Genomic DNA, 56,990 nt, shown 5'->3' on the forward strand with positions numbered 1-56,990 from the left:
CGGACCCACACCTGGGTGCGGCCGTGGCGCGGGGCGAGGTAGGCGAGGCGGGTGGCGTCCGGCGAGATCGTCGCGCGGGAGAAGTCGGGGTCGGCGAAGTACTCCTCGACGTCCCGGAGGCGGGGGAGGGCCGTGGACTGCGTCGTCTGCGTCATGGCAGCCATGCGACCCCGTGCCGTCGCGGCACACTCCAGGCGATGTGACCCGGGTCTCGCACCTAGGCTCGGACCGTGCAGGGCGCCCTCCTCGTGGCCGGGACCACCAGCGACGCCGGGAAGAGCGTCCTCGTCGCGGGAATCTGCCGCTGGCTCGCCCGCCAGGGCGTCGACGTGGCGCCGTTCAAGGCGCAGAACATGAGCAACAACTCCGTCGTCACGCTCGACGGCGGGGAGATCGGTCGCGCCCAGGCGCTGCAAGCGGTGGCGTGCGGGCTCGCGCCGAGCGTCGCGTTCAACCCGGTGCTGCTCAAGCCGGGGTCGGACCGCACGAGCCAGGTCGTCGTGCACGGCCGGGTCGACGGCAGCGTCTCGGCGATGTCCTACCGCGAGCGCAAGCCGGCCCTGCTCGAGATCGTGACGGCGGGTCTGGCGCGGCTGCGCACGCAGCACGACGTCGTGATCTGCGAGGGCGCCGGCTCCCCGGCCGAGATCAACCTGCGCGCCACCGACATCGCCAACATGGGCCTCGCCCGCGCCGGGTCGCTGCCGACGATCGTGGTCGGCGACATCGACCGCGGCGGGGTGCTCGCGCACCTCTTCGGCACGCTGGCGGTGCTCGAGCCGGACGACCAGGCGCTGGTCGCGGGCTTCGTCGTGAACAAGTTCCGGGGCGACCCGGCGCTGCTGGAGCCGGGGCTGGCCCAGCTCGAGCGACTCACCGGTCGACCGACCCTGGGGGTGCTGCCGTACGCGACCGACCTGTGGATCGACGCGGAGGATTCCCTGGGTCACGACGGTGCCGTGGGTCGGCCCGCGCCGCCGCTGGGGCGGGACTGGCTGCGGGTGGCGGTCGTGCGGCTCCCGCGGGTCTCGAACGGCACCGACGTCGACGCGCTGGCCTCGGAGCCCGGGGTGTCGGTGCGCTACGTGACCGCGCCCTCGGAGCTGGTCGGGGCGGACCTCGTGGTGCTGCCGGGGTCGAAGACGACCGTGTCGGACCTGGCGTGGTTGCGGTCGTCGGGCCTGGCGGTCGCGGTGCTCGCGCACGCGCGGGCGGGTCGGCCGCTGCTCGGGATCTGCGGCGGCTACCAGATGCTGGGCGGCACGATCGACGATCCGCACGGGGTCGAGGCCGCGCCCGGCCGGCACGCGGGCCTGGGCCTGGGCGAGTTCGACGTGGTCTTCGACGTCGACAAACACCTCGGCAACCCGGTGGGCGAGGCGCTGGGCGAGACGGTGGCCGGCTACGAGATCCACCACGGCCGCGAGCTGCGACGCGGTGCCGCCCCACTGGTGACGACGGCCGACGGAGCCCCGGAAGGGCTCGACGTCGGGAACGTGCTGGGGACGCACTGGCACGGCCTGCTGGAGAACGACGGGTTCCGACGGCGGGTCCTGGAGCGCGTGGCCGCGTTGACCGGACGCGACTTCCGGGTGTCGACGACGACCTCGTTCGCCGCGGCCCGGACCGCGCAGCTCGACCTGCTCGCCGATCTCGTGGAGGAGCACCTCGACACGGCGGCGTTGCGGGAGCTGATCGAGCGCGGCGCGCCGGCCGGGCTGCGCGTGGTGCCCCCGGCCGGCGCTCCGTGAGACCTACTTCGCGGCGTTCGCGACCTTGTCGATGGAGGCCGAGAGCTGGTCCTCGGTGAGCATCGGGAAGAAGCCGCGGAAGTTCTCGTCCTTCACGCCGGACCAGTCGTAGGTCTGCGTGACCTTCGTGCCGGACCCGGCGGGCTCGAGCTCCCACGTGTAGGAGTGACCGGTCGCCTTCGTGTCGCCGAGCTTGTCGGTGTAGCCGTCGATCGGGTGGAGCGTGGGCGCCCAGCCGATCTTCCGGTTCTCCTCGTACGCGACGACGGTGTTCTTCATCTGGTACGCGCCGAGCGCGTCGTTCTCCATGTTCATGACGAACTCGTCGCCGGTGCCCGTGACCTTCTCGCTGCCGGGCTCGACCCCGCGGAGCATGTTCGCGCCGTCGAACTCGGTGTGCCGGGCGGGCTGGGAGAGCAGCGAGAACATCTGCTCGGGGCTGGCGTCCACGGTCTTGGTGACCTGAAGCTGGTCGCTCACGATCGTCCTTCCGTCCACGTCGGTGGGGGGACCGGCGCGCCGGGACGGCCACCGGTCGGCACCGAGGAGCGTGCCCCGGTCGTGCACGTCCCAATCGTGGACGGTAGGCCGTTCGGCCCTGCCCGTTCGGCCGGACACGGCCCCGCCCTCCCGAACGAGCGGCACCTTCGCAGCTTCTATGCGCGCGAGAGTGCCGTTCGCTCGGGACGGGGGGATCAGGACGCGCGCGACGCCTCGTAGACGTGGCCCGCGGTGCGGAGGCGCTCGACGAGGGCCGGGCCCATCGCGGTGGCGGGGGTCAGGGAGCCGGCGCGGGCGGGGAGTCGGTCGCCGTCGAGGGCCAGGCAGAGCACGGACTCGCCGAGCATGACCGCGGTCGCCGCGTAGCCCGGGTCCCCGGAGCCGGAGACGCGCCCGGTGTAGCGCGCACCCGTCGTCGTGACCGCGTCCAGGTCGTGGCGGAACCAGCCCTTCTCGCGCGTCGACTCCGACGGGCCCTCACCGGGCTTGGGCAGGACCCGGTCGAGCAGCTGGCGTGCACCCGGCGTCGCGAAGCCCGCGAGCATCGCCCCGAGGCCCGCCGTCACGGCGCCCGCCGTGACCGCGCCGACCGGGCCGGACCCCGTGCCCATCACCTCGCCGTAGCGCAGCCCCTTGCCGTAGGAGTAGCCGGCGATCGCGTTGGAGCGCCGCACGATGCGGGTGTTGTACGAGGCCATGACGAACGGGGCGGCCCACTTCCCGTCGGGCAGGCGGTGCGGGGCGGGGTTGTCGCTCGGCTGGCGGGTGTCCGGCTCGCCCTCGCGGTCGGGAGAGAGACCGTAGGGGTCGCGCATCAGCTTCATCGTCGAGCGGTCCGCCTTGGCGGTGTCGGCGATCCCGCGCATCGAGTCGATCGTGCCGCCGGAGACGCCGCCACGGACCCGGGCGACCGCGGTGACGTCGGTCAGCTCACCCTCGCCGTCGGCCTGGACCTGCGAGTGCAGGAGCAGGACGCCGAGGTCGGAGGGCACGGAGTCGTAGCCGCAGGAGTGCACGATCCGCGCGCCGGTGCGCTGGGCGACCGCGTCCGTGGCGTCGATCGCCTCGCGGGCGAAGGTGACCTCGCCGGTGAGGTCGGCGTAGTGCGTCCCCGCGGCGGCGGCCGCCTCGACCAGGGGCAGGCCGTACTTCGCGTACGGGCCGACGGTCGTGGCGATGGCCGTCGTGGACGCGACCATCTGCTCCAGGGCGGCGTGATCGGTGGAGTCGGCGACGATCAGCGGCCAGTCGCTGCCGGGGGACGGGAGCCCGGCGCGGACGGACTCGAGCTTCTGCCGCGACCGGCCGGCCAGGGCGATCCGCGAGCCGGTCGGGGCGTGGCGCGCCAGGTAGTCCGCGGTGAGGGCACCGACGAAGCTGGTGGCCCCGTAGAGGACGACGTCGTGTTCGCGCTCGCTCATGGCGGCACGCTATCGGCGCGGCGCCTGCTCCGCCGGGGTGATCACGAAGACCGGGTGGCGCGGCGCGATGGCGGCGAGCTCGTCGTCGCTCGCGTCCGCTCCGACGCCGTCGAAGAACGCCCCGACCTCCCAGGCCCAGGCCTTCAGGTAGGCGCGGAGCACCGGGACGACCTCGGCGGGCTCGGTGAGCTCGCGGACGACGACGTCCTCGGTGCGGCGACCGATCGTGAGCTGGGCGGCGCCGGCGACCCGGACGTTGCGCACCCACTGCGTCTGCCCGCGCGCCGCGACGAGGTAGCGGGCGCCGTCGAGCGTCAGCGGGTTGACCGGGGTCGTGCGCACCTCCCCGCTGGTCCGGCCACGGACTCCGAGCACGGCCGAGCCCGCGAGGGACAGCCCGCGGCGGGTGAAGAAGGCGACGAGCGGGTTCATGACGCGGCGGGTGACGAAGCCGGGCTGCTGGTAGTGGACGGCGCTCATGGTCGGTCTCCTCGTGTGAGCACTGCTCTCTGTTTGTGAGAGCAATGCTCTTCCTTCGCGGGCGACGTGTCAAGAGCACTGCTCTCTGACATGCTCGGCGCATGCCCACCCGCCGCGAGCAGGCCCGAGTCGAGACCACCGAGCGGATCCTGGCCGCGGCGCGCACGCAGCTGGCCGAGGTCGGGGCGGCGGCGCTGTCGCTGCGGGCGGTGACGCGCGAGGTCGGGATGGTGTCCTCGGCGGTCTACCGCTACTTCCCGAGCCGCGACGACCTGCTGACCGCGCTGATCATCGAGGCCTACGACGCCGTCGGAGAGGCGGCGGAGGGTGCCGACGTCGGGTCGACCGGCCTCGAGCGGTGGGTCGCGGTGTGGCGGGCGGTGCGCCGGTGGGCGCACGCGCACCCTGCGCAGTACGCGCTGATCTACGGCTCACCGGTGCCGGGCTACGCGGCGCCGGCGGACACGCTGCCGGCGGCCGGGCGGGTGGCGGCGGTGCTCGTGCGGATCGCGGCGGACGGGACCGGCGCGCGCGACGACCCGGGACCCGCCGTCCGGAACGCGATCGCCCCCGACGTGCTGCCCGAGCTCGACCCGGCGCTCGCGCCCGCCGCGATCGCGGCCTTCACGCAGCTCTTCGGCACTGTGGGGTTCGAGCTGTTCGGGCAGTACAAGAACGTCGTGGCCGACCGGGACGTGTTCTTCGACCACGTGGCCCGGACGGCCGGACGTGCCTGCGGCCTCTAGGGACGCGGCTGCGGCGGCCGGTCCAGCTTGGCCGACTCCGGCACCTCGCCGCCCATGACGAGCGCGCCGGTCAGCCCGCGGCCCTCGTCGTTGCCGGTGGTGGAGCCGTAGTAGTAGGCGCCGGGACCGTCGAGGTCGAGGTGGGCGACGCCCCGGGAGTGGTTGACCAGCCAGATGAGCTTCGGGTCGCCGTTGCACGGCAGCAGCGCGCAGTGGGTGTTCTTGTCGTCGTTCGTGATCGTCAGCTCGATCCGGCCACCGTGCGGGAACACGAGGATCGCCGGCTCCCACACCAGCTCGTCCTCGGGGATGCGCACGCTGGCGCGCATGACGCCGTCGTCGCCCTCCTCGGCGTAGCCGATCTCCCCGGTGCCGAGCATCCGTCCGAGCGTGGCCCGGTTCTGCCCGTCGAGCCCGGCCTCGCGGAGCTTCGCGTCGCGGTCCTCGGTCGTGGTCATCGTCCGCCTCCTGGCCTCGGTGGAGAAGCTCATGATCCAGCTCACACCCCGCCCATTCAAGCTGCTCACGAGCGTGTGGCGCGCAACCCACGGATCATCGTCGCCAGCCCGGTCTCGAACGTGGCCTCGCCGGTCGCGTCCGTGCGCGACGTGGCGGCCGCGTGCAGGGTCGGCAGCTCCGCGAGCCGGGCGAGGACGTCGGGGTCCGGCGGCGTGGCGGAGCGGGCCGCCTCGGCGTGGTACTCGAGCGCCGCGCCCAGGACGTAGTGGCCGAGGCCGAACACCGCGTCCATCGCCTCCGACGGGGTGAACCCGGCGTCGACGAGCACGGCGAGGGTGCGCTCGATCTGGTCCAACGACGCCGTCGTCGGGCGGTTGCCGGCGACGACGAGGGCGGCGTCGCGGTGGGCAGTGAACGCGCGGTAGCGCACGCGGGCGGACTCCGCCAGCCACTCCCACCACGGCTGACCGGGCGCGGGGGCCTCGGGCGGCGCGTGCTCGGCGACCATGCGCTCGGCGACGAGGTCCAGCAGGGCGCGCTTGTCGGTGACGTGCCAGTACAACGTCGGCGCGCTGACCCCGAGCTCGGCCGCGACCTTGCGCAGCGACAGCGCCGCCAGCCCGCCCTCGTCGAGCAGGCGCACGGCCGCCGTCACGATCGCGTCACGGCTGATGGCCACCGGCCGGAACCTCCTTGCGCACCCGAGTAGCGTGACTCTAACACTGTTAGAGGGGGACGCGGGTGGACGAACCGGCCGTATCGGTCAGGGGACTGGTCAAGCGCTACGGCGACGTCGAGGCCGTGCGCGGCATCGACCTGGAGGTGGCACGCGGGGAGACGTTCGGGTTCCTCGGCCCGAACGGGGCGGGCAAGTCGACCACGATCAACATCCTGTGCACGCTCGTCGAGCCGACGGCGGGCGAGGCGGCGGTCGCCGGGCTGGACGTGGTGCGTGAGCGGGCGGCCGTCCGGCGCCGGATCGGCCTGGTGTTCCAGGAGCCGACCCTGGACGGGCCGATGTCCGGCGAGCAGAACCTGCGCTTCCACGGGGAGCTGTACGGCGTCGACCGGCGCACCGCGGCCGCGCGGCGCGAGGAGGTGCTGCGGACCGTCGGGCTGTTCGAGCGCCGCAAGGACCCGGTCTCGACCTACTCGGGCGGGATGCGGCGCCGCCTCGAGATCGCCCGCGGGCTGCTCCATTCGCCGCAGGTACTCTTCCTCGACGAGCCCACGATCGGCCTGGACCCGCAGACCCGGGCGTCGATCTGGAACTACCTCGCGCGGTTGCACGAGACCCAGCCGATCACCGTCTTCGTCACCACCCACTACATGGACGAGGCCGAGAACTGCGACCGGATCGCGATCATGAACGAGGGTCGGATCGTCGCGCTGGACACCCCGGAGGCGCTGAAGGCGCAGGTCGGGGCGGACCGGGTGGTCGTCGCGACCGGGGACGACGACGCCGCGATCGCCGCCGTGCGCCGCGAGTTCGGGCTCGAGGCCGGCATGCACGACGGGGCGGTGACGATCTCCGTGCCCGACGGCGCCGGGTTCGTGCCGCGGCTGTTCGCAGCACTGACGGCGGCCGGCGTCGACGTGCGGTCGGTGTCGGTGACCCGGCCCTCGCTCGACGACGTGTTCCTGGCCCACACCGGGACGACGCTGCGCGACGCCGAGGCGCGCGGGCCGTCGATGCACCCGATGGCGATGCGGATGAGGGGGCGCTGACCATGACCGAGCTGCGCGAACCGTTGCGCGTGGAGGCGGTGCGGGTCCCGGAGAGCGGGCTCGCGACGGAGGCCCGCGCGGCCGCCGTCGTCTGGCAGCGGGAGATGATCCGGTTCGTCAAGGACCGGGCGCGGATCCTGTCGTCGCTGGCCCAGCCGCTGCTGTTCCTGTTCGTGCTGGGCAGTGGCCTCGGGTCGCTGCTGGGGTCGAGCGGGTCCGGGGTCGCGCTGCCGACGTTCCTGTTCCCCGGCGTGCTGGCGATCTCGGTGCTGTTCACCGCGGCGTTCTCGGGCATCTCGATCGTCTGGGACCGCGAGTTCGGGTTCCTGCGCGAGATGCTGGTGGCGCCGGTGTCGACGACGTCGATCCTGGTCGGGAAGGCGGTCGGCGGGTCGACGGTGGCGACGCTGCAGTGCGTGCTGCTGCTCGCGCTCGCGGGGCTCGTGGGCGTGCCCTACGACCCGCTGATGTTCCTCGAGCTGCTCGTGCTGATCTTCCTCATGGCGTTCATGATCTGCTGCCTCGGGCTGATGCTCGCCGCGCGGTTGAAGCAGGTGCAGACCGCGATGCCGATGGTCCAGCTGATCATCACGCCGCTGATGTTCCTGTCCGGCGCGCTGTTCCCGCTCGGCAACCTGCCGACGTGGCTGACGGTGCTCACGCACGTCAACCCGATGACCTACGCCGTCGAGCCGCTGCGCCACGTCGTGTTCTCGCGGCTCGACGTCTCGGCCGCCGACCTCGCGCGGTACGACCCGGGCATCCGGTGGGGGTCGTTCCTGGTGCCCACGTGGCTGGAGATCCTGCTGACGATCGCCTTCAGCGCCCTGCTGCTCGCGCTCGCCGTGACGCGGTTCCGCCGGACCGAGTAGATGTCGGAGCCCACATGCCGTTTCGACGACCGGTCGGTGCGGTCATCCGCCGCGGTCATCGAGGACGTGGACCGGAGGTGTGCGGTGGTGGACGAGGGCAGGGACCGGCCGCCGGACGAGGCACCGGAGGATCTCGCGAAGGAGATCTCCGACGGCGCCGATCGGGACGGGCGCCGCATCGCGGTGGTGGAGTCGCTGACCGGCGGGCTGGTCTCGAGCGACCTGGCCGCGGCGCCGGGATCGAGCGAGTGGTTCCGCGGCGGTGTCGTCGCCTACGACCGCACCACCAAGCACGGGGTCCTCGGCGTGCCGGACGGCCCCGTCGTCGCCGAGCCCGCGGTCCGCGCGATGGCGGAGAGCGCGGCCGAGATGTTCGGGGCGGACGTCGTCGTGGCCGTGAGCGGCGCCGGCGGGCCCGACCCGCAGGACGACCAGCCTCCCGGCACGGTCTGGTTCGCCGTCAGCGACCACGGGACGACCGACGCCTGGGTCAAGCGGTTCCCGGGGGACCCGCCGGACGTGCTGAAGGCGACCCGCATCGAGGCCCTGCACGCGCTGCGCGAGCACACGGCCGCCGCCCACGCGGACTAGCGCGGACTAAGCCAGCACGGCCTGCCAGTGCGCGCGCAGCGCCCGGCCGGCCGCGGCGGTGTCGATCGAGTCCGGGGCCACGAGGTACTGCAGCGCGAGGCCCCGGAGCTCGGCCACCACGATCGCCGCGACGACCGACGGGTCGACGTCGGGCCGCACCTCCCCGGCGGCCCGCCCGGCCTCGACGTCGGCGGCGATGTCGGCGCGGAAGAGGGCATCGCGTTCGCGGAACACCGGGCCGAGGTCGGCGTCGGCGACGGACTCGGCCCAGAGCACGAGGAACGCCCGGGAGAGCGACCCGATCCGCGCGACGGCGCCGAGGTAGCGCTCGACCAGGACGAGCAGGCGCTCCCGCCCGGGCGCGAACTCGTCGACCCCCGGGACGAACCCGGCCTGGCTCGCCGTCACCAGCGCCTCGACGAGCGCCTGCTTGGACCCGAAGTGGTGCGTGACGATGCCGCGGCTGTAGCCCGCGCGCCGGCCGACCTCGGCGAGCGTCACCGATCGCAGGCCGGACTCCACGACGAGGTCGGCCGCCGCCGTGAGCAGGGCCCGTTCGGTGGCCTCGCGTCGCTCCTGCTGGGTGCGCCGTTCCATCGGAGGAGCATAGCGTGGTAACTTGCGTGTCAGCCGACAAGTAAGTGAGGGACCATGACCGCTGTCTTCGTCCACGGCAACCCCATGACGGCCGCCGTGTGGGAGGGGCTGCTCGCGGAGCTGGGCCGCGAGGACGTCGTGTGCCTGTCGCCGCCCGGGTTCGGCGCACCCCTGCCCGGCGGGTTCGACGTGACGCCGGAGGGCTACCGCGACTGGCTGGTGGGCGAGCTCGAGCGTCTCGACGGGCCGGTCGACCTCGTCGGGCACGACTGGGGCGGGGCCCACGTCGTGCGCGTCGCGATGGACCGCCCGGACCTGCTGCGCAGCTGGGTGAGCGACACGCTCGGCGTGTTCCACCCCGACTACGTCTGGCACGACCTCGCGGTGACCTGGCAGACCCCGGGGGCGGGGGAGCGGCAGCTCGCCGGCCTCGCGGACCGTCCCGCGTGGACGGCGCGGCTGACCGGCCGGGGTATGCCGCTCGCCGTCGCCGAGCGCATCGTCGACGGCTACGACCCGGCCATGGCCCACGCGATCCTCGCGCTCTACCGGGCGGCCGCCCAGCCGGCGATGGCACGCGCCGGGCGGGACCTGGAGCGCGCCGCCGCGCGTCCGGGGCTCGCGGTGGTGGCCACCGGGGACCCCGTCGGCGGGACGATCGCGCAACGCCGCGAGTCCGCGGCGCGGGCGGGCGCCCAGCTCGGGGTGCTGGAGGGTCTGGGCCACTGGTGGCCCGCCCGCTACCCGGTGCGGGCGGCCCAGCTCCTCGGGCGGTTCTGGGCGTCGCTCGACGGCCTCACGACGACAGTGGGAGCCCCAGCAGTGCGTTCTCGATCAGTTCGGGCAGTGCCGGGTGGATCCAGTACTGCGCGGTGGCGACCTCCGGTGCGCTCTGCCCGAACACCATGGCCTGGACGAGCAGCTGGATGAGCGAGGAGGCCTGCGGGCCCATGAGGTGCGCCCCGAGGAGCTCCCCGGACGGTGAGGCGAGCACCTTGGCGAAGCCGGTGGTGTCCTCCATCGCCCAGCCGAAGGCGACGTCGCCGTAGGCCTGGACCTTCGAGACGTAGGGCGTGCCGTCCGCGCGCAGGTCCTGCTCGCGGCGGCCCACCGAGGCGACCTGCGGGTCGGTGAACACCGCGGAGGGGACGAACCGGTGCGACGTCGCCCGGGGCGCGTCGGGGTGCAGCAGGTTGTGCTGCACGACCTTCGACTCGTGGTTCGCGACGTGCTTGAGCTGGTAGGGCGAGCTGACGTCGCCGAGCGCGAAGATCCCCTCGACGGGCGTGCGCTGGTACTCGTCGACCTCGACGCGGCCGTCGTCGGTCAGGGTCAGGCCGGTCTTCCCGACGTCGAGGCGGTCCCCGTTGGGCACGCGCCCGGTCGCGACGAGCAGGGCGTCGCTCTCGATCGTCGAGCCCTCCGGGCAGGTGAGCACGATCGTCCCGTCCGCGCGCTGCTCGGCCGCGGTCGGCTCGGCGTTCAGGTACACGTTCCAGCGGTCCTGCGCGAGCCGCGTGAAGCGCTCGGAGACCAGCTCGTCCTGCTCGCGCAGCAGCGCCGGCCCGCGGGTGACGACGGTGACCTCGGTGCCCAGCGCGGAGAACACGTGCGCGAACTCGCAGGCGATGTAGCCGCCGCCGACGATGGTCAGCCGCCGGGGGAGGTCGGGCAGGCGCATGACGTCGTCGGAGGTGTGGAACGGCACCCCGGAGTCGGCGATGACCGGCGGCACCGTCGGCCGGGACCCGGCGGCGATGACGACCTGGTCCGCGGTCACGGTCTCCCCGGCGCCACCGGCGGTCGGGGTGATCGAGAGCTCCCGGTCGCCGGTGAACGTCGCGTGCCCCTGGTAGACGGTGACGTTGGCGTTCTCCTGGTCGCGGTAGCGCAGGCCGCCGGCGGAGATCGGGTCGATGCGCCCGAAGACGCGGTCGCGGATGTCCGACCAGCGCACCTTGTCGATGCTCGCGTCCACGCCGTAGGTGCTCGCCCGCCGGATCGTCTCGGCGACGTCGGAGGCGTAGACGTACATCTTCGTCGGGATGCAGCCGACGTTCAGGCACGTCCCGCCGAACACGCCGTGCTCGACGATCGCGACGTCCCAGTCGTCGAAGCGGGAGTCCAGGATCGAGTTGCCCGATCCCGAGCCGATGATGACGAGGTCGTGGTGGGGCACGCCCTCAACTGTATTGAGCACGCTCGCTCGTGGCTCGTCCTCCTCGATCTCACCCCGTGTGTTCCTGACGACGACGGTTCGTCACGATCCGCTCGTCGCGGAACGACCACCGATGGACGGTCGTCGACGACCGCTCGTCGCGCTGTGCTCACTCGCCGGTGACGTTTATCGTCCGAAATCGACCGCTCGTCGTCGCTCGGCGGGGCGAACTCCCGCCGCTCGGCTTGTCCGGCCCCGGCGATCTCTGGTCAGGTTCTGCTCCGTCGGACGGTGAGCGGTACGCCGGACGGTCCCCGGGTCGGGGTGGCGGAGCAGCGGTGAGTGAGCGGAGGCGGCGGGATGCGGGGTCATGGGCGGCATCGTGCCGAGGTGGTCAGGCGTCCGCGCGGCCCTGTGGTCCGGCGGGTCGTCCTGCTGGCGTCGACCGCGGTGGCGGTCCTCGCGGTCGTGGCCGTGGGCCTGGTGGGCTTCGGCGGGCGCAGCTCGGCGGTGACGACCGGTGCGGTCGTCGAGGACGGGTCGGTGGTGGCGGTCGGGTCCGGGAGCTCCGGCCCCGACGGCGGCGGCAGTGACGGCGGCAGCGGTGACGGCGGCGGTGACGGGGTGGCGCAGGCGCGCATCGTCGGTGGCGAGAAGACCAGCACGGCCGCCGAGCCTTGGGTGGTCTACCTGACCGACTCCTCGGGCTTCCAGTTCTGCGGCGGAACGCTCGTGGCGCCGACCAAGGTGGTCACGGCGGCGCACTGCACCGCCTCGTCGCCGGAGCGGAAGATGTTCGCCGTCGTCGGGCGGGACGACAAGGACTCGAAGGCCGGCACGTCGGTCCCCATCGCGAAGACGTGGGTGAGCCCGACGTTCAGCGCCGTGGGCAACGGCCTGGACGTCTCCGTGCTGACGCTGGAGAAGCCGGTCGACGGCCCGACCCTGCCGCTCGCGACCGCCGCCGACTCCGCCCTGTACGGCGCCGGGACCGCCGCCCGCATCTACGGCTGGGGGGCGACCTCGGAGAACGGGACCCCCTCGCGGTACCTGCTCGGCGCAACGGTCCCGATCCGCGACGACTCCTACTGCAAGGGCTCCGCCGCCTCCTACGACCCGGAGCTGCTCACCTGCGCCGGCTTCGACTCCGGCGGCGTGGACACCTGCCAGGGCGACTCGGGCGGACCGCTCGTGGCCGGCGGCAAGCTCATCGGGATCACCAGCTACGGCGACGGCTGCGCCCGGGCGGGCAAGCCGGGCTACTACACCCGGGTCGGCGCGAACTCCGCGCTGATCCAGAAGCAGATCGCCTCGTAGGCGGTCAGGCGTCCCTGGTCGGAGGGCAGACCGGACGGGGGGAGATCGAGGGCGGATCGGCGGGCAGGCCGGTCCGCCCCCGGTCGTTTGACGGGCTGTCGTCGCCGTGCCTAGTCTGAACTCACCAGTTCGTACATGGAGGCTCCGGTGACCCTGACGCTGCCCGAAATCCCGTCCCTGGTGGGGGTCGGTCACCTCCTCGGGCTCGTCGGTACCGGCATCGGCCCCTCGCTCACGCCCGCCCTGCACGAGCGGGAGGGCGACGCGCAGGGCATGCGGACCCTCTACCGCCGGCTCGACCTCGACGCGCTCGAACTGGCCGCGGACGACGTCGGGCGGGTCCTCGACGCCGCGCGGCTCACCGGCTTCTCCGGGCTGAACGTCACCCATCCCGCCAAGCAGACCGTCCTGCGCCACCTCGACCGGATCGACCCGGACGCGGCGGCGCTCGGCGCGGTCAACACCGTGGTGTTCGGTCCGCACGGCGCCATCGGTCACAACACCGACCGGTCCGGGTTCGCGCGCTCGTTCCGGCGCGGGCTGCCCGGCGCCGCGGTCGACCGGGTCCTGCTGCTCGGGGCCGGCGGAGCGGGGGCGGCCGTCGCGCACGCGATGACCGACGTCGGGGTGGGCGAGCTGCTGGTCGCCGACGCCGACCGCGCGCGGGCCGAGGCGCTCGCCGCCGCGGTGCGGGAGACCGGCCGGGCGACCACGGCCGTCGTCGCGAAGGCTGACGTGGAGGACGCCCTGGCGACGGTCGACGGGCTCGTTCACGCGACCCCGACCGGGATGGCGGCGCACCCGGGGACGCCGGTCGCGCCGCACGCGCTGCACGAGCGGCTGTGGGTCGCCGACGTCGTGTACCGGCCGCTGGCGACGGCGCTGGTCACGGCCGCGCGGGCCCGCGGCGCGCGGGTGCTCGACGGCGGCGGGATGGCCGTGTTCCAGGCCGTGGACGCCTTCCGGCTCTTCACCGGCGTCGAGCCGGACGCGGACCGGATGCTCGACCACTTCGCCGGGCTCGTCGCCGCGGGGGCCTGACGTGCCCGGTGGGCGACGACGCCACGGCATCGCCACCGCCTGTCTGTCCGGGCTGCTCGAGGACAAGCTCGCCGCGGCGGCCGCCGCCGGGTTCGACGGCGTCGAGCTCTTCGTCCCGGACCTGCTCGGCTCGCCCGAGCCGCCCGGGGACGTCGCGCGCCGGTGCGCCGACCTCGGCCTCGCGATCGACCTCTACCAGCCGATCCGGGACGTCGAGGCCCTCCCGCCGGACGCGTTCGCGGCCGCGCTGCGCCGCGTCGAGCACGCCTTCGACGTCATGGAGCGGCTGGGCACGACGACCGCGCTGATCTGCTCGTCGGTCGACCCGCGCGCGGTCGACGACGACGAGCTCGCGGCCCGGCAGCTGGCCGAGGTCGCCGACCGGGCCGCGGACCGCGGGCTGAGGATCGCCTACGAGGCGCTGGCCTGGGGCCGGCACGTGAACACCTGGGACCACTCCTGGCGGATCGTCGAGCTGGCCGACCACCCCGCGCTCGGCCTGTGCGTCGACTCCTTCCACCTCTACGCGCGCGGCGGTGACCCGTCCGGGCTGCGCGACGTGCCGGGCGAGAAGATCTTCTTCCTGCAGCTCGCCGACGCCCCGCGGCTGGACATGGACGTGCTGCCCTGGAGCCGCCACCACCGTCTCTTCCCGGGCCAGGGCGACTTCGACCTGACCGCGCTGGTGCGCCACCTCGACGTCGCCGGCTACGACGGCCCGTGGTCGCTCGAGGTGTTCAACGACGTGTTCCGGCAGGCCGACCCCGGCCCGGCCGCCGTCGACGCGCGGCGGTCGCTGCTCGGGCTGGGGGAGGCGCTCGCGGGCCTGCCCGCGGTCGACCTGGGCGGGACGGCGTTCGTGGAGCTGGCCGCCGACCCCGACACCTGCCGCGAGGTCACCGACGCGCTCGCCGCGTTCGGCTTCGCGCGCACGGGGGAGCACCGCAGCAAGCCGGTCGGCCTGTGGGAGGCGGGCGGCGCCCGGGTGGTGGTGCGCGAGGAGGCGGCGCCGGGCCCCGCGGCCGTGGCCGCCCTCGCCGTCCGGACCCCGGACCCGGAGGCGCTGGCCCGCCGCGGGACGGAGCTGCTGGCCCCCCGCGTGCCGCTGCCGCACGCGGGCGACGAGGCCGAGCTGCGCGCCGTCGCCGCGCCCGACGGCACCCTGTTGTTCTGCTGCCCGGAGCGCCCCGAGCCGGGCGCCGACGACTTCTGGCCCGGGGACTTCCGTCCCACCGGGATGCGCCCCGCGACGGGGCAGGTGCTGGGCATCGACCACGTCGCGCTCAGCCCGCCGTTCGACCTGACCGCGGAGGCCGAGCTGTTCCTGCGCACCGTCGTCGGCCTCGGGGCGGTCGGTCCGCAGAGCGAGGTCGTCGCCCCGTTCGGGGTGGTGCGGAGCCGACTGTTCGCGTCGCCCGGGCCCGACCCGGTGCGGGTGGTGCTCTCGTCCTCGCTGGTCCGCCGCGGCGGGTGGGCGCCGGGGGTGCCGGCGCCGCAGAGCGTGGCGTTCGCGGTGGACGACGTGCTCGCGGTGTCGCGGGCGGCGCGCGCGGCCGGTCTGGCGCTGCTCGGGGTGGGGCCGAACTACTACGAGGACCTGGCGGCCCGCGGGGTCGAGGACGTCGACGGGCTCGCCGAGCACCGGGTGCTCGTGGACGTCGACCCCTCCGGCGGGCAGTACCGCCACGTCGTCACGCCCGTGCTGGGTGGGCGCGTGTTCCTGGAGGCGGTGCAGCGGGTCGGCGGCCACGCGGGGCACGGGGCCGCGGACGCGCCGGTGCGGATGGCCGCCCAGCGCCGGGCGCGCATCGAGGTGTCGGGCCGCTAGGTCGGTGACCGGCGTGTGTGGTGCACAGGATTCCTGTCGGTGCTTCGTCGAGCGAGGGGGCCCCTCGCTCGGTGGAGCCGCCCGTGGGCGCCCTTCGCCAGGAGCGCCCTCCCGGCGGCCGTTCGCGAGAGGTACGTGAGGCACCTCGGCGGGCCCACCGGCGTGCGTGGTGTGCCTCTCGCGACGGCGGGCCCGCGCCGTGATGTGCGAGCGGCGCCGCGCTGATGTCATGTGCGGGGGATGTGCCGGCGCTGACACGACGACGGCCCCACGGGCACCCGTCGTCGGGAGCCCGTGGGGCCGCAGGGCCGTGCGATCAGACGGCCGCCGGAGTGGCCGCGGGGGTGCCGTGGTCGGCGACGCGGTCGAGGTCGGCGGTCGGGACGTGGGCGGTCTCGGTGGCCGTGAGGGCCGCGACCGCCGCGAGCAGGCAGAGCCCGGCGCCCAGGACCGCGACCGGCACCCACCCGCCGGCACCCTTCCCGACCAGGGCCTCGGCGATCGTCGGGACGAACCCGCCGACCGCGAACCCGATCTGCGTGCCCACCGCCATACCGGTCAGCCGGACGCGCGCCGGGAACATCTCGCCGTAGAACGCGGGCCACACCCCGTTCGCGGCGCTGTAGACCACGCCGGAGAGCAGGATGCCGAACACGAAGACCAGCGCGTAGCTCGCCGTCGAGATCGACCAGAGGTAGCAGGCGAGCAGGACGGCGCTGGCCACGCAGCCGAACACGAACACCGGCTTGCGGCCCGTGCGGTCGGCGTAGCGGGCGAACAACGGGATCGCCGCCAGGGCGACGACGTTCGCGGCCACCGAGACCCACAGCATCGTCGCGCGGTCGAGTCCCTGGGTGCTGGTGGCGTAGGACAACGCCCACACGCTGACCAGCGTGCTGACCGACGAGACCAGCGCGGCGAGCACGACCCGCAGGACCGCGGCCCAGTGGTCGCGGAGCAGGGCGACGATCGGCAGGCCCTCGGTGCGGCCCCGCGAGCGCTCCTGCTCGAAGACCGGGGTCTCGGACAGCGTGCGGCGGATGACGATGCCCGCGGCGACGACCACGACCGACAGCCAGAACGGCACGCGCCAGCCCCAGCTGAGCAGGGCGTCCTCGGGGAGGGCCGCGATCGGCAGGAAGACCAGCGTCGCGATGATCATGCCCGCCTGGGTGCCGCCGAGAGTGAAGCTGGAGAAGAAGGCGCGGCGGTCGTCCGGGGCGTGCTCGAGGGTCATCGAGTTGGCGCCCGCCTGCTCGCCGCCGGCCGAGAAGCCCTGCAGCAGTCGGCACGTCACGAGCAGCGCCGGGCCGACGGCGCCGGCGGTCGCGTAGTCGGGCAGGCACCCGATCGCGAAGGTCGACGCGCCCATGAGGATCAGCGTGAAGATCAGGACCCGCCGACGGCCGACCCGGTCGCCGACGTGCCCCAGCACCACCGCACCGAGCGGGCGGGCGACGTAGCCGACGCCGAAGGTCGCCAGCGCGAGGAGCGTCCCGGCGGTCGGGCTCGACGACGGGAAGAACACCTTGCTGAACACGAGCGCGGCCGCCGTGCCGTAGATGAAGAAGTCGTAGTACTCGAGGGCGCTGCCGATCCAGGCGGCGAGTGCCGCCCGGGCGGGCTGCGCGCCGGCGGGCGCGGCGGGGGCGGAGGACATCGTCGGGCTCCTGGGGTGCGCTTATGTACCGTCTGGTTACGTACCAGATAGTGAGTTGTCGCGAGCGCAGCTGTCAAGGAGGAGCGTGCTCCCGATCACGACGACCGGTGTGGTCAGGCTCTCCCGACGTGCGCGGTCAGGAACTCGACGACCAGGTCGGCGAGCATCCGGCGGTAGTGGTCGCGCCGGTCCGGGTCGAGCATGTCGCGGTCGAAGATGGCCGCGATGGTGTGCCGGTTCGCCGTCCGGAAGATGCAGAACGAGCTGATCAGCAGGTGGATGTCGAGGGCGTCCACGTCGTCGCGGAAGAGGCCGGCGTCCCGACCCCGCGCGAGGATCCGCTCCAGCACGTCCAGCGCCGGCCCGGACAGGCCCGAACGGATCGGCGACGCCCGCAGGTGCTCCGCGTGGTGGATGTTCTCGATGCTCACGAGGCGGATGAAGTCGGGGTGGGCCTCGTGGTGGTCGAAGGTCAGGTCGCAGAGCCGGCGCAGGGCGGCGGTGGGCGGCAGGCCGTCGACCGCGAGGTGCGACTCCAGGGCGCGGATGCCCAGGTAGGCCCGCTCCAGGACCGCCAGGTAGAGGCCGTCCTTGCTGCCGAAGTAGTAGTAGAGCATCCGCTTGGTGGTACGGGTCCGGGCCGCGATCTCGTCGACCCGGGCACCCGCGAGCCCGCGGGTCGAGAACTCCTCGGTGGCGACGTCGAGGATCTCCGCCCGCGTGCGCTCGGCGTCGCGCTGCCGCGGCTGGGGGTCAGCGCTCACGGTCGTCTCCGTCCCGCCCGCCTCGCCACGGACTCACCGGGCAGTACATCATGTCGGCCGTGAACCGCGTCGCCGTGCACCACTCCGTCCTCGACCCCAGCGACCCGGTCGCGTGCGTCCTGGCCGCCCGGGCGGGCGGGCTCGACGCGGTGGGGCTGCACGTCGCGGCCGAGCCGGGCGCGGAACGGGCGTGGGAGCACGGGGCGGGCGCGCCGCTGCTGGCCGCGCTGGTCGACGCCCTGCTGGTGACGCGTATCGGCGCCCTGGACGTCGGGCGCGTCGACCTCGGCGTCCCGGCCGGGACCGGCGCGGACGATCCCCGCCGTCGCTCCCTCGACCTCGCCGCCCGACTCGGCGCGCAGTTCGTGACGGCCCGCGCGGCGACCGACGGCGATCCGGTCGACACCGCGGACGCTCTCGCGAGCCTCGCGGTGCAGGCCGAGCCGTTCCGGGTGCGCCCGGTCCTGGTGCCGACCCCGGGGACGGCCGTCGCCGACCCGCACGCGGCGCTCGCGGCCGTGCGGGGCACGCGGGCGGGCGTCGTCCTGGACGTCGTCCCCTCCGCGGCGGACCCGGAGGCGGTCGCCGAGCTGATCGTCGAGGCCGGCGACGCCCTCGGCTACGTCCGCGTCCCGGCCGACGAGCTCGGGGCCGACATGGGCGACGCGACCTCCCTGCTCGCGACGCTCCCGCCGTGGGTGCCGGTCGTGGTCGGCGCTCCCCGCGTGCCGCCGACGCCCCGCGATCCCGCCGACCCGATCACCCCGGCCCGCGCCGGTGCGTTCCTCGCCGCCTGCCGCGTCGGCGTCGACCGGCTGCTGATCCACCCGCGGGCCCTCGCCGCCGAGCGGGGGCAGTGAGGCCGCACAGGGAACGCTCACGTGACCACACCCGTCGTCGCGAAGTAAGGTGAGCCTCACCTATCGAGGAAGGGTGAGGTGCATGGCGAAGGGCGGACCGGGACACCGGCTCGAGGTGCTGCGCAGCGAGCAGTTGACCCCGCACCTGCGGCGGGTCGTGCTCGGTGGTCCGGGCCTGGCGGGGATCGAGGACAACGGCTTCACCGACCGCTACGTGAAGCTCGCGTTCCGGCGGCCCGGGGTGAGCTACGACGAGCCGCTCGACGTCGGCGCGGTGCGTGCGGAGCGCCCCCGGGACGAATGGCCGATCTCGCGCACCTACACCGTCCGCTCGCTCGACCACGCGGCCGGCGAGATGGTGATCGACTTCGTGGTGCACGGCGACACGGGCGTGGCGGGCCCGTGGGCGCTCGCGGCGCAGCCCGGCGACGAGCTGATCCTGCTCGGCCCGGGTGGGGCCTACGCGCCGGCCGTCGACGTGGACGCGCACGTCCTGATCGGCGACGAGGCCGCGCTGCCGGCGATCGCCGCGGCGGCGGAGCGGGTCGCGCCCGGCGTGCCGGTGCTGGCGTTCGTCGAGGTCGACGGGTCGGCCGACGAGCTGCCCCTGACGTGCGCGGGCGACCTGACGCTGCGCTGGGTGCACCGGGAGGCGGGCGAGTCGCTGGTCGACGTCGTGCGGGAGTCGGCCTGGCCGGCCGGGCGCGTGCAGGCGTTCGTGCACGGCGAGACGGCGTCGATGAAGGCCCTGCGCGGGCACCTGCGCGACGAGCGCGGGCTGCCGAAGGAGCTGCTCTCGATCTCCGGCTACTGGCGGCGCGGGATGGACGAGGAGTCGTTCCAGGCCGACAAGCGCGCCGGGAACGGGGTGGCGGCCTGATCGGAGGCGCACATCTCAGCGCTCACTGAGATGTCGTCCCCGACGCCGGGTTAGGGTCGCGTCCCGTGGCGTTCCCCTTCTCGGCCGTCGTCGGCCACCCGGACCTGCGGCTCGCGCTCCTGCTCTCCGCGGTCGACCCCGGGATCGGCGGCGTGCTGGTGCGCGGGGAGAAGGGCACCGCGAAGTCGACGATCGTCCGCGCGCTCGCGGCGCTGCTGCCCGCGGTGGCCGTCCGCGCCGGCGACCGGTTCGGCGTCGACGTCGAGGCGGGGGAGGAGAGCCCGGACGGACCGTTCCCCTCCGGCACCCCGGTCGAACGGCGTCCGGCCCGCCTCGTCGAGCTCCCGGTCGGCGCCTCCGAGGACCGGCTGATCGGCTCGCTGGACCTGCAGGAGGTCCTCGCCCACGGCCGCGGTTCGGTGCAACCCGGGCTGCTCGCGCTCGCGCACCGCGGGGTGCTGTACGTCGACGAGGTCAACCTGCTCCACGACCACCTCGTCGACCTCCTCCTCGACGCCGCCGCCTCCGGGCGCTCGCACGTCGAGCGCGACGGGGTGTCGTTCACGCACCCGGCGCGGTTCCTGCTGGTCGGGACGATGAACCCGGAGGAGGGCGAGCTCCGGCCGCAGCTGCTCGACCGCTTCGGGCTGACGGTGCGCGTCGAGGCCTCGCGGGCGGTCGCGGAGCGGACCGAGGTGGTGCGCCGCCGGCTCGCGCACGACGCGGACCCGGCCGGGTTCTCCGCACGGTTCGCCCCCGACGAGGACGCCCTGCGCACCCAGCTCGGTGCGGCCCGCTCGCGGCTGGGGTCGGTGTCCCTGACCGATCGTGAACTCGTGCGCATCTCCGCGGTCTGCGCGTTCGTGGACGTCGACGGGATGCGCGCGGACGTCGTGGTGGCCCGCACGGCGGTCGCCCACGCGGCGTGGCGCGCGGCGGAGGCGGTCGAGGTCGACGACGTCCGGGCCGCCGCCCGCCTCGCCTTGCCGCACCGCCGTCGTCGCGACCCCTTCGACGAGCCGCACCTCTCCGAGGACGAGCTCGAGAAGGCGATGCAGGCCGCCGAGCAGGCGGTGCAGGACTTCGACGACGATCAGGGTCCCGAGGACGATCCGGGCGGGCCGGGCTCCGACGGTCCCGACGACGGGTCCGGTCCGGACGACGGCGCGGACGCTCCTGCTCCCGAGGACGGCGGCGGCTCCGAGGGCTCCGACCCACAGGGTGGTGGCGGAACCATGTCCGACGGACAGGGTTCGACCGAGGCGCCGTCCTCACCCAGTCAGCCACCGCCGCCGTCGGGAACGGGGAGCGGCCCCGACGATGCGGGTTCTCTGCCACCGGATGACAGCAACGACGCTTCGCTGTCACCGCCGGTCGGTGCCCCGCAGCAGGTCCGGCTGAAGCAGCGGCGGTTCGAGGTGCGCGGGGTCGGCGAGGGCGTGCCGGGGCGGCGGTCACGGGCGCGGGGTCGGCGGGGTCGCACCGTCCGGGCGGTCGCCGAGGCGCCCGAGTCCGGGCCCGCGCCGCACGTCCCGGCGACGGTGCTGGCGAGCGTGCGCAGCGGCCGCCGCGGCCGGCCGGGCCCCGACGACCTCCGCCACGCCCACCGCGAGGGGCGCGAGGGGAACCTCGTGCTGTTCTGCGTGGACGCGTCCGGGTCGATGGCCGCGCGGAAGCGGATGACCGCGGTGACCGGGGCGGTCGACGCGCTGCTGCGGGACGCCTACCAGCGGCGGGACAAGGTCGGGGTGGTGACGTTCAACGGGACCGGCGCATCGGTCGCCCTGCCCCCGACCTCCAGCGTGCACACCGCCCACGCCCGTCTCGCCGACCTGCGGACCGGCGGGCGCACCCCGCTCGCGGACGGTCTGCGGACCGCCCGCCGCGTGCTGCGCGCCGAGCGCGTGCGCGACCCCCGGCGTCGCGGTCTGCTCGTCGTGCTCACCGACGGTCGGGCGACCGTGGGCGGCCCGAAGCCCCTCGACGCCGCGCTGGAGGCCGCCCGCGGTCTCGCCCGCGAGGCCGGGCCCGGGCGCGGCGGCGCGGCGATGAGCACCGTCGTCGTGGACTGCGAGTCCGGGCACGTGCGGCTGGGTCTCGCGGGCCGGATCGCGGGGGCCGCCGCCGGGTCGATCGTGACCCTCGACGACCTGACCGGCGAGAGTGTCGCGGCGGTGGCCCGGACCGCCGTCGGCGTCTGATCGACATCCAGGAGGAGGAACCGTGCCGCAGGGCGTCCCCACCACCGTTCCCGACGACGGCCTGACCACCCGCCAGCGTCGTCGTCGCCCGCTGCTGGTCGTGCACACCGGGGTCAACAAGGGCAAGTCGACGGCGGCGTTCGGGCTGGCACTGCGACAGTGGACCGCGGGCAACTCGGTCGCGGTGTTCCAGTTCGTGAAGTCGGCGAAGTGGCGCGTCGGCGAGGAGACCGCGCTGAAGGCCCTCGGCGAGCTGCACGCCTCGACCGGCCAGGGCGGGCCGGTGGAGTGGCACAAGATGGGCGAGGGCTGGTCGTGGAGCCGCAAGCCGGGCTCCGACGAGGACCACGCCGAGGCCGCGCGCGAGGGCTGGGCGGAGATCCGGCGCCGGCTCGAGGGCGCCGCGCACGACTTCTACGTCCTCGACGAGTTCACCTACCCGCTGAAGTGGGGGTGGATCGACGTCGACGAGGTGGTCTCCGTGCTCACCGACCGGCCGGGCTTCCAGCACGTCGTCATCACCGGGCGGGACGCCCCGCCCGCCCTGGTGGAGGCGGCGGACCTCGTCACCGAGATGACGAAGATCAAGCACCCGATGGACGCCGGGCAGAAGGGTCAGAAGGGCATCGAGTGGTGACCTCGTGAGCGCCGTGCTGCCGCCCCGGGTGGTGATCGCGGCGCCGTCGTCGGGAAGCGGGAAGACCACGATCACGACGGGCCTGCTGGGCGCGCTGGCGGCGCGGGGCACGGTCCCGGCGCCGTTCAAGATCGGGCCGGACTACGTCGACCCCGGCTACCACGCGCTCGCCTCGGGCCGCCCCGGACGCAACCTCGACCCCGTCCTCTGCGGCGTCGAGCGACTCGCACCGCTCGTGGCGCACGGGGCCGCCGGAGCCGCGGTGGCCGTCGTCGAGGGCGTGATGGGCCTGTTCGACGGGCGGCTGGGATCGGCTCCCGACGATGGATCGACCGCGCACGTCGCGCGGGTGCTCCGGGCGCCGGTGGTCCTCGTGGTCGACGCGCGCGGCCAGCACCGGTCCGTCGCGGCTCTGCTGCACGGGTTCCGCACGTTCGACCCCGCCGTGGCGCCGGCCGGGGTGATCCTCAACCGGGTCGGCACCGAGCGGCACGCGGACGCGCTGCGGGCGGCCTGCGCGGAGGTCGGGGTGCCGGTGCTCGGCGTGGTGCCGCGCCGGGCGGAGCTCGCCGTCCCGTCCCGCCATCTCGGACTGATCACCGCCGCCGAGCACGGGGCCGCCGCGCGCGACGCCGTCGACGCCATGACCGCTCTCGTCGCCGCGCACGTCGACCTCGACGGGGTCGAACGTCTGGCGCGCTCGGCGCCGGCGACCCCCATGGACCCCTGGGACCCGGTGCAGGAGGTCGGCCCGACCGACCGGCGCGCGCCCCGCGTGGTCGCCGTCGCCGGTGGACCGGCGTTCACGTTCGGCTACCCGGAGCACGCGGAGCTGCTGCGGGCCGCGGGAGGCGACGTCGTCGTCGTCGACCCGCTGCGCGACGAGGCGCTGCCCGAGCGCACGGCCGCGCTCGTCCTGCCGGGCGGCTTCCCGGAGGAGCACCTCGAGGATCTCTCGGCCAACGTGGCCCTGCGTTCCGCGGTGCGTTCCTTCACGACGGCCGGTGGTGCGGTCCACGCCGAGTGCGGCGGCCTGCTCTACCTCGGCCGGTCGCTCGACGGGTCGCCGATGTGCGGGGTGCTCGACGCCGACGCCGCGATGGGCCCGCGCCTGACGCTGGGCTACCGGACGGCGACGGCTCTCGCGGACTCGCCGGTCGCCGCCCGTGGGGACGTCGTCACGGGGCACGAGTTCCACCGCACGGTGACCACCCCGCGGGCCGGCGCCGACCCGGCGTGGCAGTGGGACGACGTGACCGAGGGGTTCGTCCAGGGGAACGTGCACGCCTCCTACCTGCACACCCATCCCGCCGGGCGACCGGAGGCGGTCCGGCGGTTCGTCGCCGGTCTGGTCGGCCCGCCGTGATCGTGCTGGGCGTGGGCGTCGAGCCCGGAACGCCCGTGGAGTACCTGCTGGAGGCCGTCGGCGGGCTGGAGTACGACGCCGTCGCGACGATCGACCGGCGCCTCGGCGAGCCGTCGGTCGCCGCGGTCGCCGAGGGCCGGAAGCTCCTGGCGTACGGCACCGCCGACCTCGACGCCGTGGACGTGCCGAACCCGTCCGCGGTGGTCCGCCGTCTCACCGGCACGGGGTCGGTCGCGGAGGCCGCCGCGATCCTGGCGGCACGGGAGCTCGGGGGAGCGGGAGAGCTCGTCGTCGAGAAGCAGCGGGGCCGGATGGTGACGGTGGCGCTGGCGCGCTGATCCGTCTCGCCGGCCGCGCTCGGGTGTGCGTGGCGCACACGGTCGGGGCAGGTCGCGTCGGTCCGCGGGTGGTGTGCGCGGCGCACACGGTCAGCGGCGGTCGCGCCGAGCTGGATCGGCGTTGCGTGCCGCAACGGCGGTCCGAGAGCCCGCGGCGAGGGCAAGATCCTCAACGTGGGAGCGGACCGATCGGTCCCCGCCCCACCTCGCTCGGCAGAACGAGATCTTGCCCCGTGACCGGCCTGACCGTGTGCGCGGCGCAACGCACGGCGGATGCCCCGACCGGCCACTGCGCCCGGCGGATCCCGGACGTGTCGTCTCCCCAGCGCGTGCCCGAGACGCCAGGATGTGCCCATGACCGAGAAGGACGGGGCGGCCACGCCCGACCTCACCGCGCCGTCCCCCGCCGACGGCCCGACCGTCGAGCACTCGACGGTCACCCGTCGGGAGAGCGTGCCGCCGGCCGAGCGCGAGACCGAGCGCATGCCGGGCGGCACCGCGGGCGCTCCCACGCGCACGCACGCGACGCCGAGGACGGGGCCCGGCCGGACCCGCATCGGCGGTGCGTGGATCGGGCTGATCCTGGGCGCGGTGGTCCTGGTCTTCCTGCTGATCTTCATCCTGCAGAACCTGGACCCGGCCCGCGTGCAGTTCCTGGGCATGCAGGCGGAGCTGCCGCTCGGCATCTGGATGCTGTTCTCGGCGATCGCGGGCGTGCTGCTCCTCGCGATCCCGGGACTCGGGCGGATGATCCAGTGGCGGCGCGCCTCGCGGCACCCGCGCCGGTAGACCCGCGGGGCAGGATGGGGGCGTGACTCCCACCCTCGCCCTCGCCGGGGAGCCGTTGCCGCTGGTCGGGCACGCCCGCGCCTACGTCTGCGGCATCACCCCGTACGACACCACGCACCTCGGCCACGCCTCGACCTTCGTGTGGGCGGACGTCGCGACCCGCGTCCTGCGCCGCACCGGGGTGTCGGTCGAGGTGTGCCGCAACGTGACCGACGTCGACGACGTCCTCGACGCCGCCGCCGAGCGCGCGGGGAGCCGCTTCGACAGCTTCGCGGCGGTCGGGCAGTTCCGCTTCGACCGCGACATGGCCGCGCTCGGCGTCCGCCCGCCGGCTCACGAGCCGCGGGCCCACAACCACGTCGACGACACCGTCCGTCTCGCCGCCGGGCTGCTCGCCCGCGGCGTCGCCTACGAGCGGGACGGCGAGGTCCTGCTGCGTGCCTCCGCGGTCGGCATCACGGACGTCCCCGACGATGCCTCGTCCCAGGTCCCGCCGTCGGCCCGCGCCGACGACCCGGCCGACCCGACCATCTGGCGGCCCGCCCAGCCCGGGGAGGCGGCGTGGCCGAGCCCGTGGGGCGACGGCCGCCCGGGCTGGCACGCCGAGTGCGCGGCGATGGCGCTCTCGGTGCTCGGCCCGTCGGTGGACCTGCACGTCGGCGGGGCCGATCTGCGCCACCCGCACCACACCGGGATGGCCGCGATGGCGGAGGCGATGACCGGGGTGCGGCCCTTCGCCCGGGCCCGGCTGCACGTCGGGACGGTGCGGGTCGACGGGGCCAAGATGGCGAAGTCGGCCGGGAACCTCGTGCTGGTGTCGGACCTCCTGGAGTCCTGGCCGGCGGCCGCGGTGCGGCTCCTCGTGCTCGACCGGCCGTGGGCGCAGGCCTGGGACGTCAGCCCCGACGACGTGGCCGCGGCCGCCGACCGCCTCGAGCGGCTCTTCTCCGCGGCGGGCCGGCACGTCGATGGCGAGGCGGCCGCCGACGCGGTGCTCGCGGCACTGCTGGACGACCTCGACGTGCCCGCCGCGCTCGCTCTGGCCGAGTCCGAGGGGGGCGAGGCAGCCCGGCTGGCGCTCTCGGTGCTCGGCCTGACCTGATCTTCGAGGTGATACGCCTGTGACACGCGGGGCCGATGTGCCGCGAAAAGTGCCGCCGCTGCCTACGGTGTGACGTCGGGTGTGGCGCTGCGTCGCGCCCGGGGCAGCGGAGGAGGGCGTGATGCGCTGGGGCGGTCCCGACGAGGTGACGCTGAAGCCGATGGAGCCGCCCGCACCGCGGGAGTCGCCGGAGAACCTTCCCGACGACGAGCCGCGCGGCGGCGAGGCCCCGGAGCGGCGCCGCCCCGGGTCGGGGGCCCGGTCGTTCCTGCGGCCGCGCCGACGGGGCGGGGAGGATCGGCGCCCGTCCCCCTCGCAGGACGAGCCGGAGCCCGCGCGCTCGGAACCCGCGGAGCAGGAGCCTGCGAACGCCGTGCCGGTCGCCGACCCCGCGCCGACCGCCGACGACGAGCCCGGGCCCAGCGCCGCCTCCGCGCCCACGGAGGCACCTCGGGAGGACGTCACACCGGAGCCGCCCGTCCCTCCGACCCGCGAACGCTCGCCCGACCGTGGGTCCCGCCCACCCGCCGGGCCCCCGCGGCGATCCGTCTTCGGCCGCGGGCGCACCGCCCCGCCGACGGCGCCGCCCGACGCGCCCTCCCGCCCCGCCGCCCGTGCGGGCTCGCCCGCGATGGCCCCGCGCACCCCGCCTTGGCGGACGTCGGGTGCCGCCGCCGAGGGCGAGACGGACACCGGCTCCCCGAGCGAAGCGGCCACCCTGCCCGCCGCCAAGCTCCCGACCGCCTCCGAGACCGCGGCCGCCGAGAAGGTCGCCGCGACCGAGAAGGCGGCGGCCGAGAAGGCGGCGGCGGAGAAGGCGGCGGCGGAGAAGGCGGCGGCGGAGAAGGCGGCGGCGGAGAAGGCGGCGGCGGAGAAGGCGGCGGCTGACAAGGCGGCCGCTGACAAGGCGGCCGCGGACAAGGCGGCCGCTGACAAGGCGGCCGCTGACAAGGCGGCCGCTGACAAGGCGGCCGCGGACAAGGCGGCCGCGGACAAGGCGGCCGCGGACAAGGCTGCCGCGGACAAGGCTGCTGCGGAGAAGGCCGCTCGCGACAAGGCGGCGGCTGAGAAGGCGGCGGCTGAGAAGGCCGCTGCCGAGAGGGCGGCTCGCGAGAAGGCCGCAGCCGAGAAGGCCGCAGCCGAGAAAGCCGCAGCCGAGAAGGCCGCAGCCGAGCAGGCCGGACCGTCGGAGCGTGAGACGGTGCGGACCCCATCGCCCGTCCCGGCGACCGCATCGGTCGACGACCGCGCCACCGGACTGCTCCGCAAGGTCGACGCGGACGACGACGGCGACGGGTCCACGCGTGGTGGTCGGAGCAAGGGCGCCGCGGCCTTTGGTGCGGCGGCAGCCGGGGCCGGGGCGGTGGTGGGCGCGATCGCGGGCCGCTACCGGCGTCGCACCGACGACGACACCGAGGACACGCCGGCCTCCGGCCCCGAGGCGCGCGCCGCGACCACTGACCGCCCGCGCACGGAGCCGTCCACCCCGGACCAGCCCGGCCGGACCGCGTCCGATGGAAGCGGTTCTGCGGGGGTTGCCGGCGCGACGGCGCCCGCGCCGGCCCGCAAGGGCAAGACCGAGTCCGCCGGAAGCGGTTCTGCGGGGGCCGGTGGAGCGACGGCGCCCGCGCCCGCCCGCAGGGAGAAGACCGAGTCCGCCGGAAGCGGTTCTGCGAGGGCGGCCACGGCGCCCGCCCCCGCCCGCGAGGGCAAGACCGAGTCCGCCGGAAGCGGTTCTGCGACCGCTGCGGCAGCCGCCGCCACGGCTGCCGCCCCCTCCGACACGATCTCCGAGGCGCCGACCACGCCGTCCAGCCCGGCCGTCGAGCCCGAGTCGGCGGCCGAGCGCACCGAGATCACGCCGTCGGACCGCACGGACGTGATGTCCCCGGTCGAGGAGCCGCCGCCGGCGGGACCGCGGCCGGGCGTCGTCCGGGACCGCCGCCGCCGTCGGCGCGTGCTGTTCGCATTCGTGCTCGCGGCGCTGGTGCTCGCGGCGTTCCTCGGGCTGGTCGCCCTGATCACCGACCACGCCTCCGGCTCCGGAGAGCCGGCCGCGGCTCCGGCGCCGAACACGGCGATCCCGGCCCCCGCGAACAGCCCGGCCCCACCGCCGGGCCCGCCGCAGCTCCCGCGGGGTGGCACGACCTTCTTCCCCCAGCACCGCATCGTCGCCTACTACGGCACCGCCGGGACCGACTCGCTCGGCATCCTCGGCGAGGGCTCGCCCCAGGACGCGGCGACGAAGCTCGAGGCCGCGGCGGCACCGTTCGCGTCGCCGGGGAAGTCGGTGCTGCCCGCGATGGAGCTCATCGTCGGCATCGCGAACAGCACGCCCGGCCCGGACGGGACGTACCACAGCAACATCGACGAGGGCGAGGCCCGCCAGTACCTCGCCGCGGCGCGCGCGAAGCAGCAGGTCATGATCATCGACATCCAGCCGGGGCGGGCCGACTTCATGACGGCCGTCCGTCCCTGGGAGGCCCTCCTCCGCGAGCCGGACGTCAGCCTCGCGCTGGACCCGGAGTGGCGGATGGGCGCCGGACAGGTTCCCGGGGAGCAGATCGGGACCGTGAGCGCCGATGAGGTCAACCAGGTCTCGAGCTGGCTCGCGAACATCGTGCAGACGGCGAACCTGCCGCAGAAGCTCTTCGTCCTGCACCAGTTCACGCCGAACATGATCACGAACCCGGAGCGGCTGCAGACCCCGCCGCAGCTCGCCGTCGTGCAGCACATCGACGGCTTCGGCGCCCCGCCGAACAAGATCGGCAAGTACCAGCAGCTCCAGCGCCCGCAGCAGCTGCACCTCGGCTTCAAGCTGTTCATCGACGAGGACACCCCGACGCTGACTCCGGAGCAGGCCCTCACGCTGCAGCCCGCGCCGGACCTGATCACCTACCAGTAGTCAGCGCAGCCCGACGACGACGGTCGTCGACGACCGGTTCGCGACGGCGACGGCACCCGGGCCGGCCACCACCATCGGGCCCTCGGGGAGGCGCTCGGGCCGACCGAGCGGGACCCCGTCCGCGGGCGCGAGCTCACCGAGCGGGATCGGTGCCCCGCCGTCGACGGTCGCGGAGTCTCCGAGCTCGTCGGAGCACACCTGCACGACGGCTGCGGGCAGGACGAGCAGGCTCGGCCCCTCGCACGGCGCAGGCGGTGGAGGGACGGCCGTGCCGGTCGTGAGGTCCAGCCCGGCGACCGACGGCACGATCCGGGACAGCAGCTCGACCTGCGGCAGCCCCTCGCCGAGCAGCGGGCTGCCCGCCGTCCGCGGCACCCGGACCCGCACCGTGCCGGTCCGCGGGTCGACCAGCAGCCGCGGTCGCGGTCCGGTCGCGACGACGAGCGAACCGTCGGTCGTGGACCCGAGCCCGGACCCCCCGGACGCCTCCGACGGGCCGGCGTCGACGGCCCACCGGTCCTGCCCCGTGCTCTCGTCGAGGCCCCGGAGCACCGTGCGGCCCGCGCACCACTCGGCGACCGGCACTGATTCGAGGGCGTGCTGCGGGGCGAGCGTCCGCTGCTCGCAGCCGGGGGTGGTCCGGCGGGTCCAGCGGTCGTCGCCGCTCGCCAGGTCCCTCGCCCGATGCTCGACGACGGTGCCCTCGGCGTGGGCGAGCACGACGACGTCGTCGGTCAGCAGCAGCGTCGGCTCGACGTCGACCTCGTCGTCCCACCGCACCGCACCGGTGGAACCGTCGAGCACGGTCACCGACCACGACTCGGCGTCGTCGTGCACGAGCACCACCGACCCGCCGTCGGGCGAGACCTCCAGGGCCGTGAGTGCGGCGCCGGGGCGGGCGTACCGCCAGCGCTCGCGTCCCGTCGACCCGTCCAGCGCCGTGACGCCGTCGTCACCGGCGACCACGACGCCGGCCCCCGCCGCGGCGAGCGCGTGGACCGGGCCGGGCGCCGCCCAACGCCACGCGACCCCGGTCGGTCGAGCCGGGACGGGGGCGGAGGCGACGGGCGGGGCCGTCGTCGTGACCACGGCCGGACCGGAGCACCCGGCGAGCACCGCGACGACGACCACCAGGAGCACGCGCCACACGACGTGCAGTCTGGCCCGCTCGGGCGACCTCCGGACGAATCCGGGATGCGGGCCGTCGTTAGGCTCTCGACATGGCACGAGGCGTCACCCGCATGTCCGAGTTGTTCCTGCGCACGCTGCGCGAGGACCCGGCCGACGCCGAGGTGACCAGCCACAAGCTGCTCGTGCGGGCCGGGTACGTCCGGCGGATCGCGCCGGGCATCTACTCGTGGCTGCCGCTGGGGATGCGCGTGCTGCGCAACGTCGAGCGCATCGTCCGCGAGGAGATGGATGCCATCGGCGCCCAGGAGGTGCACTTCCCGGCGCTGCTGCCCCGCGAGCCCTACGAGGCGACCGGCCGCTGGACGGAGTACGGGGACACGCTCTTCCGGCTCAAGGACCGCAAGCAGGCGGACTACCTGCTCGGGCCGACGCACGAGGAGCTCTTCACGCTGATGGTGAAGGGGGAGACGTCGTCGTACCGGGACTTCCCGGTGACGCTCTACCAGATCCAGACGAAGTACCGGGACGAGGAGCGGCCGCGCGCGGGCATCCTGCGTGGGCGCGAGTTCGTCATGAAGGACTCGTACTCGTTCGACCTGACCGACGAGGGCCTGGCGGAGTCCTACGCCGCGCACCGGGTCGCCTACCAGAAGCTGTTCGACCGGCTCGGCCTGGAGATCCAGATCGTCTCGGCGATGTCCGGGGCGATGGGCGGGTCGGCGTCCGAGGAGTTCCTCGCGCCGTGCGAGGCGGGCGAGGACACTTACGTGCGGTGCCTGGAGTCGGGCTACGCGGCCAACGTCGAGGCGGTCACCACGCCCGCCCCGCCGGAGCAGTCGGTCGACGACCAGCCCGAGGCGGTCGTCCACGACACCCCGGACACCCCGACGATCGACTCGCTGGTCGCCGTCGCCCGCGAGGTCGCCCCGGAGCGGGACTACACCGCGGCGGACACGCTGAAGAACGTCATGGTCAAGACGCGGCTGCCGGGCGCCGACGAGTGGCAGCTGCTGGGCGTCGGGGTCCCCGGCGACCGCGAGGTCGACATGAAGCGGCTCGAGGCGGCGGTCTCGCCCGCGGAGGTCGCCCTGCTCGAGGACGCCGACTTCGCCCGCAACCCGTTCCTGACCAAGGGCTACATCGGGCCGGTCGGGCTGGCCAAGAACGGTGTGCGCTACCTGGTCGACCCGCGGATCGTCACGGGGACGGCGTGGGTCACGGGCGCCGACGAGCCCGGGCGGCACGTCTTCGACCTCGTCGCCGGCCGCGACTTCACCCCGGACGGCACGATCGAGGCCGCCGAGGTCCGGGCGGGTGACCCGTCGCCCGACGGCGCCGGTCCGCTGGTCGCCGCGCGCGGCATCGAGATGGGCCACATCTTCCAACTCGGCCGCAAGTACGCCCAGGCACTGGGGCTCACCGCCCTGGGCTCCGACGGGAAGCCGGCGACGATCACGATGGGCTCCTACGGCGTGGGCGTGTCCCGCGCCGTCGCGGCGATCACCGAGCAGCACGCGGACGCCAAGGGCCTGGTGTGGCCGCGCGAGGTGGCGCCGTACGACGCCCACATCGTCATCGCCGGCAAGGACGACGCCCAGCGCGCGGCCGCCGAGACGATCGCCGCCGGACTCGCCGAGGCCGGGCTCGAGGTGCTCCTCGACGACCGCAAGGCCTCGCCGGGCGTGAAGTTCGCCGACGCCGAGCTGCTCGGGATGCCGACCTCGATCACGGTCGGCCGCGGCCTGGCGAACGGCGTCGTCGAGGTGACGGACCGTCGTTCCGGCGAGCGGCGCGAGGTACCGGTCGACGAGGTCGTCTCGGCGCTCACCGGCGGGGTCTGAGCATCTACCGGTGCCAGCAATGCGTCACTGCAGTCGTCTGGTGACAGGGAACCCGGCACCGTCATGACGGCTGGCCGGGGCCAGCGGGCAAGATCCGAACTCGTGGGGCGTGTCGTCCCAGATCTTGGGCGTGTCGCCACAGAATTCGAGATCTCGCTCGCCGGCCCACCCGGATGACCCCGTCTGGGACTGTGCGGGGTTGGGTTACTCCGCCGGGTCAGGCCGTCTGTCGCCGCTCCAGCGCGACGCTGACGCCGAACACCGCCAGGCCGAGCAACGGCAGGGCCGCGCCGACCAGGGCCGGGGCGTCGTAGCCCAGGCCCGCGGCGAGGACCGCCCCGCCAAGGGCCGCACCGATCGCGTTGGCGACGTTGAACGCGGAGTGGAAGCTCGCGGCGGCCAGCGACGGGCCCTCCGCGGCGAAGTCCATCAGCCGGCCCATCAGCGCAGGTCCGGCCGACAGCCCGACGAACCCGAGCAGGAACAGCCCGACGGCGGCCGTCGCCGCCTGGTAGGAGGCGAACACGAAACCGATCAGCACCAGCGTGTAGACGCCGAGCGCGACCGCGATCGTCGCCCGCGGGGCCCGCTCGGCGAGCCGGCCGCCGACCACGTTGCCGACGGTCATGCCGATGCCGAGGGCGCCCAGCAGGAGGGCGATGGTCGTGGGGTCGATGCCGGCGTTCGCCGTCAGGATCGGGTTGATGTAGCTGTACACCGCGAACAGGCCGCCGAAGCCGGCGGCGATCGCGCCGAGGGTCAGCCAGACCTGTGGGCGGGTGTAGGCGGTCAGCTCGCCGCGGATGCTGCCGCCCTGCGCCTGCGGGGGGTCCGGCACGAGGAACACGACGGCGGCGACCGTGATCAGCGCGATCACGGTGACCGCGACGTAGGCCGAGCGCCAGCCGAACGTCTCGCCCAGCCACGTGGCGGCGGGGACGCCGATGATGTTCGCGATCGTCAGCCCGAGCATCACCGTCGCGAGGGCCCGGGCGCGCTTCGCCGGCTCGACGAGCGCGGCGCCCAGCACGGCCGCCGTCCCGAAGTAGGCGCCGTGGGGCAGGCCGGAGAGGAAGCGCAGGGCCACGAACGGCAGGAACGACGACGCGACCGCGGACAGGGCGTTGAACACGACCAGCGTGACCGCGAGGGCGACGATCAGCTTCTTGCGGGACCACCGGGCGCCGGCGATCGCGATCAGCGGGGCGCCGACCACCACGCCGAGGGCGTAGGCGCTGATGGCCGCCCCCGCCGTCGGGACGGAGACGCCGAGGTCGGCCGCGAAGCCGGGGAGCACGCCCATGGAGGCGAACTCGGTGGTGCCGATCGCGAGGCCGCCCAGCGAGAGCGCGGCCAGGCTGACGGCGGCGGGGATGCGCGTGCGACGGGTGTCGGTGGTCGCAGGCTCGAGCACCGTGCTCAACGGGTCACTCCCAGGAGATCGTTCAGGGTGGTCAGGGGGAGATCGGCGCTGATCCCCTTCAGGCCGGCGACGCGGGCGCCGGCCGCGCGGCCGGCGTCAGCGCCGGTCGCGGTGTCCTCGACGACGAGGCAGTGGGTCGGGTCGACGCCGAGCTCCTCCGCCGCCCGCAGGTAGCCCTCGGGGTGGGGCTTGCCGTGGGTGAGCTGGTCGCGGGTGACCAGCAGCGGGGGCGTGATGCCGGCGGCGCCCAGGCGCAACGCCGCGAGCTTCGCGTCCGCACTGGTGACGACGGCCCACGGGATGCCGTCCCGGCCCAGCGCGGCGATCAGGTCGTGCGCACCTGGCGTCGCGACGACCCCGTCGAGGTCGACGTACTCCTTCTCCAACTGAGCACGGCCCTCGGCCTCGGCGTCGAGGTCCGGGCGCAGGAGACGGATCGTGTCGGCCGCGGGACGACCGGGCATCGTCGTGAGCACGAGGTCCTCGTCGACGGCGTGGTCGCGGGCCCAGGCGCGCCAGACCCGCTCGACGACGGCGTCGGAGTCCACGAGGGTGCCGTCCATGTCGAACAGCACCGCGTCCATCGTCATGACCCCTCCGTTCACCTCGACGTCGACTTTTCTCGCCAACCGAGGATAATGGCGGGATGTTCCCGATGTGGGGTGACGACGAGCACGGTGAGGCCGGTCGCCCTTCGCGGGCGGCGGCGGACCGCTGGCGCACGGCCGCTCGGGTGCTCGACGAGGTCCGCCGCGAGCCGGGCCTGACGCGCGTCGTCCTGGCGGACCGTCTGGGGCTGTCCAGCGCGACGACGACGGAGACCGTGGCCCGGCTGCGCACGGCGGGCTGGGTGGCGGAGGAGAAGGCGCCCGTGTCCGGCCGGGGTCGCCCGACCACCCGCCTCGTCCCCGATCCCGCCGGACCGACGGTGCTCGCGCTCGACCTGCGTCACGAGGACTGGCGGCTGGGCGTCGCGGGGCTCGACGGGATCCCCACGGTGGTCGCGTCCGGCTGGCGGGTCCGGGAGTGCCCCGACGAGGTGGCGGGTGCGGTCACCGCGCGGGAGGGGTCGCCGCTCGCCCTGGCCGTGTCGTTCCCGGCCCCGATGGCCGACGGGCGGGTGGTGCGCTCGGGCGAGCTGGACTGGACCTCGCTGGACCTCGCGCGGGTGGTCGGTGGCGCGCCGCTGCCGGTGCTGCAGGGCAACGACGCGACGCTCGCCGGGCTCGCCGAGGCCCGCACCGGGGCGGCGGCCGGGGCCGGGACGGCGCTGTCGCTGCTGGTCGAGGTCGGGCTCGGCGGGACGCTCCTGATCGACGGCCGCCCGCAGACCGGCGCGCAGGGGGCGGCGGGGGAGTTCGGGCACCTGCCCTTCGGCGACCCCGCCGTCGAGTGCCCGTGCGGGGCGCGGGGGTGCTGGGGCCCGGAGGTCGACGGCTACGGGATGGCCCGGCGTCTCGGGGTCCCGGCGCCGTCCGACCCGCGGACGTTCGCCGCGTCGGTGCTCGACCGTCCCGACCCGCCGGCCCGCGCCGCGGCGACGGCGGCGGGTGCGGCGCTGGGTCGGGGTGTCGCGGGTCTGGTGAACGCGCACGACCCCGACGTCGTCGTGCTCGGCGGCCTGGCGCCGCGGCTGCGGGGCCCGGCGTTCGACGAGGCGTACCGGGCCGGGCTGATGGGGTGGCGACGGCCGGTGCCCACGCCGGTCCGCGACGGGGTCCACGGTCCGGACGCCGCGCTGCACGGGGCCGTCGCCCTGGCGCTCGACGAGGTGACGAGCGCGGAGGGCCTGGCGCGGGCGGCTCTCGACCCGGAGGAACGTGCGGGCCCCGCCGCCCGGCTGGACGCCCTGGACACCGAGGTGCGCCGCGGCCGGCGTGCCCGACGAGAGGAGACGCATCGTGACCGCACCGGCTGAGGACCTCGTCGTCCGCCGCACCTACCCCGACCCGGTCGAGGACATCTGGTCCGCGATCACCGAGTCCGAGCGGCTGGGTCGCTGGATCGGCACGTGGACCGGTGATCCGACGACGGGCACGGTCTCGTTCACGATGACCGGCGAGGTCGACGCGGGTGGGGAGGAAGACGACCCCGTCGACGTGACGATCGAGGTCTGCGAGCCGCCGCATCGTCTGGTGGTCGACTTTCCGGCGGGCGACGCGTCGTGGCACCTGGACGTGACCGTGTCCCCGCACGGCGGCGGCAGCGAGCTGGTGCTCGTGCAGCGCCTCGACGGCAGCGTCCCCCGCGAGGACCTCGCCGCCGGCTGGACCTGGTACCTGGCCCGCCTCGCGGCCGCGCAGTCGGGCGAGCCGATGCCGCCGTGGGATCCCGCCTGAGGCGTGCAGGGTCTGCTCCTCGGAGCGGTTTCTGGTGGGCGGTCGGGCAGCCGTCCTACCGTGCTCGACGTGACGTCGGGGCGCGTGCTCGACGCTGCCCGGATCCGGTTCCGGCGCGGCGGGCGCTCCGCGCTGCCCCCGGGCGTGGTGCGCGAGGAGATCGTCGCCTCGTGGGAGCGCTCCGGGACGCCCGGCGACCCGCCCTTCGTCGGTCATCACGACGGCGGCCCGCTGGTCGCGGCCGCCGACTCCGTGCTGCACCGCTTCGTCCGCGAGAACCCGGAGGCCGGCTGCTCCGTCGCGCTGGTCGGCGACGACGGCGTCGTGCGGGTCCGCTACGACACCGACCCGGCGCTCGGCGAGCTCCTCGACGTCGCGGGGTTCGTGCCGGGGCACCGGTGTGACGAGGCCTCCGTCGGGACGACGGCGGCGTCCGTGGCCGCCCACCTCGGCCGGGCCGTCGTCGTCGGGGGCGCCGAGCACCTCCACCCCGCGTGGCGGGTGTTGCGCGAGGCCGCGGCGCCGGTGGCCGGGGGCCAGGTCGTGGTGGTCACCCATCTCGACGAGCCGGTGTCGCTCGCCGTGGCCCGCCTGCTCGCCGATGCGGTGGCCGACCACGGCGAGCGCGACCGGCGCCGGCGGGTCCTCGCGGTCCACGACGCGATGTCCGCGCTGCGGGCCGAGGGCGTGCCGTGGGTGGTGGCCGCGACGGGCGACGAGACGTGGCTCGGCCGGGAGGTCACGGCCCTGCCCGATCCCGACCGGCAGGCCCTGGGCGACGCCCTCACCACGAGCGTCCTGCTCGACGAGACCGGCGGGCCGCGCCACCTCGACCTCCCCTCGGGCGGGTGTGCCGAGGTGGATCTGCGGGAGGTCCGTGGCGAGGACGGCGAGGTGTTCGGGGCCGTGCTCGCGGGTGGGCCGGTCGCCTCGCACGCCGTCGGGCGGGTCGGGGCCGCCGCGCGGGAGGCCCGCCGACGGCAGGGCTCGCACGTGGCGCCGACCGGGCGCCGGGACTTCGCCGCGGACCTGCGCCGCGACCCGTCGTCGGGAACGGACGAGGCGCGCCGGCGGGCGACCCAGGAGCTGTTCGGCCCCTACGAGCGCATGCGGCGCGACGCGACCGCCGCCCTCGGCCACCGGCGGCACCTGCTGCTGGTCGGCGAGACCGGGGTCGGGAAGCGGACCCTGGCGCGCGAACGGTTCACGCACCTGTTCCCGCGCGGCACGTCCACGACCGTCGACTGCTCGGGCGCCCTGGACGACCTCCGCCTCGACCCCGGCGGTGACGCCCACCTGGTGCTGCTCGACCAGGTGCACGCCCTGAGCCCGGTCGCGGCCCGCCGCCTGGACGAGGCGCTCCGGCCGCTGACGGCGATGCCGGGCCGGGTGGTCGTCATCGGCTGCCTGGACTCGGCGGCGGTGGACGCGGGCCGTCCGTATGGCCTGCTGCTGCGGCACTTCCACGACACCGTGCGGGTCCCCGCGCTGCGCCACCGGTCCGACGAGCTCGCCGGCATCGCGGCGGCCGTGCTGCGGTCCATGAGCGGGGCGCGGTCACTGCGGCTGTCGCACCAGGTCGTGCGCGTGCTCGAGGGCTACGCGTGGCCCGGCAACATCGCGGAGCTCGAGGACGTGCTGCGCTACGTGGTGGCCCGCAAGCCGGTCGGGATCGTGCAGCCGCCCGACCTGCCCGCGCTGTGCTTCACCAGCGCCCCGCGCCTGACGATGCTGGAGACCGCCCAGGCCGACGCGATCATCCACGCCCTCTACGAGACGCGCGGCAACCGCTACAAGGCGGCCGCCATGCTCGGGATCGCCCGCTCGTCGCTCTACCGCAAGATCGACGCGTTCGGCATCAGCTACATCGCCTGACCCGGCGGTCCCTGCTGTCCCGGGACCGGGACAGTCGACCTCCGGCGGGTTCCCGACGGCGGGTCGGGTCGTCCCGATATCGGACAGTCCGGGTGTGTGCTGCGCCACTAGCGTCGAGGACGCTCAGGTGGCGAACCAGCGGAGGTCGCGATGAAGGCCCTTGTCTACCACGGTCCCGGTCGGAAGGCCTGGGAGGACGTCCCGGACGCGACGGTGGCGGAACCCACCGACGTCGTCGTCAAGGTCGAGACGACGACGATCTGCGGCACCGACCTGCACATCCTGCAGGGCGACGTGGCGGCCGTGACCGACGGACGCATCCTGGGGCACGAGGCGGTCGGGACGATCACGGCGGTCGGCGACGCGGTCCGCGGGTTCTCGGTGGGCGACCGGGTGCTCGTCCCGGCGATCACCAAGTGCGGTCGCTGCGAGTACTGCCAGCGCGGGATGCCCTCGCACTGCCAGACCGTCGGTGGGATCGGCTGGATCTTCGGCCACCTCATCGACGGCACCCAGGCCGAGTACGTGCGCGTGCCCTACGCGGACACCTCCCTCTACCTCGTGCCGCCGGAGGTCACCGACGAGCAGGCGATCTTCCTGGCCGACTCCCTGCCCACGGGCTACGAGGTCGGCGTGCTGGCCGGCGGCGTGCGGCCCGGGCACACCGTGGCGGTGGTCGGTGCCGGGGCCGTGGGCCTGTCGGCGGTGCTGACGACGGGTCTGTGGGGCGCCTCCAAGGTGATCGCGATCGACTCGAACAAGTTCCGGCTCGAGAAGGCCCTCGAGTTCGGGGCCACGGACGCGATCGAGGTCGGACCGGGGACGGTGTCGGACGTGGTCGGGCTGACCGACGGGCTCGGCGTCGACGTCGCCATCGAGGCGGTCGGCTACCCGGAGACCCTCCTGACGGCGGCCTCGCTCGTGCGCCCGGGCGGGACGATCGCCAACGTCGGTGTGCACGGCACCCCGGTGGAGCTGCCGATGCAGGACATGTGGATCGCCAACGTGACGCTGACGATGGGCCTGGTCGACACCGTGTCGATCCCGACGCTGCTCAAGATGGTCGCGTCGGGCCGCATCCCCGCCGAGAAGATGGGGACGCACTCGTTCACGTTCGACCAGATCGACGAGGCCTACGACGTCTTCGCCAACGCCGCGGCCAACCTGGCGCTGAAGGTCGTCATCACGCCCTGAGTGAGCACGCCGTCGAGCGAAGGGCACCTTCCGTCGGGTAGACGGGCCAGGGGCGCCCTTCGCCAGTACGGCCGCCGTCGAGCGAAGGGCCCCTCCGGTCGATCTACTCGACCGAAGGGGCCCTTCGCTCAGTCCAGGGGGCCTGCGCTCAGCCCGCCGCGACCGGCGTCCGCAGGTCCGCGGCGGGGAACGGCGGCAGGTCGTCGGCGCGCAGCGAGGCCCGGCCGGCCAGCCGCCAGGCCCGCGCGACGACGTCGTGGTCCTCCTCGGTGACGAGGTTGCCCATGACGCGCAGGGCCACCGTCATCAACGCCTTCGACCGCATGCCGACCGGACCCGCCAGCGGCAGCAGGCGCGGCATCGTCAGGAGCTTCGCCAACCGGCGCGCGATCGAGAACGCGGAGCCGTAGTGCTCGCGGAGGGTCGCGGGCCAGGCGAGGGACCAGTCGTCGGTGCCGAGCAGGTCGACCACCAGGCGCCCCGTCTCGAGGCCGTAGTCGATCCCCTCGCCGTTGAGCGGGTTCACGCAGCCGGCGGCGTCGCCGACCAGCGCCCAGTTCCGCCCGGCGACACCCGACACCGCGCCGCCCATCGGCAGCAGCGCCGACGCGACGTCGCGGACCTCGCCGTCGAGCTGCCAGTCCTCGCGGCGCTGGGCGGCGTAGTGCTCGATCAGGGAGCGGAGCCGGACGTTGGCGGGGCGCTTGTCGGTCGCGAGCGTCCCGACCCCGATGTTCACCGACCCGTCGTGCAGCGGGAACACCCAGCCGTAGCCGGAGAGGACCTCGTCGTCGGTGCCGCGCAGCTCGAGGTGCGAGGAGATCCAGGGGTCGTCGTGGCGCCCGGAGCGGATGTAGCCGCGGGCGGCGACGCCGTACGCGGTGTCCTTGTGCCACACCCGGCCCAGCACGCGGCCCAGGGTCGAGCGGGCCCCGTCGGCGACGACCAGGCAGCGGCAGCCGATGCGCGACCCGTCGTCGAGGACCACGGCCGCGACCCGGTCCCCGGAGAACTCGACGTCGACCGCGCGACGGCCCTCCACGGGGGACGCCCCGCGCTCCAGCGCGACCGAGCGGATCCGCGCGTCGAGCTCCGTGCGCGCCACCGCCCCGCCGTGCGCGGGGAGCGACCCGCCCGGCCACGGCAGCGTCAGGAGTTGCCCGAAGCCGGCGGCGCGCAGGCCCCGGTTCTCGCCGCGCCCACGCACCCACTCGCCCAGGCCGAGCTTCGTCAGTTCGGCGATCGCGCGCGGGGTCAGGCCGTCGCCGCACGCCTTGTCGCGGGGGAAGACGGCGGCGTCGAGCAGCACGACGTCGTGACCCGCCTGCGCGGCCCACGCGGCCGCGGAGGACCCGGCGGGGCCGGCGCCGACAACGAGGACGTCGGTATTCACGTCCACCAGGATGCCTGCTTCAGCCCGCGAGGAGGCTGAGACGAATCTTGCGCGACGGGTTGTCGCCGTTGGTGTCGACCAGGCACACCGACTGCCAGGTCCCGAGCGCCATCCGGCCGCCGAGCACCGGCACGCTCATGGACGGTGCGATCAGCGCGGGCAGCACGTGGTCGCGCCCGTGGCCGGCGGAGCCGTGGCGGTGGCCCCAGCGGTCGTCCGCAGGGAGGAGTTCCTGCAGCTGGGCGAGCAGGTCGGAGTCCGAGCCCGCACCGGTCTCGATGATCGCCAGGCCCGCCGTCGCGTGCGGGACGAAGACGTGCAGCAGCCCGTCTCCCGCGTCCGCCTCGCGCAGGAACCGCTCGCACTCCGCCGTGACGTCGCGCACGGTCTCGTGGCGGCCCGTGCTGACCTCGATCTCCTCGCTGTGCATCACGGGTCAGCCTATGCGCCAGACTGCGCGCCGTACCGACGGCGTTTCTGACGTCCAGCGTCAGCATGGCCGCACTGCTGACACGACCAGGGAGTCCACATGACCGACGTCGCCGTCGTGACCGGCGGGGGACGGGGCATCGGCGCCGGGCTCGCGCGGGCCCTGAGCGAGCGGGGGCTCCACGTCGTGGTCACCGACGTGGACGGCGACGCGGCGCAACGGACCGCCGACACGCTCCCCGGACCGGCGACCGCGATGCCGCTGGACGTGCGCGACCCGGGCGCCCACCGGTCCGTCGCCGCCGCGGCCGCGGACCTCGGCGAGGTCTCGGTGTGGGTCAACAACGCCGGGGTGCTGTCGACCGCGTCGGCGTGGGAGGCGACTGACGCCGAGGTCACGGCCACCGTCGAGATCAACACGCTCGGCGTCGTCCACGGCTGCCGCGCGGCGGTCGACGTGATGCGGCGCGGCGACATCCTCAACGTCGTCTCCCTGTCCGGGCTCGGCCCGACGCCGGGTCTGGCCGTCTACGGAGCGTCCAAGGCGGCGGCGCTGTCCTACACGCAGGCCCTGCACACCGAGCTCGGGGGCGCCCGTCGGCCGATCCGTGCCCTGGCCCTGTGCCCGGACGCGGTCTCCACCGAGCTGCTGCGCGCCGTGTCCGACCGGCCCTCGTCCGCGCTGCTGTTCACCGGCCCGCGGGTGCTGGGGGTCGACGAGGTGGTCGCCGCCGGGATGGCGATGCTCGACGCGAAGCGCCAGCTCCGGGTGCTGCCGACCTGGCGCGGGTGGCTCACCAGGACGCAGTCGGTGCTCCCCGGGGTGGCCCGGGTGCTCACCCCGATGGTGGCTCGCATCGGTGAGCGGCGTCGGCCGGGCGGGTGACCGACGCGCCGTCGGGCGGGGGCCGTGACGTCCCCGTGATCTCTCGGGCTACCGTGAGCGCCGCTCGTCGTCACCCGATCGTGGAGGCCGGATGCTGCTGATCGCCCCCGATCCCCGCCACGGCATCGCGCCGCAACGGATCGGTCGGGTCCGTCGGCTGCTCGACGGGCTGCCCACCGCGCCCGGGCTGGCCGTGGCCCTCCCCGGTGGTCCGGACGGCGTCCTCGACGCGCTCGTGCTGCGTCCGGACGGCGTCCTCGGACTCGTCCCGGCGGGTGCCCGGATCCCGGTCCCGACGGCGGGTCCGGCGGGCGGCTCGCAGGAACGGGGAGCCGCGGAGGTCGACCGGCTGCTCGCCCTCGCCGACCCCACGCCGACCGCCCCCCGGCAGGTCGTCCCGATCGGCGGCCACGAGAACCCCCGGCACGACGACCCGGAGCGCACCGACGAGGACACGAGCATCGGCATCGCGACCGCCGCCCGCCTCGTCCTGACCGCCTCCGCCGGCCCCGCCGTGCTCGACGCCGCGGAGGTGCGCCGGCTGTTCGCCGCCTGGCGGCTCGCCGAGTTCCTCCCTCCGTCCGCCGACCTGGCCTCGGCCGGGTTCGCGACGGACGACGAGGCCGCCCTCCCCGGGCCCGTCCCCACGGCCCGCTCGGCCGCGCTGTCCAACCCCGGCGGCCCGCTCGCCCGGCCCGCCACCGCGCCGTTCGCTCCGGGCGGTGTCGAGGAGTCGCCGCGTCTCGGCGGCGTCGACCCGTCCGGCTCCGGACGCCGCCGCCGGGCCCGCCGGACCGCCCCCCTCGTGCTGCCCGCGTGGGTCTCGACGTGGCGCGGACTGGGGATCGCCGCCGTGGCGGCGTTCGGGATCGCCCTGGGGGTCGCGGTCCTCGTCGTGCGCAGCACCGGTGCGGGCCCGGAGGAGATCGCGGCGGAGCCGGTGCGCGTCGTCGACGGCGTCTCCTGGACCCAGCGCGTCGTCACGACCGAACCCACCTGCGAGGGGCACGCCTACGGCCTGGCGGTGCAGTTCCTCCGCGAGCGGCCGTGCGTCCAGCTCGACCGCGCGCTGTGGACCGCGGAGTCGGGGGGCACGCCCGTCGTCGCCTCGGTCGCGGTGGTGCGGATGCACGACGCGCCGTCGGCCGCCGCGTTCAAGTCCCTCGTCGACTCCTCGGGCACGGGCAACGTCGCGGACCTGCTCCGCGAGGGCCGCGGCTACCCGGGCGCGCCGACCGGGGTCGCCGGCGGCGGCTACTCCTCGACGCAGCTGGGCGAGACCGTCGTCATCGCCGAGACCGACGCCACCGGCTCCGGGTCGGCCTCGGAGTCCAGCCTCGACCGCCTCGCCCGCGCGGCGCTCGGGCTGCGGGACACCTCGGGCCAGTAGGGCCCTCGGACCACCCGGTCGCCGATCAACCCGTCGGCGCGGCACCCGGCAGCGAGGGGACCTCGGGCGTGACCCCGGCCAGGCTCCGCCAGCGGCGGCCGACGGTGGCGGACGCGGTCATGGCGGCGACGCCGGTCGTGCGCAGGTCCCGGTCGTCGGTGCGCTCCAGCACGGCGCGCCAGGCCACGGCCACGTCGTCCTCGGCGACGACGAGCAGCGCGGCCGCGCTCGCGGCGTCGGTGACCGGCCGCGGGGTCGCGTAGGCCGCGGCGGCGGGTGTCGCGCGCTGCCCGGCGCCCTCGAGCAGCGCGATCAGCGCGTCCCGCCGCTGCCGGTGCGCGAGGGCGGCGTCGGCCAGGGGCTGCGCGGCCTCGGCGGGCAGGAACGCCGACGCGAGCCCGCAGCACCAGATCGCCGCGTGCTCGGCGCCGAGGGCACCCTGGGCGGCGTCCCGGGTCGCGGTCGGGTCGAGGGGCGAGGTCACGTCAGCGCCTCCGCCCATCCCGCGCACGACGCGGCGACCGAGGCGACCAGGCCCGCCCGGTACCGCGCGGTGGTGACCGCCAGCGTCGACGCGGCGTCCCGGGCGGCGACGAGCGAGGTCCGGAGCGCCGCCACGGGGTCCGCCACCGGCGGGGTCGCCGGTGGGGGCGCGTCGAGCGCCTCGGCGCGGTCCGGACGGGCACGCCGGATCTCCGCGCCCAGGGCGTCCGCGTGCGCCCGGCGCGCCTCGGCGACCGGGGTCAGCCGGGTCGCGACGTCTGGGGAGGCGCCCGCCGCGGCGGCCGCCGTCGCGGCGTCGGCCCGGGCCGCCGCCCACGGCGCCTCGAGCTCGTCGGGCCCCTCGTCGCGGGCGCACCCTGCGGTACCCAGCGCGACCGCACCCGCCGTCAGGAACGCGAAGGAACGGCGGGACAGGGTCGGGGCGAGCGCAGCGACGGGGTGGGGGACGGAGCGCATCACCGCTCATCGTGCCACCCGGCCCCGGGACTACCCTGGAGCCACCGCTCCCACCGTCCCAGGAGGATCACCCGTGCCCGTGGGCTCACCCACCGGTGCCGCCGCGACCGCCCTGACGCCCGTCGTCGCCGACGTCGTCGAGCGGGCCGGCTTCGTGCTCGACGACCTCGACGTCCGCCCCGCGGGCCGTCGCCACGTCGTCCGCGTCACCGTCGACACCCCCGACGCCCCCGCGGTCGACGACGGCCCCGCCGGCGGGGTCGACCTCGACGCCGTCGCCGCCCTGAGCCGCGACGTCTCGGCCGCCGTCGACGCCCACGAGGAGTCGCACGGCGCCGTGCTCGGGGAGTACACCCTCGAGGTCTCGACCCCCGGCACCGACCGCCCGCTGACCGAGCCCCGGCACTGGCGCAAGGCCTGGCTGCGGCGCGTGGCGGTCACCCTGGAGGACGGGACGAAGATCTCGGGCCGGGTCGGCGCCGTGACCGACGAGGCGGTCACGCTCGCCGTCGAGAAGGGGCTGCAGGAGGTCCCGCTCGCGACGGTGTCGCGGGCCGGCGTCGAGGTCGAGTTCAAGCCCGCGCCCGAGGCGCAGGTCGAGGCACTGCAGGACGATCGTCGTGAGAAGGAGCAGCGGTGAAGGTCGACCTGATGGCCCTGCGTGCGATCGAGCGCGACAAGGACATCTCCTTCGAGACGGTGGTCTCGGCCATCGAGTCGGCCCTGCTCACCGCCTACCGCCAGACCGGGCGCGACACGCCCGGCGCGCGCGCCGAGGTCGACCGCACGTCCGGCGAGATCCGCGTCCTCGTGCCCGAGCAGGGTGAGGACGGCGAGACGGTCGGCGAGGTCGACGACACGCCCGCGGGCTTCGACCGGATCGCGGCGACGACCGCGCGGCAGGTCGTGGTCGCCCGGTTGCGCGACGCGGAGAACGACCGGAGCTACGGCGAGTACGCCACCCGCGAGGGCGAGGTCGTGTCCGGCGTCGTGCAGCGGGACGCCCGGGCCAACGCCCGCGGCGTCGTGGTCGTCGACATCGGCTCCATCGAGGGCGTCATCCCGTCGGCCGAGCAGGTGCCGGGGGAGAAGCTGGAACACGGCGAGCGGGTGCGGTGTTACGTGATCGGGGTCTCCCGGACCCCGCGCGGCACCGCGGTCACGCTCTCGCGGACCCACCCGAACCTGGTGCGCAAGCTCTTCGCGTTCGAGGTCCCGGAGATCGCGAGCGGCGCGGTGGAGATCACCGCGATCGCCCGGGAGGCCGGCTACCGCTCCAAGATCGCCGTCCGCTCGACGGTGCCCGGGCTCAACGCCAAGGGCGCGTGCATCGGCCCCATGGGGGCCCGGGTGCGCGGGGTGATGGACGAGCTGCACGGGGAGAAGATCGACATCATCGACCACTCGGACGACCCGGCGGAGTTCGTGGGCAACGCCCTCTCGCCGTCGAAGGTGGTCTCGGTCGAGGTGGTCGACCTCCGTGCGCGGGCCGCCCGCGTCGTCGTGCCGGACTACCAGCTCTCGCTGGCCATCGGCAAGGAGGGCCAGAACGCCCGCCTCGCGGCCCGGCTCACCGGGTGGCGCATCGACATCCGCTCGGACGCCGAGCCCGAGTCGGACCTCGTCGCGCCCTGAGGGTGGGTACGGGGCTTCGGCGGCGATCCCACGACGCGGTAGAGTCAGACATGGCCCGGACCCGTCCGGCTCACCACGAGGTTCCACCGATCGAAGGACCGGTGCGCACCTGTGTGGGGTGTCGATCGCGGGGGTCGGTGTCGGAACTGCTGCGAGTGGTGGCCGTGGACGGGACCTGTGTGCCCGATCCGCGGCGTCGTGAGCCGGGGCGGGGTGCGTGGTTGCATCCCGACGCCGACTGTCTGCACCGCGCGGAGCGCCGGTCGGCGTTCCCCCGGGCGCTGCGCGTCCCGGGGCCGTTGGATCTCGGTGCCCTGCACGCACTGCTCGCCCCGCAGCCCGCACCGTCCGACCCGGACCACGGCCCCGACGACCGTCGGAGTCGGAGAACCAGGAAGCAGGTCGACCCCCATGAGCCAGCCGTGAAGCACTCGCGATGAGCGCGCAGGCGTAGGACACGAGGTCGCGGGCACGCCGCCGACCTCGAGAATGAGGAGATCAGTGGCAGGCAAGGCCCGGGTGCACGAGCTCGCGAAGGAGCTCGGCGTCACCAGCAAGCAGGTACTTTCGCAGTTGGAGTCCCTCGGCGAGTTCGTGAAGTCCGCGTCCTCCACCGTCGAGGCTCCCGTCGCGCGCAAGCTGCGCGACTCCATGAACAACGGCGGCGGCGGTTCGTCCCGCGGCCCGCGTCCGGGGGCCCGCTCCGGCGGGTCCGGAAACGGCAACGGGCAGGCGTCCGGCGGCGCTCCGGCGCCCGGCCCGCGTCCGGGTGCGGAGGCGAAGCCGGGTCCCTCGGCGCCGGCGGCCCCCGCCGCGTCGGCGGCCCCCGAGGCTCCGGCCGCCTCGGCGAGCCCGGAGGCCCCGGCCGCCCCGAAGCCGGCCGACGCCCCGCGTCCCGGCGCCCCGCGCCCCGGCGGCGAGTCCCCGGCCTCCGGCGGCAGCCGCCCCGGCCCGCGGCCCGGCGGGGACCGTCCGCGCGGGATCCCCAAGCCGGGCTCCCAGCGTCCGGGCGGCGAGCGCGGCGGCGACCAGCGCCAGGGCGGCGACCAGCGCCAGGGTGGCGGCCGTCCCGGGCAGGGCCAGGGCCGTCCCGGGGGCGACCAGCGTCCGGGCGGCGAGCGTCCCGGTGGCGAGCGTCCCGGTGGCGACCGTCCCGGTGGCGACCGTCAGGGTGCGCCGCGTCCCGGCCAGCAGCAGCAGCGTCCGGCCGCCGCGTCGGCCGGTGGCGACACCGCCGCCGCGCCGCGTCCGGGTGCGCCGCGTCCGGGGCCCAAGACCCCGCGCGTCGGCAACAACCCCTTCGGCGTCGGCTCGGGTGCCCCGCCCCGTCCGCAGGGACCGCGTCCCGGCGGGTCCCAGGGCGAGCGGCCGCCGCGTCCGCCGCGTGACGGCGAGGCGCCCATGCCGCGTCCGCCCCGCGACGGCGAGCGTCCCGCGGCGGGCGACCGTCCGCCGCGTCCCGGCGGCTCGGGTGGCGCGACCCCGGGCAACATGCCTCCGCGCCCGAACCCCGGCATGATGCCGGCCCGCCCGGCCGGTCCTCCCGGTCGCGGTGGCCCGGGTGGGCCCGGCGGCCGAGGCGGCCCCGGTGGTCGTCCCGGTGGCGGTGGTCGTCCCGGTGGCGGCGGCGGTGGCTTCCGTCCCGGTGGCGGTGGCGGCCCCGGTGGCGGTGGCGGCGGTGCGCCCGCGGGCGGCTTCCGCGGACGTCCCGGTGGCGGCGGTGGCCGCGGCCGTGGCGGCGGCGCCGCCGGTGCCTTCGGGCGCGCCGGTGGACCGGTGCGTCGTGGTCGCAAGTCGAAGCGGCAGAAGCGTCAGGAATTCGACAACATGCAGGCGCCGTCGGTCGGCGGTGTCCGCCTGCCGAAGGGCCGCGGCGAGACCGTCCGGCTCCCGCGCGGCGCGTCGCTGACCGACTTCGCGGAGAAGATCGACGCGAACCCGGCCTCGTTGGTCCAGGTGCTCTTCCACCTGGGCGAGATGGTCACGGCCACCCAGTCGGTGTCCGACGACATCCTCGAGCTGCTCGGCGGCGAGATGAACTACGACGTGCAGGTCGTGTCCCCCGAGGAGGAGGACCGCGAGCTGCTGGAGTCGTTCTCGCTGAGCTACGGCTCCGACGAGGGTGACGAGGACGACCTCGCGGCGCGCCCGCCGGTCGTCACGGTCATGGGTCACGTCGACCACGGCAAGACGCGTCTGCTGGACACGATCCGCAAGACGAAGGTCGCCGAGGGCGAGGCCGGTGGCATCACCCAGCACATCGGCGCGTACCAGGTCGACACCGAGCTCGAGGGTGTCGAGCGGGCCATCACCTTCATCGACACCCCGGGTCACGAGGCGTTCACCGCCATGCGTGCCCGTGGGGCGAAGTCCACGGACATCGCGGTGATCGTGGTGGCGGCCGACGACGGCGTCATGCCGCAGACGGTGGAGGCGATCAACCACGCCCAGGCGGCCGACGTGCCGATCGTGGTCGCGGTGAACAAGATCGACAAGGAGGGCGCGAACCCCTCCAAGATCCGTCAGCAGCTCACCGAGTACAACCTCGTCGCCGAGGAGTTCGGTGGCGACACGATGTTCGTCGACATCTCGGCGCGCGAGAACATCAACATCGACGGGCTGCTCGAGGCCGTCCTGCTCACCGCGGACGCCTCCCTGGACCTCCGGGCCAACCCGGACATGGAGGCCCAGGGTGTCGCGATCGAGGCGCACCTCGACCGTGGCCGCGGCCCCGTCGCGACCGTCCTGGTCCAGCGCGGCACGCTGCACGTCGGTGACTCGGTGGTCGCCGGCGACGCGTCGGGTCGTGTCCGACGGATGCTCGACGAGTTCGGCGACGACGTGAAGGAGGCGCTGCCCTCCCGTCCGGTGCAGGTCATCGGCTTCACGTCGGTGCCCGGCGCCGGTGACACCTTCCTCGTCGTCGACGAGGACCGCGTCGCCCGCCAGATCGCCGACCGGCGGCGCGCCCGTGAGCGCAACGCCCAGCTGGCGAGCCGTCGCAAGCGCATCAGCCTCGAGGACCTCGACGCCGCGCTGAAGGAGACCAACGAGCTCAACCTGATCATCAAGGGTGACAACTCGGGAACCGTCGAGGCTCTCGAGGACGCGCTCATGAAGATCGACGTGGGCGAGGAGGTCCAGCTGCGGGTGCTGCACCGCGGGGTCGGTGCGATCACCGAGGGCGACATCAACCTCGCGATCGCGTCCGACGTCATCGTCATGGGCTTCAACGTCCGTGCCGAGGGCAAGGCCACGGAGCTGGCCAACCGCGAGGGCGTCGACATCCGCTACTACTCGGTCATCTACCAGGCCATCGACGAGATCGAGGCGGCCCTCAAGGGCATGCTCAAGCCCGTTTACGAGGAGGTGGAGCTCGGCACCGCGGAGGTGCGCGACGTGTTCCGCTCCTCGAAGGTCGGCACGATCGCCGGTTGCCTCGTGACCGAGGGGATCATCCGCCGCAACGCCAAGGCCCGCCTGGTGCGCGACGGAGCGGTGGTCGCCGAGAGCCTCACGATCAACTCGCTCAAGAGGTTCAAGGACGACGCGACCGAGGTCCGCGACGGCTACGAGTGCGGTCTGACGCTCGGGTCGTTCAACGACATCAAGGTCGACGACAGGATCATGACCTACGAGATGCGGGAGAAGCCGCGCGAGTGATCTCGTGTTCGTAGGTGTGCTCGAGCTCGACCTGCTGCTCGGCGACGTCGGGAGCATCAAGGAGAAGCGCTCCGTGGTGCGACCGGTCGTCGCCGAGCTCAAGCGGAAGTACGCGGTCTCGGTCGCCGAGGCCGGGCACCTCGACCTCCACCGCCGCGCCCTCGTGGGCGTGGCGGTGGTGGCCGCGGACGCCGAGCACGTCTCCGACGTGCTCGACCACTGCGAGCGCCTGGTGAGCTCCCACCCCGAGTTCCAGGTGCTCTCCGCGCGGACCCGCTGGATGGGTCCGCACGACGACTGATCCGATCGCCTGGAGGAAGGCCGAGATGGCCGATGCACCCCGCGCCCGGCGTCTCGCCAAGCGGGTCGTCCAGATCGTCGCGTCGACGCTGGAGCACGAGGTCAAGGACCCGAGGCTCAAGCTGGTGACGATCACCGACGCGCGCCTCACCGCGGACCTGCGCGAGGCCACCGTCTACTACACGGTCTACGGCGACGAGACCGACCGCACCGCGTCCGCGGCCGCCCTGGCGAGCGCGACCGGCGTCGTCCGCACCGCCGTCGGCCGCCAGACCGGGATCCGGCACACCCCGTCGATCACCTTCGTCCCCGACGCCGTCCCCGAGGGTGCCGCGCGCATGGAGGAACTGCTCGCGGGCGTGCGGGCGGCGGACGAGGAGGTCGCCTCCCTCGCCGCCGGCGCGGACTACGCCGGTGAGGCCGACCCGTACCGCAAGCCGCACGAGGACGACGACGAGGACGAGCTCGCCGAAGACCTCGTGGACGTCGACGAGGACGACCTCGCCGAGGAGCGTTCCTGACGACCTCGCTCGACGCCGGCCCCACCCGGGTGCTGTCGCTGTCCGCGGCCGCCCTGGTGGTGCTCGTGGCGGAGCCGCTCTACCTGCTGGTGGACACCGCCGTCGTCGGGCGACTCGGGGCCCTGCCCCTGGGTGCGCTCGCGGTGGGCGCGGTGGTGCTCGCTCAGGTGTCCTCGCTGGGCACGTTCCTGGCGTACGGGACGACCGCCCGGGCCGCGCGGGCGTTCGGCGCCGGTCGTCGGGACCGCGCGATCGCCGAGGGCGTGGCGGCGACGTGGCTGGCGGTGCTCGTCGGGGTCCTGGTGATCGTGGTCGGGCAGCTCGTCGCTCGTCCGGTTGCCGACGCGCTGGGCGGCGGCGGGGTCCTCGCCGACGAGGCGGTCGACTGGATGCGGATCGCCCTGTGCGGCGCCCCCGGCATCCTCGTCGCGATGGCCGGCAACGGCTGGATGCGCGGCGTGCAGTCGACCCGGGCACCCGTCGTCGTCGTGCTGGCCGGCAACGGGGCGTCCGCGATCGCGTGCCCGATCCTGGTGCACGGCGCCGGCCTCGGGCTCGAGGGCTCGGCGATCGCGAACGTCGGCGCGCAGACGATCGTGCTGCTGCTGTTCGTGGTCGCGTTGGTGCGCGAGGCCGTGCGCCTCGGCGTGACGGTGCGGCCGGTCCCGGCCGATCTGCGGGCGCAGCTGGGCCTCGGCCGCGACCTGCTGCTGCGCAGCCTCGCCTTCCAGGCGTGCTTCCTCTCGGCGACGGCGGTGTGCGCCCGGTTCGGCGCCGCGTCGGTCGCGGCCCACCAGGTCGTCCTGCAGCTGTGGACGTTCATGGCGACGGTGCTGGACTCGCTGGCGATCGCCGCCCAGCAGCTGGTCGGGGCGGCCCTGGGGGCGTCGGCGGCGTCGTCGGCGCGGACCGTCACCCGCCGCGTGACCTGGTACGGCCTGGCACTGGGCGTCGCCGCCGGCCTGGTGTTCGCGGCGCTCGCCGGGGTGCTGCCGCGGGTGTTCACCCCGGACGCCGAGGTGCTCGCCACCATCCCCGCCGCGTGGTGGTTCTTCGTGGCCCTGATGCCGGTCGCCGGGTTTGTGTTCGCGCTGGACGGGGTCCTGCTGGGCGCGGCGGACGCGGCGTTCCTGCGCCGGCTGACGCTGGGCTGCGCGCTGGTGGGCTTCCTCCCCGCCATCTGGGCCTCGCTGGCGTTCGGCTGGGGACTCGCCGGGGTCTGGGCGGGTTTGTCGCTGTTCATGCTCGGCCGGGCGGTCGGGGTGGGGCTCCGGGCCCGGGGCGACGCGTGGATGGTGACCGGGGCGAGCGGAGCGGCGGGGAGGGACCAGGACCGGGCGTGACCCGCCCCACCCGCCGTCGGGAAGGTGGCGGGTGCAGGATGGGGCGTCTACCGATCAGTACCCGGAGGTCCGCCTGCCATGACCGCTCCCACCACCCGTGTCGCCGTCGTCACCGGTGCCGCCCGCGGACTCGGTGCCGCGACCGCGCTGCGTCTGGCCGCCGACGGTCTGGCCGTCGCGGTGATCGACCTCGACGAGTCCGCTGCCAAGGGCACCGCGGACGCGATCACCGAGGCCGGTGGACGGGCGATCGCGGTCGGCGCGGACGTCTCGGACGCGGACGCGGTGAACGCCGCGGTCGAGCGGATCGTCGCCGAGCTCGGCCCGCCCACCGTGCTGATCAACAACGCCGGGATCACGCGGGACAACCTGCTGTTCAAGATGAGCGAGTCCGACTGGGACCAGGTCATGGGCGTGCACCTGCGCGGCTCGTTCCTGATGACCCGCGCGGTGCAGGGGCACATGGTCTCCGAGGGGTTCGGGCGGATCGTGAACCTGTCGTCGACCTCGGCGCTGGGCAACCGTGGCCAGGTCAACTACTCGGCGGCCAAGGCCGGGCTGCAGGGCTTCACCAAGACCCTGGCGATCGAGCTGGGCCGGTTCGGCATCACGGCCAACTGCGTCGCCCCGGGCTTCATCGCCTCGGAGATGACGAAGGCCACCGCGGAGCGCCTCGGGCAGGACTGGGACGAGTGGCAGGCCGCCCGCGCGAAGGAGATCCCGGTGCAGCGCGTCGGGGTCCCGGAGGACATCGCGAACATGGTCTCGTTCTTCGTCGACGAACGGGCCGGCTACGTGTCGGGCCAGGTCATCTACGTCGCGGGCGGTCCGAAGACCTGAGGCTGTCGGGGGGTCGTGCTCTCATCCTGCTCATGAGCGGGACGTGGGACGCCGGAGCGGTTGCCTGGTTGCGCGAGATGCGGGACCGGTGGCGCGCGGTCGGCGTGCTCGGGCTGCTCGAGGACGCCGTGGCCGCGGTATGGGAGCGCAATGTCGCCCGGCATGATCCGAGGGTCGCGGGGGACACCGCCCTGACGCTCGGGCTGACGTCGTCGGAGAACCTGCGGTCGCGCCTGCTCGCCGCGGCTCCCGAGTGGGCGGAGCGCGACGTGCGGATCGCCGCGCCGTGGAACTCGCTCGTGCTGTCCCACCGGGAGGTGGCGCTGCACCTGATGAAGGCGCCGCCCGCGCACGACCCGCAGCCCGACTGGGCGGTGCTGCGCTGGCCCGGGGAGGTGCGCGGCGCCGCGGCGGCCGCGAACGGGGCGGGCTACGTGCCGCTCGGCGGGCAGCTGACGTTCGACGGCGTGCCCGCGCCGCGTCGCCCACATGAGCAGCCCGCGGGGCTGCGGCACGCCGTACTCGTCTGGACCGGAGATCCAGTCACCGCGACCACCTCGGGGTGGCTCGCCGTGCCGTGGGAGGGCGCGGGCGGCGCCGATCCTCCGGAGCGGTTCTGGCTCGCCGTGACGCCGGTGTGGCGGCACGGCCCCGACGACGTCCCGGCGCCGCCCCGGGTCCCGGCGGTGTCGATCCCGTTCAGCGTGCTCGGGGATGATGCCGGGCGATGAACGCCCGAACGTCGCAGCGCCGACAGAGCCCACCTCCTCCGCCCGGCCTGCTGGTCGTCGACAAGCCGGCCGGCTGGACCTCGCACGACGTCGTCGGCAAGGTGCGCCGCCTCGTGGGCACCCGCAAGGTCGGGCACGCCGGCACGCTCGACCCGATGGCCACCGGCGTGCTCGTGCTCGGCGTGGAGCGGGCGACCAAGCTGCTCGGGCACCTGGCGCTGGACACCAAGACCTACCTGGCCACGATCCGGCTCGGTGCGGCGACCACCACGGACGACGCCGAGGGCGAGGTCGTCTCCACGGCCGACGCGAGCGGGGTGGACGAGGCCGCGGTCGATGCCGGTGTCGCGGCACTGACCGGCGACATCGAGCAGGTGCCGAGCTCGGTCTCCGCGATCAAGGTGGACGGGCGGCGGGCCTACGAGCGGGCGCGGGCCGGCGAGGAGGTCACGCTGGCGGCCCGGCCGGTGCGGGTCGGGCGGTTCGACGTCCTCGTACGGCGCCCCGGGGACGCGGTGCTCGACCTCGACGTGCTGGTCGACTGCTCGTCGGGCACCTACGTGCGGGCGCTGGCCCGGGACCTGGGCGCGGGCCTCGGGGTCGGGGGACATCTCACGGCCCTGCGCCGCACGCGCGTCGGCCCGTTCACCCTCGAGCACGCCCGCGACGTGGACACACTCGTCGCCGAGGCGGAGGGCGAGGCGGGCCGGGCGAGCCTGTCGCTGGACCTCGACGCCGCCACGGCCACCGCCTTCCCACGGCGCGACGTCGACGCCGCGGAGGCGGCCGACCTCGCCCACGGCCGCCCGCTGCCGCCCGGTGGCGCGCCGGGGACGTCCGCGGTGTTCGGCCCGGACGGGCACGTGATCGGGCTGGTCGCCGACTCCGAGGGCCGGGCCCGCCCGGTCCTGGTGCTCGCGCCGGCGTGAGGCGGCGCCGAGGGCGACATGACGCAGGTCCGGGCGCCGCGGGAGCTGCGTGACGTCGCACTCGCGGCCGGACGCCACGCGGAGGTGACGGTGGCCCGGCCGTCGGGAACCCGGGGACGCGCGCCCGTAGTCTGGGCGCGCACCCGACGAGACCGCACACGCACAGGAGAGGCGCGACGCACGTGCAACGTTGGCGCGGTCGAGACGGCGTCCCCCCCGGCTGGGGCCGCTGCGTGGTGACGATCGGCGTGTTCGACGGTGTGCACCGCGGCCACCAGCAGCTGATCGGGCACGCGGTGGAGCGGGCCCGGGAGCTGGGCGGGCTGCCGACCACCCTGATCACCTTCGACCCGCACCCGAGCGAGGTCCTCCGCCCGGGCACGCACCCCGCGCAGCTGACCACACTGGCCCGGCGCGCCGACCTGGTCGCCGAGCTCGGGGTCGACGCCTTCTGGGTGCTGCCGTTCACCCCGGAGTTCGCCCGGGTCGAGCCGGACGAGTTCGTGCACGAGCTGCTGGTGGACCGGCTGCACGCGTCCGCGGTGGTGGTCGGGAAGAACTTCACCTACGGCTACCGCGCGGCCGGGGACGTCCCCGAGCTGGAGCGGCTCGGGGCGCGGTTCGGGTTCGAGGCGATGGGGCTGGACCTGATGGCCGACGGCGACCGGGGCCGCACCGTGACCTTCTCCTCGACCTACATCCGCAGCTGCATCGCCGCCGGCGACGTCGAGGCCGCCGCCGACGCCCTGGGGCGGCCGCACCGGGTCGAGGGCGTCGTGGTCAAGGGCGACCAGCGGGGACGCGAGCTCGGCTACCCGACGGCGAACGTCGCCCCGACGGCCCACGCGGCGATCCCGGCCGACGGGGTGTACGCGGGCTGGTTCGTCCGCGACGAGCAGCGGTGGCCGACGGCGGTCTCGGTCGGGACCAACCCCACCTTCTCCGGGCAGGTCCGCACGGTCGAGGCGTTCGTGCTGGACCACTCCGAGGACCTCTACGGGCAGCGGGTCGGCGTCGAGTTCGTCGGCCGGGTCCGCGGGATGGAGCGCTTCGACTCGATCGAGGAACTGATCACCGCGATGGACTCCGACGTGGCCACGACGCGGAAGCTGCTCGGTCTCTGAGTGCGGCTGTTCGTCGCCGTCCTCCCGGACGAGGCCGCGAACGCGGCGGCGGACACCGACCTCGAGCTCGCCCTGCGGCGCGATCCCCACGGCGGCCGGTGGCGGGCGGTCGCGCGGGAGCGCCGGCACGTGACCCTGCGCTTCCACGCCGATGCCGATCCCGACGAGGTCGCGGCCGAGCTGGGGGAGCGTCTCGCCGGTGGTGAGCGGCCGGCCCTGCGGTGCGCCGGAGCGGGGAGGTTCGGCACCGCGCTGTGGCTCGGGGTCGAGACCGTCGGTGCCGCGGCCGCCTGGGACCGCCTGCTGGTCGCGGCCGGCGCGGACCCCGCCGAGCACGTCGCGCACCTCACGGTCGCCCGCGCCCGCGGCCGGTCGCCCTCCGTCCCGCCCGGCCTTGCGGAGCACCGTGGACCCGTGTGGACGCCCGACGAGGTCGTGGTCGTCGCGAGCGGAACGCCCTACCGGGTGGTGGCGAGGTTCCCGCTGGTGGGCGGGGACGAGGCCGTCGGACCCGGCCGGTAGACTCGTCGACGATCCGGCTGCGGTCCGTGGCGGCCGGGTCCTCGGACGTGCCCCGACAGGGCGCACCGGGACGGCACACGGTACCGGGCGCACGAGCCCGGGTACGACGAAGAACACGAGGAGCACCACCGACGTGGCCCTGACCACCGAGCAGAAGCGCTCGATCCTCTCCGAGTACGGCGTGCACACCACCGACACGGGTTCGCCCGAGGCCCAGGTGGCGCTGCTGACCCAGCGGATCATCCAGCTCACCGAGCACCTGAAGATGCACAAGCACGACCACCACTCCCGCCGCGGCCTGCTGCTGCTGGTGGGCCGTCGCCGCCGGCTGCTGAAGTACGTGGCGTCGGTGGACATCTCGCGCTACCGGTCGTTGATCGAGCGTCTCGGCCTGCGCCGCTGACATCCCGGGCCGCCCGCGATCATCGCGGGCGGCCCGACCCACATCGGGACACCTGAACAACCGAGCCCCGCCCCGCGGCGGCTCGTCCGAACAGGCCCGGTCCTCGACAGTGGCTCCCGGAACGGGCGTTCCGGGCGCTTCGATCGAAGACCGGTCAGGTCGGTGGAGCCGCGGAGGCCGCGGGGACTCGTCATCCGAATCCCCCGGAGGGACACCCATGGCGAACTCCGCCACCCCCGCCGCCGTCGACACCGAGACCGGGGTCCACGAGACCACGGCCGTGCTCGACAACGGCACGTACGGCACCCGCACGATCCGCTTCGAGTCCGGCCGGCTGGCCCGGCAGGCCGCCGGCGCCGTCGTCGCCTACCTCGACGAGGAGACGATGCTCCTCTCGGCGACGACCGCCTCGAAGCGCCCGAAGGACAACTTCGACTTCTTCCCGCTGACGGTGGACGTCGAGGAGCGCATGTACGCGGTCGGGCGCATCCCCGGCTCGTTCTTCCGCCGCGAGGGTCGTCCGTCGACCGACGCGATCCTCACCTGCCGCCTGATCGACCGGCCGCTGCGCCCGACGTTCGCCGCGAACCTGCGCAACGAGGTCCAGGTCGTCGTCACGGTCCAGAGCCTGGACCCGAAGGACCCCTACGACGTCCTCGCGATCAACGCCGCGTCGGCCTCCACCCAGATCTCCGGCCTGCCCTTCGAGGGTCCGGTCGGCGCCACCCGCGTCGCGCTGATCGACGGGCAGTGGGTCGCGTTCCCGACCTGGGACCAGCTCGAGCACGCCGTCTTCGACATGGTGATCGCCGGCTCGATCACCTCCGACGGCTCCGACGTCGCCATCTCGATGGTCGAGGCCGAGGCGACCGACAAGGCCGTCTCGCTCGTCGCCGGGGGCGCCCAGGCTCCCACCGAGGAGATCGTGGCCGCCGGCATGGAGGCCGCGAAGCCGTTCCTGCGCACCCTGTGCGAGGCGCAGCAGAACCTCTACACCTCGCTCGGGACGACCACGAAGGACTACCCGACCTTCCCGCCGTACCAGTCCGACGTCCTCGACGCCGTGACCTCCGCGGCGGGCGAGGACCTGGACAAGGCCCTCGCGATCGCGGGCAAGCAGGAGCGC

Annotated in this window: 55 protein-coding genes and 1 pseudogene (2 of these 56 cut by a window edge); 39 read left to right on the forward strand and 17 right to left on the reverse strand. The window is 74.8% G+C overall.

Annotation, left to right across the window (positions count from 1 at the left end; genetic code table 11):
• A protein-coding gene (locus QRT03_RS09785; protein ID WP_286052505.1) for a S9 family peptidase crosses the window boundary here: on the reverse strand, positions 1–155 show its start. 1,771 nt of this gene lie to the left of the window's left edge; the window shows 155 of its 1,926 coding nt (coding positions 1–155); the start codon lies at positions 153–155; its stop codon lies off the left edge, out of view.
• Between the two features lie 75 nt (positions 156–230).
• On the opposite strand from QRT03_RS09785, the gene QRT03_RS09790 reads away from it, so the two are divergent.
• Positions 231–1,751, forward strand: coding sequence for a cobyric acid synthase (locus tag QRT03_RS09790; RefSeq protein WP_286052506.1), 1,521 nt, complete (start codon positions 231–233; stop codon positions 1,749–1,751).
• 3 nt (positions 1,752–1,754) lie between these two features.
• Here the strand turns inward: QRT03_RS09790 and QRT03_RS09795 are convergent, their stop codons facing one another.
• From QRT03_RS09795 to QRT03_RS09805, 3 genes are all read right to left on the reverse strand, one after another.
• The gene (locus QRT03_RS09795; protein WP_286052507.1) at positions 1,755–2,231 is read right to left on the reverse strand and encodes an SRPBCC family protein; all 477 of its coding nucleotides are present in this window, start codon (positions 2,229–2,231) and stop codon (positions 1,755–1,757) included.
• 215 nt (positions 2,232–2,446) lie between these two features.
• Positions 2,447–3,673: a saccharopine dehydrogenase family protein gene (locus QRT03_RS09800; RefSeq protein WP_286052508.1), complete on the reverse strand. Its 1,227-nt coding sequence runs from the start codon at positions 3,671–3,673 to the stop codon at positions 2,447–2,449.
• 9 nt (positions 3,674–3,682) lie between these two features.
• Positions 3,683–4,153 carry a nitroreductase/quinone reductase family protein gene (locus QRT03_RS09805; RefSeq protein WP_286052509.1) on the reverse strand — a complete coding sequence of 157 codons (471 nt, stop codon included), beginning with the start codon at positions 4,151–4,153 and terminating at the stop codon, positions 3,683–3,685.
• A gap of 101 nt (positions 4,154–4,254) precedes the next feature.
• Here QRT03_RS09805 and QRT03_RS09810 point away from each other — a divergent pair, with 101 nt between their 5' ends.
• Positions 4,255–4,899, forward strand: coding sequence for a TetR/AcrR family transcriptional regulator (locus QRT03_RS09810; RefSeq protein WP_286052510.1), 645 nt, complete (start codon positions 4,255–4,257; stop codon positions 4,897–4,899).
• On the opposite strand, the gene QRT03_RS09815 is transcribed toward QRT03_RS09810, so the two are convergent.
• Together QRT03_RS09815 and QRT03_RS09820 are read right to left on the reverse strand one after the other, a co-directional pair.
• Positions 4,896–5,357: an MSMEG_3727 family PQQ-associated protein gene (locus tag QRT03_RS09815; protein ID WP_286052511.1), complete on the reverse strand. Its 462-nt coding sequence runs from the start codon at positions 5,355–5,357 to the stop codon at positions 4,896–4,898. The genes QRT03_RS09810 and QRT03_RS09815 overlap by 4 nt on opposite strands.
• Positions 5,358–5,422: 65 nt before the next feature.
• On the reverse strand, positions 5,423–6,037 hold the full coding sequence (locus QRT03_RS09820) for a TetR/AcrR family transcriptional regulator C-terminal domain-containing protein (RefSeq protein ID WP_286052512.1): 615 nt from the start codon (positions 6,035–6,037) through the stop codon (positions 5,423–5,425).
• Positions 6,038–6,099: 62 nt separating this feature from the next.
• Between QRT03_RS09820 and QRT03_RS09825 the strand changes: the two genes are divergently transcribed.
• The 3 genes from QRT03_RS09825 (at position 6,100) to QRT03_RS09835 (ending at position 8,549) form a co-directional block, all read left to right on the forward strand.
• On the forward strand, positions 6,100–7,086 hold the full coding sequence (locus tag QRT03_RS09825; RefSeq protein WP_286052513.1) for an ATP-binding cassette domain-containing protein: 987 nt from the start codon (positions 6,100–6,102) through the stop codon (positions 7,084–7,086).
• Positions 7,087–7,088: 2 nt separating this feature from the next.
• Positions 7,089–7,958: an ABC transporter permease gene (locus QRT03_RS09830; RefSeq protein WP_286052514.1), complete on the forward strand. Its 870-nt coding sequence runs from the start codon at positions 7,089–7,091 to the stop codon at positions 7,956–7,958.
• Positions 7,959–8,045: 87 nt separating this feature from the next.
• Complete coding sequence (locus tag QRT03_RS09835) at positions 8,046–8,549, forward strand: CinA family protein (protein WP_286052516.1); 504 nt, start codon at positions 8,046–8,048, stop codon at positions 8,547–8,549.
• Between the two features lie 6 nt (positions 8,550–8,555).
• Here the strand turns inward: QRT03_RS09835 and QRT03_RS09840 are convergent, their stop codons facing one another.
• Positions 8,556–9,146, reverse strand: coding sequence for a TetR/AcrR family transcriptional regulator (locus tag QRT03_RS09840; protein ID WP_286052517.1), 591 nt, complete (start codon positions 9,144–9,146; stop codon positions 8,556–8,558).
• A 54-nt stretch (positions 9,147–9,200) separates the two neighbouring features.
• On the opposite strand from QRT03_RS09840, the pseudogene QRT03_RS09845 reads away from it, so the two are divergent.
• Positions 9,201–9,887, forward strand: a pseudogene (locus tag QRT03_RS09845) (alpha/beta fold hydrolase); the annotation flags it as partial.
• A 55-nt stretch (positions 9,888–9,942) separates the two neighbouring features.
• On the opposite strand, the gene QRT03_RS09850 reads toward QRT03_RS09845, so the two are convergent.
• The gene (locus tag QRT03_RS09850) at positions 9,943–11,325 is read right to left on the reverse strand and encodes a mycothione reductase (protein WP_286052518.1); all 1,383 of its coding nucleotides are present in this window, start codon (positions 11,323–11,325) and stop codon (positions 9,943–9,945) included.
• 369 nt (positions 11,326–11,694) lie between these two features.
• Between QRT03_RS09850 and QRT03_RS09855 the strand changes: the two genes are divergently transcribed.
• From QRT03_RS09855 to QRT03_RS09865, 3 genes are all read left to right on the forward strand, one after another.
• Complete coding sequence (locus QRT03_RS09855) at positions 11,695–12,621, forward strand: S1 family peptidase (protein WP_286052519.1); 927 nt, start codon at positions 11,695–11,697, stop codon at positions 12,619–12,621.
• Positions 12,622–12,756: 135 nt separating this feature from the next.
• Positions 12,757–13,662 carry a shikimate dehydrogenase gene (locus tag QRT03_RS09860; RefSeq protein ID WP_425604813.1) on the forward strand — a complete coding sequence of 302 codons (906 nt, stop codon included), beginning with the start codon at positions 12,757–12,759 and terminating at the stop codon, positions 13,660–13,662.
• Between the two features lies 1 nt (position 13,663).
• Positions 13,664–15,490 (forward strand): sugar phosphate isomerase/epimerase and 4-hydroxyphenylpyruvate domain-containing protein, encoded by a 1,827-nt coding sequence (locus QRT03_RS09865; RefSeq protein WP_286052522.1) that lies wholly within the window; start codon positions 13,664–13,666, stop codon positions 15,488–15,490.
• Between the two features lie 316 nt (positions 15,491–15,806).
• On the opposite strand, the gene QRT03_RS09870 is transcribed toward QRT03_RS09865, so the two are convergent.
• Positions 15,807–17,150, reverse strand: coding sequence for an MFS transporter (locus QRT03_RS09870; RefSeq protein WP_286052524.1), 1,344 nt, complete (start codon positions 17,148–17,150; stop codon positions 15,807–15,809).
• Positions 17,151–17,263: 113 nt separating this feature from the next.
• A complete protein-coding gene (locus QRT03_RS09875; protein WP_286052526.1) occupies positions 17,264–17,914 on the reverse strand; it encodes a TetR/AcrR family transcriptional regulator in 651 nt (216 codons plus the stop codon).
• Between the two features lie 59 nt (positions 17,915–17,973).
• Here QRT03_RS09875 and QRT03_RS09880 point away from each other — a divergent pair, with 59 nt between their 5' ends.
• From QRT03_RS09880 to QRT03_RS09920, 9 genes are all read left to right on the forward strand, one after another.
• The gene (locus tag QRT03_RS09880) at positions 17,974–18,774 is read left to right on the forward strand and encodes a hypothetical protein (protein WP_286052527.1); all 801 of its coding nucleotides are present in this window, start codon (positions 17,974–17,976) and stop codon (positions 18,772–18,774) included.
• Between the two features lie 82 nt (positions 18,775–18,856).
• The gene (locus tag QRT03_RS09885) at positions 18,857–19,654 is read left to right on the forward strand and encodes a siderophore-interacting protein (protein ID WP_286052528.1); all 798 of its coding nucleotides are present in this window, start codon (positions 18,857–18,859) and stop codon (positions 19,652–19,654) included.
• A gap of 65 nt (positions 19,655–19,719) precedes the next feature.
• A complete protein-coding gene (locus QRT03_RS09890) occupies positions 19,720–21,855 on the forward strand; it encodes a VWA domain-containing protein (RefSeq protein WP_286052529.1) in 2,136 nt (711 codons plus the stop codon).
• A 22-nt stretch (positions 21,856–21,877) separates the two neighbouring features.
• Positions 21,878–22,492, forward strand: coding sequence for a cob(I)yrinic acid a,c-diamide adenosyltransferase (gene cobO, locus QRT03_RS09895; RefSeq protein WP_286052530.1), 615 nt, complete (start codon positions 21,878–21,880; stop codon positions 22,490–22,492).
• 4 nt (positions 22,493–22,496) lie between these two features.
• Positions 22,497–23,858 carry a cobyrinic acid a,c-diamide synthase CobB gene (locus QRT03_RS09900; protein ID WP_286052531.1) on the forward strand — a complete coding sequence of 454 codons (1,362 nt, stop codon included), beginning with the start codon at positions 22,497–22,499 and terminating at the stop codon, positions 23,856–23,858.
• 11 nt (positions 23,859–23,869) lie between these two features.
• Positions 23,870–24,196, forward strand: coding sequence for a cobalamin biosynthesis protein (locus QRT03_RS09905; RefSeq protein WP_286052532.1), 327 nt, complete (start codon positions 23,870–23,872; stop codon positions 24,194–24,196).
• Positions 24,197–24,550: 354 nt separating this feature from the next.
• Positions 24,551–24,985, forward strand: a complete 435-nt coding sequence (locus tag QRT03_RS09910) for a LapA family protein (RefSeq protein ID WP_286052533.1) — start codon at positions 24,551–24,553, stop codon at positions 24,983–24,985.
• Positions 24,986–25,007: 22 nt separating this feature from the next.
• On the forward strand, positions 25,008–26,087 hold the full coding sequence (locus QRT03_RS09915; RefSeq protein ID WP_286052535.1) for a class I tRNA ligase family protein: 1,080 nt from the start codon (positions 25,008–25,010) through the stop codon (positions 26,085–26,087).
• Between the two features lie 121 nt (positions 26,088–26,208).
• Positions 26,209–28,992 (forward strand): histone H1-like repetitive region-containing protein, encoded by a 2,784-nt coding sequence (locus QRT03_RS09920; RefSeq protein WP_286052536.1) that lies wholly within the window; start codon positions 26,209–26,211, stop codon positions 28,990–28,992.
• On the opposite strand, the gene QRT03_RS09925 is transcribed toward QRT03_RS09920, so the two are convergent.
• Positions 28,993–30,141 carry an outer membrane protein assembly factor BamB family protein gene (locus tag QRT03_RS09925; RefSeq protein ID WP_286052537.1) on the reverse strand — a complete coding sequence of 383 codons (1,149 nt, stop codon included), beginning with the start codon at positions 30,139–30,141 and terminating at the stop codon, positions 28,993–28,995.
• Between the two features lie 71 nt (positions 30,142–30,212).
• Between QRT03_RS09925 and QRT03_RS09930 the strand changes: the two genes are divergently transcribed.
• Entirely contained in the window at positions 30,213–31,964 is a 1,752-nt protein-coding gene (locus QRT03_RS09930) for a proline--tRNA ligase (protein WP_286052539.1), read from the forward strand.
• Between the two features lie 217 nt (positions 31,965–32,181).
• Here the strand turns inward: QRT03_RS09930 and QRT03_RS09935 are convergent, their stop codons facing one another.
• The gene (locus QRT03_RS09935) at positions 32,182–33,378 is read right to left on the reverse strand and encodes an MFS transporter (RefSeq protein WP_286053343.1); all 1,197 of its coding nucleotides are present in this window, start codon (positions 33,376–33,378) and stop codon (positions 32,182–32,184) included.
• 5 nt (positions 33,379–33,383) lie between these two features.
• A complete protein-coding gene (locus tag QRT03_RS09940) occupies positions 33,384–33,977 on the reverse strand; it encodes an HAD-IA family hydrolase (protein ID WP_286052540.1) in 594 nt (197 codons plus the stop codon).
• Between the two features lie 56 nt (positions 33,978–34,033).
• Here QRT03_RS09940 and QRT03_RS09945 point away from each other — a divergent pair, with 56 nt between their 5' ends.
• From QRT03_RS09945 to QRT03_RS09960, 4 genes are all read left to right on the forward strand, one after another.
• Positions 34,034–35,305, forward strand: coding sequence for an ROK family transcriptional regulator (locus tag QRT03_RS09945; protein ID WP_286052541.1), 1,272 nt, complete (start codon positions 34,034–34,036; stop codon positions 35,303–35,305).
• The gene (locus QRT03_RS09950) at positions 35,289–35,726 is read left to right on the forward strand and encodes an SRPBCC domain-containing protein (protein WP_286052543.1); all 438 of its coding nucleotides are present in this window, start codon (positions 35,289–35,291) and stop codon (positions 35,724–35,726) included. The genes QRT03_RS09945 and QRT03_RS09950 overlap by 17 nt, the downstream gene beginning before the upstream one ends.
• Positions 35,727–35,795: 69 nt before the next feature.
• Positions 35,796–37,601 carry a helix-turn-helix domain-containing protein gene (locus QRT03_RS09955; RefSeq protein WP_286052544.1) on the forward strand — a complete coding sequence of 602 codons (1,806 nt, stop codon included), beginning with the start codon at positions 35,796–35,798 and terminating at the stop codon, positions 37,599–37,601.
• 150 nt (positions 37,602–37,751) lie between these two features.
• Positions 37,752–38,795 (forward strand): alcohol dehydrogenase catalytic domain-containing protein, encoded by a 1,044-nt coding sequence (locus tag QRT03_RS09960; protein WP_286052546.1) that lies wholly within the window; start codon positions 37,752–37,754, stop codon positions 38,793–38,795.
• A gap of 148 nt (positions 38,796–38,943) precedes the next feature.
• Here QRT03_RS09960 and QRT03_RS09965 read toward each other — a convergent pair whose 3' ends face one another.
• A complete protein-coding gene (locus tag QRT03_RS09965) occupies positions 38,944–40,188 on the reverse strand; it encodes a geranylgeranyl reductase family protein (protein WP_286052547.1) in 1,245 nt (414 codons plus the stop codon).
• 19 nt (positions 40,189–40,207) lie between these two features.
• Positions 40,208–40,618 carry a secondary thiamine-phosphate synthase enzyme YjbQ gene (locus QRT03_RS09970; protein WP_286052548.1) on the reverse strand — a complete coding sequence of 137 codons (411 nt, stop codon included), beginning with the start codon at positions 40,616–40,618 and terminating at the stop codon, positions 40,208–40,210.
• Between the two features lie 99 nt (positions 40,619–40,717).
• Between QRT03_RS09970 and QRT03_RS09975 the strand changes: the two genes are divergently transcribed.
• Both QRT03_RS09975 and QRT03_RS09980 read left to right on the forward strand, forming a co-directional pair.
• Entirely contained in the window at positions 40,718–41,503 is a 786-nt protein-coding gene (locus QRT03_RS09975; protein WP_286052549.1) for an SDR family NAD(P)-dependent oxidoreductase, read from the forward strand.
• Between the two features lie 91 nt (positions 41,504–41,594).
• A complete protein-coding gene (locus QRT03_RS09980; protein ID WP_286052550.1) occupies positions 41,595–42,893 on the forward strand; it encodes a hypothetical protein in 1,299 nt (432 codons plus the stop codon).
• Positions 42,894–42,918: 25 nt separating this feature from the next.
• On the opposite strand, the gene QRT03_RS09985 is transcribed toward QRT03_RS09980, so the two are convergent.
• Both QRT03_RS09985 and QRT03_RS09990 read right to left on the reverse strand, forming a co-directional pair.
• On the reverse strand, positions 42,919–43,377 hold the full coding sequence (locus QRT03_RS09985) for a DUF4439 domain-containing protein (protein WP_286052551.1): 459 nt from the start codon (positions 43,375–43,377) through the stop codon (positions 42,919–42,921).
• Positions 43,374–43,853: a hypothetical protein gene (locus QRT03_RS09990; protein ID WP_286052552.1), complete on the reverse strand. Its 480-nt coding sequence runs from the start codon at positions 43,851–43,853 to the stop codon at positions 43,374–43,376. Before QRT03_RS09990 ends, QRT03_RS09985 begins: the two co-directional genes overlap by 4 nt.
• A gap of 79 nt (positions 43,854–43,932) precedes the next feature.
• Between QRT03_RS09990 and rimP the strand changes: the two genes are divergently transcribed.
• From rimP to QRT03_RS10060, 14 genes are all read left to right on the forward strand, one after another.
• Complete coding sequence (gene rimP / locus QRT03_RS09995) at positions 43,933–44,493, forward strand: ribosome maturation factor RimP (protein ID WP_286052553.1); 561 nt, start codon at positions 43,933–43,935, stop codon at positions 44,491–44,493.
• Positions 44,490–45,488, forward strand: coding sequence for a transcription termination factor NusA (nusA, locus tag QRT03_RS10000; RefSeq protein WP_286052554.1), 999 nt, complete (start codon positions 44,490–44,492; stop codon positions 45,486–45,488). The genes rimP and nusA overlap by 4 nt, the downstream gene beginning before the upstream one ends.
• A 50-nt stretch (positions 45,489–45,538) precedes the next feature.
• Positions 45,539–45,928: a YlxR family protein gene (locus QRT03_RS10005; RefSeq protein WP_286052555.1), complete on the forward strand. Its 390-nt coding sequence runs from the start codon at positions 45,539–45,541 to the stop codon at positions 45,926–45,928.
• Between the two features lie 61 nt (positions 45,929–45,989).
• Complete coding sequence (infB, locus tag QRT03_RS10010; RefSeq protein ID WP_286052556.1) at positions 45,990–49,151, forward strand: translation initiation factor IF-2; 3,162 nt, start codon at positions 45,990–45,992, stop codon at positions 49,149–49,151.
• Positions 49,152–49,155: 4 nt separating this feature from the next.
• Positions 49,156–49,452: a DUF503 domain-containing protein gene (locus tag QRT03_RS10015; RefSeq protein WP_286052557.1), complete on the forward strand. Its 297-nt coding sequence runs from the start codon at positions 49,156–49,158 to the stop codon at positions 49,450–49,452.
• 25 nt (positions 49,453–49,477) lie between these two features.
• Entirely contained in the window at positions 49,478–49,972 is a 495-nt protein-coding gene (gene rbfA, locus QRT03_RS10020; RefSeq protein WP_286052558.1) for a 30S ribosome-binding factor RbfA, read from the forward strand.
• Positions 49,973–50,001: 29 nt separating this feature from the next.
• Positions 50,002–51,315 (forward strand): MATE family efflux transporter, encoded by a 1,314-nt coding sequence (locus QRT03_RS10025; RefSeq protein ID WP_286052560.1) that lies wholly within the window; start codon positions 50,002–50,004, stop codon positions 51,313–51,315.
• A 78-nt stretch (positions 51,316–51,393) separates the two neighbouring features.
• Positions 51,394–52,155 carry a 3-oxoacyl-ACP reductase FabG gene (gene fabG, locus QRT03_RS10030; RefSeq protein ID WP_286052561.1) on the forward strand — a complete coding sequence of 254 codons (762 nt, stop codon included), beginning with the start codon at positions 51,394–51,396 and terminating at the stop codon, positions 52,153–52,155.
• A gap of 32 nt (positions 52,156–52,187) precedes the next feature.
• A complete protein-coding gene (locus tag QRT03_RS10035; protein WP_286052562.1) occupies positions 52,188–52,886 on the forward strand; it encodes a hypothetical protein in 699 nt (232 codons plus the stop codon).
• Positions 52,883–53,815, forward strand: coding sequence for a tRNA pseudouridine(55) synthase TruB (gene truB / locus QRT03_RS10040; protein ID WP_286052563.1), 933 nt, complete (start codon positions 52,883–52,885; stop codon positions 53,813–53,815). The genes QRT03_RS10035 and truB overlap by 4 nt, the downstream gene beginning before the upstream one ends.
• A gap of 182 nt (positions 53,816–53,997) precedes the next feature.
• A complete protein-coding gene (locus tag QRT03_RS10045; RefSeq protein WP_286052564.1) occupies positions 53,998–54,939 on the forward strand; it encodes a bifunctional riboflavin kinase/FAD synthetase in 942 nt (313 codons plus the stop codon).
• Positions 54,940–55,461, forward strand: coding sequence for a 2'-5' RNA ligase family protein (locus QRT03_RS10050; RefSeq protein WP_286052565.1), 522 nt, complete (start codon positions 54,940–54,942; stop codon positions 55,459–55,461).
• Between the two features lie 133 nt (positions 55,462–55,594).
• Positions 55,595–55,864 (forward strand): 30S ribosomal protein S15, encoded by a 270-nt coding sequence (gene rpsO, locus QRT03_RS10055; RefSeq protein WP_286052566.1) that lies wholly within the window; start codon positions 55,595–55,597, stop codon positions 55,862–55,864.
• A gap of 217 nt (positions 55,865–56,081) precedes the next feature.
• A protein-coding gene (locus tag QRT03_RS10060; RefSeq protein ID WP_286052567.1) for a polyribonucleotide nucleotidyltransferase crosses the window boundary here: on the forward strand, positions 56,082–56,990 show its start. Its footprint extends 1,422 nt past the window's final position; only the first 909 of its 2,331 coding nucleotides appear in the window; it begins with the start codon at positions 56,082–56,084; its stop codon lies beyond the right edge, outside the window.

The sequence above is a fragment of the Actinomycetospora termitidis genome (genome assembly GCF_030286555.1).
Lineage (GTDB): Bacteria > Actinomycetota > Actinomycetes > Mycobacteriales > Pseudonocardiaceae > Actinomycetospora > Actinomycetospora termitidis.

What these genes read in the sequence shown, in the direction of transcription:
- truB (WP_286052563.1), top strand. Translation starts at nt 52,883, where the DNA reads ATGAACGCCCGAACGTCGCAGCGCCGACAGAGCCCACCTCCTCCGCCC.
- QRT03_RS09805 (WP_286052509.1), bottom strand. Translation starts at nt 4,153, where the DNA reads ATGAGCGCCGTCCACTACCAGCAGCCCGGCTTCGTCACCCGCCGCGTC.
- QRT03_RS09870 (WP_286052524.1), bottom strand. Translation starts at nt 17,150, where the DNA reads ATGTCCTCCGCCCCCGCCGCGCCCGCCGGCGCGCAGCCCGCCCGGGCG.
- QRT03_RS09920 (WP_286052536.1), top strand. Translation starts at nt 26,209, where the DNA reads ATGCGCTGGGGCGGTCCCGACGAGGTGACGCTGAAGCCGATGGAGCCG.
- QRT03_RS09970 (WP_286052548.1), bottom strand. Translation starts at nt 40,618, where the DNA reads ATGCACAGCGAGGAGATCGAGGTCAGCACGGGCCGCCACGAGACCGTG.
- QRT03_RS09815 (WP_286052511.1), bottom strand. Translation starts at nt 5,357, where the DNA reads ATGACCACGACCGAGGACCGCGACGCGAAGCTCCGCGAGGCCGGGCTC.
- rbfA (WP_286052558.1), top strand. Translation starts at nt 49,478, where the DNA reads ATGGCCGATGCACCCCGCGCCCGGCGTCTCGCCAAGCGGGTCGTCCAG.
- QRT03_RS10035 (WP_286052562.1), top strand. Translation starts at nt 52,188, where the DNA reads ATGAGCGGGACGTGGGACGCCGGAGCGGTTGCCTGGTTGCGCGAGATG.
- QRT03_RS09940 (WP_286052540.1), bottom strand. Translation starts at nt 33,977, where the DNA reads ATGACGATGGACGCGGTGCTGTTCGACATGGACGGCACCCTCGTGGAC.
- QRT03_RS09930 (WP_286052539.1), top strand. Translation starts at nt 30,213, where the DNA reads ATGGCACGAGGCGTCACCCGCATGTCCGAGTTGTTCCTGCGCACGCTG.
- QRT03_RS09885 (WP_286052528.1), top strand. Translation starts at nt 18,857, where the DNA reads ATGGCGAAGGGCGGACCGGGACACCGGCTCGAGGTGCTGCGCAGCGAG.
- QRT03_RS09830 (WP_286052514.1), top strand. Translation starts at nt 7,089, where the DNA reads ATGACCGAGCTGCGCGAACCGTTGCGCGTGGAGGCGGTGCGGGTCCCG.
- QRT03_RS09840 (WP_286052517.1), bottom strand. Translation starts at nt 9,146, where the DNA reads ATGGAACGGCGCACCCAGCAGGAGCGACGCGAGGCCACCGAACGGGCC.
- QRT03_RS09945 (WP_286052541.1), top strand. Translation starts at nt 34,034, where the DNA reads ATGTTCCCGATGTGGGGTGACGACGAGCACGGTGAGGCCGGTCGCCCT.
- QRT03_RS10005 (WP_286052555.1), top strand. Translation starts at nt 45,539, where the DNA reads ATGGCCCGGACCCGTCCGGCTCACCACGAGGTTCCACCGATCGAAGGA.
- QRT03_RS09975 (WP_286052549.1), top strand. Translation starts at nt 40,718, where the DNA reads ATGACCGACGTCGCCGTCGTGACCGGCGGGGGACGGGGCATCGGCGCC.
- QRT03_RS09980 (WP_286052550.1), top strand. Translation starts at nt 41,595, where the DNA reads ATGCTGCTGATCGCCCCCGATCCCCGCCACGGCATCGCGCCGCAACGG.
- QRT03_RS09810 (WP_286052510.1), top strand. Translation starts at nt 4,255, where the DNA reads ATGCCCACCCGCCGCGAGCAGGCCCGAGTCGAGACCACCGAGCGGATC.
- QRT03_RS09910 (WP_286052533.1), top strand. Translation starts at nt 24,551, where the DNA reads ATGACCGAGAAGGACGGGGCGGCCACGCCCGACCTCACCGCGCCGTCC.
- QRT03_RS09990 (WP_286052552.1), bottom strand. Translation starts at nt 43,853, where the DNA reads ATGCGCTCCGTCCCCCACCCCGTCGCTGCGCTCGCCCCGACCCTGTCC.
- QRT03_RS09860 (WP_425604813.1), top strand. Translation starts at nt 12,757, where the DNA reads ATGGAGGCTCCGGTGACCCTGACGCTGCCCGAAATCCCGTCCCTGGTG.
- fabG (WP_286052561.1), top strand. Translation starts at nt 51,394, where the DNA reads ATGACCGCTCCCACCACCCGTGTCGCCGTCGTCACCGGTGCCGCCCGC.
- QRT03_RS09960 (WP_286052546.1), top strand. Translation starts at nt 37,752, where the DNA reads ATGAAGGCCCTTGTCTACCACGGTCCCGGTCGGAAGGCCTGGGAGGAC.
- QRT03_RS09800 (WP_286052508.1), bottom strand. Translation starts at nt 3,673, where the DNA reads ATGAGCGAGCGCGAACACGACGTCGTCCTCTACGGGGCCACCAGCTTC.